General features: G+C 50.5%; 44 protein-coding genes and 2 tRNA genes (1 of these 46 running past the window's edge). 8 read left to right on the top strand and 38 right to left on the bottom strand.

What is annotated here, in order from left to right; genetic code table 11:
• Positions 1-126, top strand: the end of a protein-coding gene (locus tag NG665_RS00230; protein ID WP_252673330.1) for a DUF2304 domain-containing protein. It extends 225 nt beyond the left edge of the window; the window shows 126 of its 351 coding nt (coding positions 226-351); its start codon lies beyond the left edge, outside the window; it ends in the stop codon at positions 124-126.
• On the opposite strand, the gene NG665_RS00225 is transcribed toward NG665_RS00230, so the two are convergent.
• From NG665_RS00225 to NG665_RS00190, 8 genes are all read right to left on the bottom strand, one after another.
• On the bottom strand, positions 118-522 hold the full coding sequence (locus NG665_RS00225; RefSeq protein WP_252673329.1) for a DUF2304 domain-containing protein: 405 nt from the start codon (positions 520-522) through the stop codon (positions 118-120). The genes NG665_RS00230 and NG665_RS00225 overlap by 9 nt on opposite strands.
• Before the next feature lie 7 nt (positions 523-529).
• Positions 530-1,267 (bottom strand): glycosyltransferase family 2 protein, encoded by a 738-nt coding sequence (locus tag NG665_RS00220; protein ID WP_252673328.1) that lies wholly within the window; start codon positions 1,265-1,267, stop codon positions 530-532.
• Positions 1,268-1,377: 110 nt separating this feature from the next.
• The gene (locus NG665_RS00215; RefSeq protein ID WP_252673327.1) at positions 1,378-3,381 is read right to left on the bottom strand and encodes a DUF2142 domain-containing protein; all 2,004 of its coding nucleotides are present in this window, start codon (positions 3,379-3,381) and stop codon (positions 1,378-1,380) included.
• Positions 3,382-3,491: 110 nt separating this feature from the next.
• Positions 3,492-5,552, bottom strand: coding sequence for a glycoside hydrolase family 99-like domain-containing protein (locus NG665_RS00210; RefSeq protein ID WP_252673326.1), 2,061 nt, complete (start codon positions 5,550-5,552; stop codon positions 3,492-3,494).
• Position 5,553: 1 nt separating this feature from the next.
• The gene (locus NG665_RS00205; RefSeq protein ID WP_252673325.1) at positions 5,554-6,471 is read right to left on the bottom strand and encodes a rhamnan synthesis F family protein; all 918 of its coding nucleotides are present in this window, start codon (positions 6,469-6,471) and stop codon (positions 5,554-5,556) included.
• The gene (locus NG665_RS00200; RefSeq protein ID WP_252673324.1) at positions 6,423-6,644 is read right to left on the bottom strand and encodes a hypothetical protein; all 222 of its coding nucleotides are present in this window, start codon (positions 6,642-6,644) and stop codon (positions 6,423-6,425) included. Before NG665_RS00200 ends, NG665_RS00205 begins: the two co-directional genes overlap by 49 nt.
• 4 nt (positions 6,645-6,648) lie before the next feature.
• Positions 6,649-7,887 (bottom strand): ABC transporter ATP-binding protein, encoded by a 1,239-nt coding sequence (locus NG665_RS00195; RefSeq protein WP_252673323.1) that lies wholly within the window; start codon positions 7,885-7,887, stop codon positions 6,649-6,651.
• Positions 7,887-8,801 (bottom strand): ABC transporter permease, encoded by a 915-nt coding sequence (locus tag NG665_RS00190; RefSeq protein ID WP_252673322.1) that lies wholly within the window; start codon positions 8,799-8,801, stop codon positions 7,887-7,889. The genes NG665_RS00195 and NG665_RS00190 overlap by 1 nt, the downstream gene beginning before the upstream one ends.
• 245 nt (positions 8,802-9,046) lie before the next feature.
• On the opposite strand from NG665_RS00190, the gene rfbB reads away from it, so the two are divergent.
• Positions 9,047-10,039 carry a dTDP-glucose 4,6-dehydratase gene (gene rfbB / locus NG665_RS00185; RefSeq protein ID WP_252673321.1) on the top strand — a complete coding sequence of 331 codons (993 nt, stop codon included), beginning with the start codon at positions 9,047-9,049 and terminating at the stop codon, positions 10,037-10,039.
• A gap of 206 nt (positions 10,040-10,245) precedes the next feature.
• On the opposite strand, the gene NG665_RS00180 is transcribed toward rfbB, so the two are convergent.
• Entirely contained in the window at positions 10,246-10,983 is a 738-nt protein-coding gene (locus NG665_RS00180; RefSeq protein ID WP_252673320.1) for a glycerophosphodiester phosphodiesterase family protein, read from the bottom strand.
• A 76-nt stretch (positions 10,984-11,059) separates the two neighbouring features.
• Complete coding sequence (locus tag NG665_RS00175; RefSeq protein WP_252673319.1) at positions 11,060-11,941, bottom strand: glycosyltransferase family 2 protein; 882 nt, start codon at positions 11,939-11,941, stop codon at positions 11,060-11,062.
• A gap of 259 nt (positions 11,942-12,200) precedes the next feature.
• Between NG665_RS00175 and NG665_RS00170 the strand changes: the two genes are divergently transcribed.
• Positions 12,201-13,463 carry a DUF6287 domain-containing protein gene (locus tag NG665_RS00170; protein ID WP_252673318.1) on the top strand — a complete coding sequence of 421 codons (1,263 nt, stop codon included), beginning with the start codon at positions 12,201-12,203 and terminating at the stop codon, positions 13,461-13,463.
• Between the two features lie 133 nt (positions 13,464-13,596).
• Here NG665_RS00170 and NG665_RS00165 read toward each other — a convergent pair whose 3' ends face one another.
• The 7 genes from NG665_RS00165 to NG665_RS00135 all read right to left on the bottom strand — a co-directional run bounded on the left by NG665_RS00165 (position 13,597) and on the right by NG665_RS00135 (position 22,263).
• Positions 13,597-14,256 (bottom strand): copper homeostasis protein CutC, encoded by a 660-nt coding sequence (locus NG665_RS00165; protein ID WP_252673317.1) that lies wholly within the window; start codon positions 14,254-14,256, stop codon positions 13,597-13,599.
• 71 nt (positions 14,257-14,327) lie between these two features.
• A complete protein-coding gene (locus NG665_RS00160; RefSeq protein WP_252673316.1) occupies positions 14,328-15,605 on the bottom strand; it encodes an alpha-L-fucosidase in 1,278 nt (425 codons plus the stop codon).
• A complete protein-coding gene (locus tag NG665_RS00155; RefSeq protein WP_252673315.1) occupies positions 15,599-16,504 on the bottom strand; it encodes an ROK family protein in 906 nt (301 codons plus the stop codon). Before NG665_RS00155 ends, NG665_RS00160 begins: the two co-directional genes overlap by 7 nt.
• A gap of 5 nt (positions 16,505-16,509) precedes the next feature.
• The gene (locus tag NG665_RS00150; protein ID WP_252673314.1) at positions 16,510-18,507 is read right to left on the bottom strand and encodes an ABC transporter ATP-binding protein; all 1,998 of its coding nucleotides are present in this window, start codon (positions 18,505-18,507) and stop codon (positions 16,510-16,512) included.
• An 8-nt stretch (positions 18,508-18,515) separates the two neighbouring features.
• On the bottom strand, positions 18,516-19,379 hold the full coding sequence (locus NG665_RS00145) for an ABC transporter permease (RefSeq protein WP_252673313.1): 864 nt from the start codon (positions 19,377-19,379) through the stop codon (positions 18,516-18,518).
• Entirely contained in the window at positions 19,379-20,338 is a 960-nt protein-coding gene (locus NG665_RS00140) for an ABC transporter permease (RefSeq protein ID WP_252673312.1), read from the bottom strand. The genes NG665_RS00145 and NG665_RS00140 overlap by 1 nt, the downstream gene beginning before the upstream one ends.
• Positions 20,339-20,457: 119 nt before the next feature.
• Complete coding sequence (locus tag NG665_RS00135) at positions 20,458-22,263, bottom strand: peptide ABC transporter substrate-binding protein (protein WP_252673311.1); 1,806 nt, start codon at positions 22,261-22,263, stop codon at positions 20,458-20,460.
• Between the two features lie 143 nt (positions 22,264-22,406).
• Between NG665_RS00135 and NG665_RS00130 the strand changes: the two genes are divergently transcribed.
• Positions 22,407-23,642 carry an ROK family transcriptional regulator gene (locus tag NG665_RS00130; protein ID WP_252673310.1) on the top strand — a complete coding sequence of 412 codons (1,236 nt, stop codon included), beginning with the start codon at positions 22,407-22,409 and terminating at the stop codon, positions 23,640-23,642.
• Positions 23,643-23,676: 34 nt separating this feature from the next.
• On the top strand, positions 23,677-25,203 hold the full coding sequence (locus tag NG665_RS00125; RefSeq protein ID WP_252673309.1) for a M81 family metallopeptidase: 1,527 nt from the start codon (positions 23,677-23,679) through the stop codon (positions 25,201-25,203).
• A gap of 137 nt (positions 25,204-25,340) precedes the next feature.
• On the opposite strand, the gene NG665_RS00120 is transcribed toward NG665_RS00125, so the two are convergent.
• Positions 25,341-25,688: a hypothetical protein gene (locus NG665_RS00120; RefSeq protein WP_252673308.1), complete on the bottom strand. Its 348-nt coding sequence runs from the start codon at positions 25,686-25,688 to the stop codon at positions 25,341-25,343.
• 192 nt (positions 25,689-25,880) lie between these two features.
• Between NG665_RS00120 and NG665_RS00115 the strand changes: the two genes are divergently transcribed.
• Positions 25,881-27,140 carry an AGE family epimerase/isomerase gene (locus NG665_RS00115; RefSeq protein WP_252673307.1) on the top strand — a complete coding sequence of 420 codons (1,260 nt, stop codon included), beginning with the start codon at positions 25,881-25,883 and terminating at the stop codon, positions 27,138-27,140.
• A 77-nt stretch (positions 27,141-27,217) separates the two neighbouring features.
• Here NG665_RS00115 and NG665_RS00110 read toward each other — a convergent pair whose 3' ends face one another.
• From NG665_RS00110 to NG665_RS00080, 7 genes are all read right to left on the bottom strand, one after another.
• Positions 27,218-28,156: a carbohydrate kinase family protein gene (locus NG665_RS00110; RefSeq protein ID WP_252673306.1), complete on the bottom strand. Its 939-nt coding sequence runs from the start codon at positions 28,154-28,156 to the stop codon at positions 27,218-27,220.
• 73 nt (positions 28,157-28,229) lie between these two features.
• Entirely contained in the window at positions 28,230-29,228 is a 999-nt protein-coding gene (rarD, locus tag NG665_RS00105; protein WP_252673305.1) for an EamA family transporter RarD, read from the bottom strand.
• A 121-nt stretch (positions 29,229-29,349) separates the two neighbouring features.
• Complete coding sequence (locus NG665_RS00100; protein ID WP_252673304.1) at positions 29,350-31,197, bottom strand: BCCT family transporter; 1,848 nt, start codon at positions 31,195-31,197, stop codon at positions 29,350-29,352.
• A 170-nt stretch (positions 31,198-31,367) separates the two neighbouring features.
• Complete coding sequence (locus NG665_RS00095) at positions 31,368-32,018, bottom strand: LutC/YkgG family protein (protein WP_252673303.1); 651 nt, start codon at positions 32,016-32,018, stop codon at positions 31,368-31,370.
• Positions 32,015-33,553: a LutB/LldF family L-lactate oxidation iron-sulfur protein gene (locus NG665_RS00090; RefSeq protein ID WP_252673302.1), complete on the bottom strand. Its 1,539-nt coding sequence runs from the start codon at positions 33,551-33,553 to the stop codon at positions 32,015-32,017. Before NG665_RS00090 ends, NG665_RS00095 begins: the two co-directional genes overlap by 4 nt.
• The gene (locus tag NG665_RS00085) at positions 33,553-34,341 is read right to left on the bottom strand and encodes a (Fe-S)-binding protein (protein ID WP_252673301.1); all 789 of its coding nucleotides are present in this window, start codon (positions 34,339-34,341) and stop codon (positions 33,553-33,555) included. Before NG665_RS00085 ends, NG665_RS00090 begins: the two co-directional genes overlap by 1 nt.
• Before the next feature lie 42 nt (positions 34,342-34,383).
• On the bottom strand, positions 34,384-36,036 hold the full coding sequence (locus NG665_RS00080) for an L-lactate permease (protein WP_252674115.1): 1,653 nt from the start codon (positions 36,034-36,036) through the stop codon (positions 34,384-34,386).
• 353 nt (positions 36,037-36,389) lie between these two features.
• Between NG665_RS00080 and NG665_RS00075 the strand changes: the two genes are divergently transcribed.
• Entirely contained in the window at positions 36,390-37,199 is an 810-nt protein-coding gene (locus NG665_RS00075; RefSeq protein WP_252673300.1) for a CAMP factor family pore-forming toxin, read from the top strand.
• A gap of 55 nt (positions 37,200-37,254) precedes the next feature.
• Here the strand turns inward: NG665_RS00075 and NG665_RS00070 are convergent, their stop codons facing one another.
• A complete protein-coding gene (locus NG665_RS00070) occupies positions 37,255-40,167 on the bottom strand; it encodes a YhgE/Pip domain-containing protein (RefSeq protein ID WP_252673299.1) in 2,913 nt (970 codons plus the stop codon).
• A 118-nt stretch (positions 40,168-40,285) separates the two neighbouring features.
• Between NG665_RS00070 and NG665_RS00065 the strand changes: the two genes are divergently transcribed.
• Positions 40,286-40,969: a TetR/AcrR family transcriptional regulator gene (locus NG665_RS00065; RefSeq protein WP_252673298.1), complete on the top strand. Its 684-nt coding sequence runs from the start codon at positions 40,286-40,288 to the stop codon at positions 40,967-40,969.
• Between the two features lies 1 nt (position 40,970).
• Here the strand turns inward: NG665_RS00065 and NG665_RS00060 are convergent, their stop codons facing one another.
• The 12 genes from NG665_RS00060 to dnaA form a co-directional block, all read right to left on the bottom strand.
• Entirely contained in the window at positions 40,971-41,543 is a 573-nt protein-coding gene (locus NG665_RS00060; RefSeq protein WP_252673297.1) for a GNAT family N-acetyltransferase, read from the bottom strand.
• A 153-nt stretch (positions 41,544-41,696) separates the two neighbouring features.
• Positions 41,697-46,430: a glycoside hydrolase family 2 TIM barrel-domain containing protein gene (locus NG665_RS00055; RefSeq protein ID WP_252673296.1), complete on the bottom strand. Its 4,734-nt coding sequence runs from the start codon at positions 46,428-46,430 to the stop codon at positions 41,697-41,699.
• A gap of 507 nt (positions 46,431-46,937) precedes the next feature.
• Positions 46,938-47,010, bottom strand: a tRNA-Ala gene (locus NG665_RS00050).
• A gap of 24 nt (positions 47,011-47,034) precedes the next feature.
• Positions 47,035-47,154 carry a DLW-39 family protein gene (locus NG665_RS00045; RefSeq protein ID WP_252673295.1) on the bottom strand — a complete coding sequence of 40 codons (120 nt, stop codon included), beginning with the start codon at positions 47,152-47,154 and terminating at the stop codon, positions 47,035-47,037.
• A gap of 22 nt (positions 47,155-47,176) precedes the next feature.
• Positions 47,177-47,250, bottom strand: a tRNA-Ile gene (locus NG665_RS00040).
• A gap of 175 nt (positions 47,251-47,425) precedes the next feature.
• Entirely contained in the window at positions 47,426-47,860 is a 435-nt protein-coding gene (locus NG665_RS00035) for a DUF3566 domain-containing protein (protein WP_252673294.1), read from the bottom strand.
• Between the two features lie 37 nt (positions 47,861-47,897).
• On the bottom strand, positions 47,898-50,477 hold the full coding sequence (gene gyrA, locus NG665_RS00030; protein ID WP_252673293.1) for a DNA gyrase subunit A: 2,580 nt from the start codon (positions 50,475-50,477) through the stop codon (positions 47,898-47,900).
• Positions 50,478-50,496: 19 nt separating this feature from the next.
• Complete coding sequence (gyrB, locus tag NG665_RS00025; protein ID WP_252674114.1) at positions 50,497-52,527, bottom strand: DNA topoisomerase (ATP-hydrolyzing) subunit B; 2,031 nt, start codon at positions 52,525-52,527, stop codon at positions 50,497-50,499.
• Positions 52,528-52,754: 227 nt separating this feature from the next.
• Positions 52,755-53,429, bottom strand: a complete 675-nt coding sequence (locus NG665_RS00020) for a DciA family protein (RefSeq protein WP_252673292.1) — start codon at positions 53,427-53,429, stop codon at positions 52,755-52,757.
• On the bottom strand, positions 53,426-54,700 hold the full coding sequence (gene recF, locus NG665_RS00015) for a DNA replication/repair protein RecF (RefSeq protein ID WP_252673291.1): 1,275 nt from the start codon (positions 54,698-54,700) through the stop codon (positions 53,426-53,428). The genes NG665_RS00020 and recF overlap by 4 nt, the downstream gene beginning before the upstream one ends.
• A 4-nt stretch (positions 54,701-54,704) precedes the next feature.
• On the bottom strand, positions 54,705-55,823 hold the full coding sequence (gene dnaN, locus NG665_RS00010) for a DNA polymerase III subunit beta (protein WP_252673290.1): 1,119 nt from the start codon (positions 55,821-55,823) through the stop codon (positions 54,705-54,707).
• Positions 55,824-56,168: 345 nt separating this feature from the next.
• A complete protein-coding gene (gene dnaA, locus NG665_RS00005) occupies positions 56,169-57,671 on the bottom strand; it encodes a chromosomal replication initiator protein DnaA (protein ID WP_252673289.1) in 1,503 nt (500 codons plus the stop codon).

The following is a 57,671-nucleotide window of genomic DNA, read 5'->3' as shown; positions in this document are numbered from 1 at the left end:
GTTTTAGTCGTTATGGAAATCCATCAAGCTATCGCCGTTTCGAAACTAGAAGAAGAACGACGCCGACTCGCTGAAGAAATTGCGATACTCCACCACGAAGTAAGCACCCTTAAACAATCACTGTGAGCTGCGCGCATCGCCGTCGTCAGAGTCAAGCTCAGCGCGCGAAACTAAATTCTCTTCCACAAACGTTACCAGCAACGCATGTTTGCGTGCCAAAACCGTCAATTCGCGTTGCATTTTCCGGGCATTTGACGAAGCGTTCAACACATAGCCGATGGCGAAAACTAACGCCATATAAAGCACAAGATCGGCACCGCGGCCAACTCCCACCCAATGCGCTACCTTATCGGTTAAAGAAGGAAAGAGCACAGCTAGGGAGGCAACGAGTAGGCCACATAGCCACCCCACGCGACGGATCGCTAGGCCACGTGAGCTTTTACGCGGGACAATAATAATGATCGCCGCCACCACAAAGACCAGAATAAGAATAGCTTTGATAAGAAACTGACTTGACTCCATGAGGTCCTCACTTAAACAGCAAGTCTGACAAAATATTGACCGAATTCCACAAGGATTGGCCTTTCGAACGTGAATAATCCGTATAAACAATGTGTACCGGCTCTTCACTATATGCCAAATCATGCTTAGAAATTTCGCTGATAATTTCTGAGGCATGTGCCATTCGGTTTTGCACAATTCGGATCGTTTGAGCTGCGTGACGATTCAACGCACGCAACCCATTGTGAGCATCAGTTAAAGCTACTCCGGTAGTGGCCCGCTGAAACATTACCGCAAGTTTCAAGACAATTTTCTTAATCACACCCGGCTTCGTTCTGTTGTCGAGGAAACGTGAGCCGATAACGACGTCGAGATCCTCGCTTGCTAACCGAAGCACCATCTTGACCGCATCTATAGTCCGATGCTGACCATCAGAATCGAAGGTGACAAAATACTGCGCATCAGGATCAGACAACGCATATTCAATCCCCGTCTGCAGCGCCGCACCTTGACCGAGATTGATCGGATGGTCAACAACATGCGCTCCAGCCAGTCGAGCATAATGGGCAGATTGGTCACGCGATCCATCGTTGACGCACACGATATTGGGGAAGACTTCCAACGCTTGGGTTAGAACATCAAAAATTACTTGCTCTTCGTTGTACAGCGGCACAACTAACCAGCTTCGTTGAGCGATTGCTGGGGTCCATTGCGCTAGGAGCTTTTCTTCTTCGTTCGTGCGTGCAACGTTCGTCAGTTCAGCCATGTTTTTCAGTTACCGATCTTCGTCGACGTCGGTGAAACAATTATCGATGCATATACTTCCAACCACACTCGCCCATCACCATTCTTCATTAACATAGTGGCTCTAGAGATCTAAACGCCAACGTATGCTGCCAAGATCGCCACACAGACAACGTCTAGTATACCCATAATACTCAGCGCGCTTTTATCAACTAGCGTTACGGCCGATTTTTGCGGCACAGCCCCAGAAAACACCACTAAGAAGAAGGGGAAAAGCAGCGGCAACAGATAGCGTACTTGGACTCCCTTAATGACGTGGGCGCCTACCGGATTGAAGCTCACATATAGCGCGGTCACGATCAACACAACCGTCACTAACAGTGCGCCGCATAGTGTTAGTCGCTGACCAACAGAAAGAATCGACTCGCCTTTTTTCCAGGGAGAATACGCTAAAACAATGAGAAGAATAAGTGGGATCAGAACTATAGCGGGGATCACCTCATAAAGTGAACCCAGATATCCGAAACTCAGCGAATAATCGCCAGAAGCCAGCGGCGATAAATAACCGGCTAAGAACTTTAACAACGTCAAGGCATACTGGAATGGGTTGGTGAGAATATAAACCACTTGTTCGACACTGTTCACGCCGTTGCCTCCGCGCGGATCGCCAGCTTGGACAGCGGGAGAAAATAGTAGTGGCAAAACAAACGACAACACCATTAATGCAACTATGAGAACCGAGGCACGCCGATAACGACGCTGGATGAAAGTCGCAGAAAACTTTTCCTTTGGCATGAAGAACGCGATCGCGAGAATCGGGAAATAGATTGCTTTAGGCATGATGCCTACAACCAAGGCAGACATCATAAGGATGAAGGTTGGTATCGTTAGTTTCCTATCGGTCTGCGCTATTTCCCGCAAAACCAGTGCACAACCCAGTGAAATAAACGCAATACTCCACGGATCATACGAATAGTTGCTTGCTAAGAAAATTGAGGTAGGAATGAGCCCGATGCCAGCCAACAATGCCTTGTTAATCGGCGTGATCCGGATTGCGCCAGCCATCACTGCGGCGTAGAACGCTAAGTTTGCTAGTCGGCCGCAAATAAACTGCCAACTAAACGAAAGAGCAAATAAGCGTCCCAGCCAAATGCCGATCGCTGATGGGATAGCGCCAACTGACGGGATCGCAAATAAGGATTTGTTGGCTCCTATCTCGGCGATTTGATCAACGTTGTGGATCCGGTAAGAAGAAACATCGGTTTCGTATTGTTGATCGATGCTCGCAACTCGTTCTTCAATGTCGAAGATGTGCAGCCCTTCGTTGTCTAGCCAGGCGCGTTGAACATATTCAAATTCTGATGCGGTCGCCTTGCCCTGACCGAAGAATGACAAGCCATCTGATCGCGCATAGTGTATTTCGTCGTCCCAGGAAATACCTGGAACCGGAGGAATCGACAAGGTCAAGAGTGAACCTGCCAAAATTGCCACAACAAAAAATAGAGAGCTTAGGGTGAACTTGCGGCGAGCGTGGATGAACAAGACCAGCACAGCCGTGGAAATACATGACAAGAGAATGAATAGAGCGTTCTCGTGCGCGTCTGAGGTGCTCCATGGCAACGAATCTGTCAGCCATGCAAAGAAAATAACGCCAGCAGTGATGAGGAACCATAAACTGACATAAAGCCCTAATCGTCGCAAGATTGCCGATCTAGCGGGGTGGGAGCGCAGGAAAAATATCGCGGTGAGGAGTAGGAAGGAGAGATAGATTGAAAATACCAAACGCAGCGGATTCCATTCGCTGAAGTTTAGCGGGGAGGAAGCAGGAATACCGATGATTGTTGCCGCTTCAAGGGCAAAACCTGCGAAGAGTGAGATAGGTATGGCGATTGAGAGTGCTTTGGTAGCCGGCATCGTCTTGGTGACGATGCGGGTGTAGAACCAATAACATGCATCGATTGAAAGATTAATTGCTATTGCGAGTGAGACACCAAAAACAAGTGCTTCAATGCTGATCATCGCAAATCTGAGTGCGACAACTGCAAAAATAACGGCATTGATAACGCCCAGTATCCGTATCTCTCTGCGTGAAAGATTCATCGTTGCTGAACTGGGCAATATACTCGACTTTTCCATGTGCACCATTGAAATTTCCATAACCGATATTGAGATAACTGCTAACGGTGTGAATACAACGTCGAGTGGGATGAGAAATATCGGAAGATACCTCTCATCCCACTCTTAGTTTAAGACCACATCACGTTGCGAACTGCTTGTAAATAAGTTTTACCGTGGCGCGCGGTTGGTTCTAAGACTGCACCTTCAGCCCATTCATTCCACGCGTTGATGAACACGATCCGGTGCTCTGGATCTCGATCCATCACTGAATCGACGCTGGCTAAGAGCCAACGATGGAAAGTATAGGGGTTAGAGCCCCACCATATATCTGACTTCCATTGCCTGCGCGCTGTGTTATCGAAGGTGACCATGACGCCCGGATATTGTTCGCTATCTAAGGTCCAAATCTTTCGAATAGCTTGACGCACTATGCCACGATAACTGAGCAATCTTCCCTTGAATCTTCTATCTGGACGGTACTTGTGTAAGGCTGCACCTTCCCAGGTTAGGTTATGTGGTGGGAACATCAACGTCCCATCCAGGCCCAGTTGGCGCCAATTATCGCCCACTCCGTCAAACTGTTGAGAAACTTCAACGGCGAGAACCATAAGTTCTCCGACTCCAGCCTGGCGAGCTCGACGTCGCCAAGTGTGGACGACGTCGGCAAAGTTATCCATTTGTGCAGGGCGATAAACAGCAATAACCGCTTTACCGTCTACTCGGATATAGCGCTCGTCGAGTAAAAACTCCATGATGTCTTCGATGAAGAGCTCTGCTGGAACAGTTGAATAATCCTGGCCTACCAAGATGTCAGAATGGCGACCATCCCAGCTGCGCGTCCAATTCTCATTGGCCCACATGAAGCAGAACGGGGTATTAACTTCGGAATCTTTCAGCTTTTCGATAGGCAAATTCAATAGCCGCTGCCCGGAGAACCAATAGTAGTAATACATGAATCCGGCGATTGCGTGCGCCTGGGCTAAATCTTGTTGCTGTTGCCGAACTTCGTCGAGGCGCAGATCGTAGAAACCTAAATCTGCTGGGTGGCGCGGTTGATGATGTCCTAGAAAAACAGGTGCAGCAGCCGTGACATTAGTCCATTCAGTGAAACCTGTACCCCACCAGCGATCGTTTTCAGTGTTGGGATGGAACTGCGGTAGATAGAACGGGATTGCGGTAGCTCGAGCTGAGCGAGGTGCATTATGGGCAAATCGCATCCACCCCTGTTTTACCTCAGCATCTAAGGCCGATGTATCCGCAAGCTCTAGTCCAGCTTCGAGAGTCAAGATTCCCATCATGCGTTCAATCGCATGAGCGGCGGTGCCATCAATTTGCCCGGCTTCAACTTCAAAGTCTTCAGCACTCATGCACAGCGCACGCAGTCCTTGAACCACGAAACCGCGCGCCACATATATCGATCCGGCCGGGAACTGTAACTCATCTGGAGCTTCGAGATTCATCTCGAGGCGTTTTAGCAGTTCTGTGACGAGTTTCTTATCGCCACCCCAATGCTCGGCACCAACAATGTTACCTTCCACAGTCATCATTCCAGCGTGCGGATTAGCTGCAAAGAAATCTAAGATCTTCGCTACTTGATCACGCGATCCAAGAAGCCCAGAAAGTAGCTCTTTCTTCCATGACTCCCCGTCTCCGCCCAAAGATTCATGATTAGCTCGCCACTGACTCTTCTTCGTATGGACCTTAAAAATTAATTCATACGGATCAACAAAGCCAGCATTGACGACGTGGATCAACGGTAGAATATCTCGACCGTGATTATCAACTTCCAAAACAGCAATGTTGATCAGATTGTCAAGTTCGTTTTTAATTGATGCTTCGTCGATATTTTCGCCAGAAGCATTAGTAATAATGACGTCGAACTCAACCGGGATGTTTTTCAGATGTAGCACAATCTCATCGAGTAGTTCACGATAATAAACGTGGATCACCACACCGACTTTAGCTGGATTCTCAAACGGCAACAGGTGATTCGTTCGCCAAACATCAGGGAAACCCTGGTTTCGTCGTCCATCGAATCGTCCTACCCAGCGCGTAAAATCTGAAGGCAAAATATTTCGATTGCGTCGTGGAAGCTCACCCGTTTCAATAGCTTGCGCCAACATTTGGCGTCCGCGCATCTGATATTCCAGCAGACGACGTTTAGCTCCAGCTTTCGTAATTTTTCTCATGTTACATCCACCCGTTTATGTCAGTATCGAAAGTTTCTTTCACAACTTCAGCCACAGCCTCACCATTTGGGGCAGTTGATGGATCGGAGATAATTGTTTTCTTCACAAACGGCCAACCGGCCTCAAACAACTCTCGCCACCGGTAAAGTGTGGGATTTTCCTGCGCTAAAGATAGCTGCCCAGGATGAAAGAGTACGTCATAGGAATAGCCGAGTTGCGTCAAGACATCACGCAGCTCTAACTCGTTATGTAAAACAACATCTTCCTTAGATTTCTCGACTCGCACCCGGGAAAAGAAAAGGCTAAGAGCACTCTCAGCAAGAATGCCACCGCGAAACATCATGAAATAACTTTGCAAATGTGGCTTCACCTGAGAAGACATCGTGGCAGCAACAACATCTGCTCTACCCTCATAGCATGCCCGTTCTAGCATGGGCTGAATCGAGGTAAACGGTCCGGCTAGAGAATCATTAGTTAACAAAACAAAAGGTTTATTGCCAAGTTGCGGGAATCGGGCAAGTGCGACTGCCCAGGTTCCAAAATCATAGCCTCGATTCTCGCGACGTCCAATAACAATGCGAGAATCTAACTCGCCATCGAATTCTAGCGGCCGGGGATCGTCACACACATTAATATAAAAAACACCAAAACCGGCGCGCGCTAATTCCTGTAAATACGTGTAGGTTGATTTTGATTGTTTTATCGACGGCGAATAGCCTGCAACAATAGCAACTTTATCTGCTGCGAGGAGACCTTCAATATCACCAGTTTCGATACGCAGATCTGGATCTGACGCTAAAACCAGCGGACGTTTGGTTCGCCTTGGATCTATCCGATCCCACAAAGATAAAATTTTATGCATCGATTCAATCATCGGAGCATCATCCGTACCACGCGAATCGGACCAGTAATTCGCCACGAAAGCGTCTTACGCATCTGATGTATCTGATCCCAGGCAGTCGATAATTTCAGATTAAGATCGTGGATTTCTTGTTCGTGTTCGCGTACCTGGTCATAGGCTTCACGCAATTCTTGCTTTTGTCGTTTAACTGTGGCGCGTAAAAGGCGCAGTTCTTCCGTGTTATCAATCATTAGCTCAAACCTCTCGCTGGATATGTGACCAGTCTCCATGCATTTTAATCAAACCTGGCTCTTTAACAACACCTTCGGCACGTACCACGAGAGACGTCTCTCGATCCGAATAATCGTAAGTATGCCCAGAATCGACTAGCGCAGCAGTAATATAGTAGTTTCCGGGAAGAATCTCTAACGGATTTACCGTGTAATCGATGTAACTTTTCCCGATGTCAAAGTCATACTTTGTATCTTGTGTGGCAACCGAATTAGGGCCGGAGAGAAAAACTCCGCCTTCGGTGATGAAGCCGAGTCCGACTTCGACGTTGCGCACCGGCTTATTGCAATCGACGTGGATCCGGAACGTGTGTGGTTTTCCAACGTGTGCAAACGGAATCTTTTCGCCTTTGCCATCAAGAATATCGACGCCAGTTACACGTATTTCACCAGAGCCTTGCCGAGCAGCCCGGGAACCAGAGTTCCCAGTCTCAGTTCCGTCCTCGTCGCCAGCTCGGCGATCAAATTCTTTCTGATTAACAACTGACAGGTATCCGTCAATCACTTCATTAACATCACCTAAAAGCCGGGACTTGCCGTGGTCAAGCCACACCGCCTCGTCACATAGCTGGGATGCTAAGCTCAACGAATGGGTCACGAGAGCGATTGTGGTTCCCCGTCGTCGTAAATCAAACAAATAATCGAAACACTTACGCTGGAAATCTTCGTCGCCCACCGCGATAATCTCATCGACAATCAAAATTTCTGGATCTAGAGTTACAGCGATCGCAAACCCCAACCGAACAGTCATTCCCGATGAATAAACTTTAACTGGAACATCAATAAAATCGCCAATATCGGCAAATTCAATAATTTTGTCGATACGATAATTGATTTCCTTTTTCGTCAACCCCAAAATAGCGCCATTGAGATAAATATTCTCACGGCCAGTGAGCTCACCGTGGAACCCAGCACCTAACTCCAAAAGTGCTGACACGCGACCATCGACCATGACTTTTCCTGAGGTTGGCCGATACACACCCGCCAAAACCTTCAACATCGTCGACTTGCCCGAACCGTTATGGCCGATCAATCCGAACGTCGAGCCTCGTGGAACGTCAAAACTAACGCTATCGAGAGCTTTAAACGCACGTTTTCCAACAGCTGCTCCCCGAACGAAACGTTCTTTAATTGTCGATCTCGATTCGGCATGAATCGTAAAAATCTTTGACACTTCCTGTGCCGATATTGCTGCATTCACCATTAGATTTGCTCCGCTAAATCCCCGCCGCGTTTCTTCGTAACCCACACTGCCAATGCGTACGCTGCCAGCGTCCACAAAACAACCGACACCCATTGCATGATAGTCCCCGTCGTCAAATCATAAATGGTACTGCGGAATAAAGTTACGAATTTTGCAAGCGGACTAAATTCGATAATGTCACGCAAGGGAAGCCCGCGCCAAGTTTCTGGAAGCAAGGCAGGGGTGTAGATAATCGGAGTCATGTAAAACAGTAACTGCAAGGCAACATTGATCAAATGCGCTAAGTCCCGTGCGAAAATATTGAGAATAGAAAGCACAACCGCCAGTGCTTGGGTGAAAATAACAAACAGCATCAAGACGAAGGGGGATAACAGCCACGTCCAACCGATATTACCCACAATAACAAAGGCGCCCAGAAGAATGCCGACTTCGATTAGAGATTGAACACCTACCGCTAACCCGGAACCTAACACCGGCGCGTATGCCGGAAAGTAAATCTTTGAAAGCAGTCCACCAGATGATGTCAACGCATTCATTCCACCATTGATCGACGAAGAGAAAAACGACCAGAGAATCAAACCAGCGAATAACCACAGTGCGAAGATTCCATCGTTGCCGTTGCCGAGCTGGGGTGGTTGAATACGGAAAACAACGGAAAAAACAACCGAATAAATGAGCAACGTGGACATTGGGACGACGAGGGACCAAACCCAACCGAGTAAGGTTCCATTGAATTTCGCTTTAAGATCACGACCAGCGAAATTCGCTACCAAGTTCCACTGCCGGTTTAGAGGCATTTTTGGCCGGATTTCCTGCGAAGGAGCCTTCATTTCGTGCACGTCAACAACCCGCTCGTCAGTCGGGTCAATCTCGGATCGTGAATAGCTTTCACTACTCATATCATCTGCTTTCATGAAGCTCCTCATAAGTTTTTAGCTCTAGTCAAAGCTAGCAGTATACACTTGAGCATACAAGGATTCGGTTCTCCGAGCACGCTTCGTAACTATAGTCTATGCAACTCGGACATAAAATAATTGCGTAAAATCTTCTTCATTGGTCACACATCGCAGTAAAAAGACTGTAATAATGGGAATATCGAAGCTCGCAAATACACAATGTACTCAAGCTAAAGTGGTGCTTGAGCCCAGCAAGGAGAAAAATGAAAGTACTTGTCACCGGCGGAGCCGGCTTTATTGGAGCAAATTTTGTTCGCCAAACCGTTGAGACGATGCCTGATGCCGACGTCGTCGTTCTCGATAAGCTCACCTACGCCGGAAACCCAGCCTCAATTGCCGGGCTAGAACGCGTTACATTGATCGAAGGCGATATTGCAGATCGCGATACCGTTGATTCGTTGGTCAAAGATGCCGATGTGGTGGTCAATTTCGCCGCCGAGTCCCACAACGATAACTCCCTCAACGATCCATCGCCATTTATTCGCTCAAACATTGTAGGTACGTTCGAACTCCTTGAAGCAGTACGCCGCCACGGCACCCGCTTCCACCACATTTCTACCGACGAAGTCTACGGCGATCTGGAAATCGGTGAACCGCGCCGCTTCCAACCCGGTGACCCCTACGTACCATCCAGCCCCTACTCTTCATCTAAAGCAGCCTCCGATCACCTGGTTCGTGCCTGGGTACGCTCGTTTGGCATCGAAGCTACCATCTCAAACTGTTCAAATAATTACGGCCCATACCAGCACGTGGAAAAGTTCATCCCACGAACCGTCACTAATCTGATGGACGGTATCCGGCCGCGCATTTACGGCACCGGTGAACAGATCCGCGACTGGATCCACGTCCGCGACCATAACGCAGCCGTCTGGGCTATCATCAATAAAGGCCGGTTGGGTGAAACCTATCTTATTGGTGCTGATGGTGAGCTTAACAACCTCCAAGTTACCCAGATGATCTTGGAAGAGTTTGGCCGCCCAGCCGACGACTTCGATCATGTTAATGACCGGCCAGGCCACGATCAACGCTACGCCATCGATAACTCCAAGCTCGTTGAAGAAACCGGCTGGCAACCGGTATTCCAAAACTTTGCTGACGGCCTGCATGACACCATCGAATGGTATAAGGCACATGAAGCCTGGTGGCGCCCAGCAAAAGATGCGGTTGAAGCTAAGTACGCTAAGAACGGTCAGTAGCTAGAACCGGCTGAGCCCCGGGCTGGGGTTGGAGTCTGGCTCGGGGCTAGGCCTCGGCTCCCCCGGGCTGGGGTTGGAGTCTGGCTCAGGGCTAGGCCTCGGCTCCCGGCTCGATCTCAACTACTGACTGCACCGAAACCGGGGAATACGGGGTGATGTCACCTTATATGATGACATCACCCCGTATTCCCCGGTTTTGTAACGCCTTATATGAATTCGTCAGCAATATCAGTGAAAATGGCAGTTGCTCCCCAGTTGAAAAGCTCATTTGCTCGGGCTTTATCATTCACAGTCCAGACATTGACTCCATATCCGGCTTCGCGGAACGCCGCAATGTATTCTGGCTGCAACTGTGCTTGATCAGGATGAATATAGGTAGCTCCTACCAGCTCAAGGATCGAGCGCCAATCTGGCCACAAGTTATCCTTGGTAAACAAAGCGCCGATCGGAAGATCAGGCCGCTTTTCGTGGACATGATGAAGCAATAGATGATTAAAAGAGGAGATAATCACTTCGCGCTGCGGATCTAACCGATCTAACTCCGCCAACGTGTTATCGATAAGCTGCATCGACATTTCTTTGCCACGTTCATTGGATTTAAGCTCGATATTTGCGTTGAGTCCGGTCTCATTCATCAGATCTACGAGCTCATGCAAGGTCGGCAGTGGCTCGTGGGCGTATTGGGCCGAAAACCACGAACCTGCATCGATAGGTAAATCTGAAGCCTGCAGATCATAGAAATAGCCTGACCGGTTGGTGGTCCGATCTAGGCGCGTATCATGGATAATGATCGCAGTACCATCACCCATAACGTCTACATCAGTTTCGATCCATCGGCATCCACTTTGTGCCGCCAACCGAAAAGCCGAAAGCGTATTTTCTGGAGCTCGGCGGTTGAGTCCGCGATGCGCAATAACTTCACGTTCTAGCAATGTATGTTTCATGGGGTCACTTATCCTCTTTTGATGTGTGGTGAATTTCGACAATGCGAAGTGCCGTTATCGTTACTCTATCGCGGCGCTATTGCCTGCCGCGGGTTAGCCACCATCCTCGAATATCCAAACCTAATCCCAATAGGCCACGCACCGGAGCATAGGCAGCTCCAGAGTAGGCCGTAGCAAGATATTGCTTTGCAGAATTATGGTGAGCTCTAATCATTTTGACTGGGCGGGCCTTCCAGGATGCGCCTTGCTCATGGAAAACAGAGGCTGCAGGAACATAGACGCTTTGAATCCCAGCTTCTCCGGCACGCCGGCCTAAATCAACATCTTCGAAAAACATGAAGTACCGTGGATCAAATCCGCGAAGTTCACGCCATGCCGATGTTCGGATCAATAGGCACGCCCCCGAAAGCCAGCCGGTAACATGTTCTGTTTCAGTGTGCCCATGATATTCTTTCGTCCACGGGTTTTCTGGCCACAAGTGACTAAAAACAGCGTGTCCTATTCCGGTAGCTAGGCTGGGAAGAGCGCGCGCTGAGGGGTAGACGCTCCCGTCACGTTCTAATAATCTTGGGCCAAAAATTCCTGCCTTGGGCCAACGCTGGCCGGCGGCAACTAATTCAACGAGAGCTTCTGGCTGGAAAACAGTATCCGGGTTTGCCACGCATACCCACGGTTCGCTGATGTCACGCAATCCTAGGTTTGCGGCTCTGCCATAGCCTAAGTTTCGTCCGGGGCGGATAACTCGTGCAGAAAATTCCGTTGCATATTCTCCTACTAGAGCATCGACTCGCTCGGTGTCACTGCCGTTATCAACGATTGTTAGCGAGATTTTCACGAGGCGGTTATCTGCGCCGCGGATGCCAGCGTATCGTAGTGAAGCTACCATGGCATCGAGCTCTGGCCCTGGATTGTATGTAATTGTGACGACGTGGATGCCCACGGGTTCATTTTCAGGCATACATCTATTGTAGTTCAGTTTGCCTCCGGAACAGATGTAGCCAAACTAAATTGGCTCATTCACTTTTTAGGGTTGGGACTCGAGGCTTCCGAAGTGGAGTTCTGGCCCTTGCCGAATAGAGTTTCGGTCCTTGCCGAATAGAGTTCTGGCCCTTCCGAAGTAGAGTGCTGGCCCTTGCGGGGTAGAACTTTTGGCGAATTTAGGCATTTTCCAGCGCGCGATACCGTGACGTTATACACTAAAGCCATAAAGGAGGACGATGATGTCACAACAATCGGAGAATTTTAGTTCTGAAAATCACCTAACCGGAACTTCACGTAATAAAATCATCTGGTATGTTTTGGGAGCTTTCATCCTCTTAGTTACACTTGGCGTCCTCCTGGCGGCTCTTGGCGTCGGCTCGTTTTTAGTGAATCGCGATTCTTCGTCTACTAACGAGGATAAGGCGATTACTACACCGGCAGGTATCACCGATCAAAATTCAGACAAAAACTCAGATACCTCGAACTCTCGTTCAGAGCTTGCCATGAATATCGATCAGATCCTTGAAGGTAACTACGACTCCATCGAAGGTACGTGGCTGAACATGAGTGGAGATCGCCTCACCATTAAAGACGATCGCATCGAGTGGAGCACGAGTGCGGGAAACATCGAGATCAACAAGCTCGTTTTATCAACCCCGGCTTCGCGCGAAAAATTCGAGGCTTCGGTTTCCACATCTAAGAAATCCGGTCGCATCTACTGGGATGCAACCGGCAAAGACAACTTCGCTATTGGATATTCACTGAGTTTTTATCCTGCCGGAGAAAAGATTGAAGAAAACGCTAACCTCGCCATCGAAGCGATGGACAAGGGCAATCGGATCGTGGCGTTGCCCGGTAACGCACCGGGGAGATTCTGGGATATGGATTCTGATATTTCCCCTTACGTTTTCTTTCACACAAGTGAATCTGATCTGCTCAAAGCTGCCAAGGAATCACAGCCTGTAGCAGGAGCAAAGACTGTCAACCATAATCCAGATTGCGTCCCGCCATCACCTCACGCCCACGAATGTGCCGGCGGTAGTGCGCCGTCTAACGCAGAGCGGGTACCAGTTGTCTTTTCCGATTCAGGTTTGAGTATCGGCGGCCTAGCTACTCCGTCAAAAAATATATTCTGCGATTTCACGCATTTTGAGGGGCAAGAAAGCCAGCTAGAGTGCGTGGTACAGACCTGGTATGAGCCCGGACTTTTCTCTCCGCAACCAGTCATGCCACGTGACCCGAATCTTCCCGGACTTCCGTCAGTTCAATTCAAAGACGGGCAAATCCCGCAATATGATGGATATCGATCAGAAGCTCCTATGTCACTTAATGCACATAATGGCGTAGCCGGCCTAAACCCGCCACTTATTCTCGATTACGGCAAACAAGCTGTCTTTGATGATTGGGTATGTGCCTCAGCGAAAACTGGTCTATCGTGCTGGAACACAACAACTGGCCACGGGGCAACGATCGCTCGCGAATTCTTCGAAACGTTCTAACTAGCCGCACTGAACTAGCCCCACTGTGGGTGTTTCCGGGGCAGGATCTAAAAATCCGAGCGATATCTGCCCATCATCGGTGTTATCGAGTTGCCTCAACCCACATCCGAGCGCTATCCGCCCATCATGCCAGTTATCGAGTTGCCTCAACCCATACGCGTACGAGGTCAGGATCAACCGGATTATTAAAGCTACCACCACGTACCGGAGAACCAACATGGAACTTTCGGATACCAGCTGCTTTGAGCCGATCAATATGTTCAAGGCGTAGCCCGCCACCGATCATCATCAAATCAGCAATGCGCGGATTGGCAGCTTGAGTCAAGATGTTGTCCATCCCCACTTCCACCCCGGCAGCCGACCCAGCTGTCAAAACACTCGTCACCTGCTCCACCTGCAAGATTTTCTGCCATCCACGACCATAATCGGCAACATGATCGATCGCTCGATGAATCGTGAGTTCAACCTCAGGTACCTCGCGGACCACCTCGACTAAAGTTTCGGTATCGAAGTGCCCATCGCGCACCCATCCCACAACAAGCGCCTGCACTCCGGCAGCAACAAGCTCGCGTGCGCTGCGACGCAACTGTTCCTTATTCTGGGGAGTAAATCCATCGCGATCGCGCAACATAGCTCGAATCGGAATATCGCTCACGGCGCGGATCTGTTCGACCTGTTCGACTGTTGCCGACAAACCATCTTGATCCATAGTCCCTACAAGTTCGAGCCGATCTGCGCCACCTGCTACGGCCGCGAGCGCATCACGGGCATCAAGCGCAATAACTTCGAGCATTTCTCATATCTCCTTCGATATCACCACTAGGTTCTTCGACGTCGCCCCGCTGGCAAACGCCACGAAATCTGCTACTTGACTAGCTTAGCGACAACGATAGGCCAGTTTTCCGACGAATCGCCGAGCCAACTGACGTTATAGGTGCGCAACTCGTGCGGAACTACAACTTCGCGTCCGGCTTCTTGGAGCAGATAGATAACATTTTCTGACTCTGGCTGCGCGGCCGGACACGTAAAGTAACTCCCGTCAATAACTCCTGGCCCCCAGGGGCGTGTTGCATAGATAGCTTGGCCGTATTGGGCCAACCAGCGGCCCATATATTCTAGTGATCGGCGTTGGACCTCAGGTATTGTTCCGTCAGCTTCAGGGCCGATGTTGATAAGCAGGTTACCATTTTTTGCGACGACGTCGACGAGGTAGCGCACTAAGTCTGGGCCACTAAGAGATAAGGAGGCATCTTCGTCGGCGTTGTATCCAAAGGATTTTCCGATACCGCGTACGGCTTCCCACGGGCGATCCATTTTCGTCGCTACGTTTCGATATTCGCGGGTGAGCACACCTTGAGCTGGCACACCCCAACGATCGTTGATAACTGCGTGGGGGACTTCGGTGAGATAGTGGGTAAAGAGCTGAGCCAAACCATAGGGTTCGTCGCCTTTTCCACCGTCGGGCCAATCAATATCGTTCCATAAATAATCTGGGGAATATAGGTCGATCAGTTCGCGCACTTGGGCGTTGGCGTAACGGGAGAATTCGGCGTCGTTGCGCCGGAAGGTAAATAGTTCTTCGTCTGAGGTGATTGGCCCGAAATCGCTGACGTGCCAGTCGAGTGCGCCGGAAAAATACAGTCCTAGTCGCAGGTTGGCTTCGCGGGTTGCGCGGGCGAATTCCGAGATCAGGTCACGGTGTGGTCCGCGATGGACGGTTGAGAAATCGGTTGTGGCACTATCCCAAAGGCATAGACCATCGTGGTGTTTAGTGGTTGGTACGAGGTATCGTGCTCCGCTAGCAACCGCCAGCTTGACGATGTCGGTCACGGCGTCGTCGTTAATGTTCCACATATCGAGTAAGTCTTCGTATGTGCGTTGCCCGTAGCGTGCCCGATGAAGTAGCGCGGTGGGCGAACCGGGAATACGAACCGTATTGCCATACCATTCGGCATATCGGTGGAAGGCGTATTCTTCCGCTGCGCTAAACTGTTCGTCACTGGTTACCGCCCAGGCAGGAATTGAATAGATTCCCCAATGAATCATAATTCCAACCTTGGCATCCCGATACCATTGTGGGACTGGGGTTGGCGGATACGTTATGTCGGTGCGGTTTCCCACTCGTTCATCGAAGTTCAACATGCGAGGCCACCTTTGCGGGCAGCACCAATAAGAACTGCATCTGCGCCAAGTAATGAACGGTGGATCTCAAGGGTGCCACCGGAGATGAGCGGATGTTTCGTCACCATTTCAGTGATTCCTTCCATAAGGTAGTCCCAGTCGCGAGTCACCCCGCCGCCGATAACAACTGCGGTCAAATCAAGCATTGTTGCTGTTTGGATGATTGCGAGGCCAGCATATCGGCCAGCGTCACGCAAAATATCGACGGCGATCGCGTCACCTGCGCGCGCTGCTTGGGAAACGTGGCGCGCGTGTGCGGTAGGTTTTCCGGTAGCTGAGGCGTAGCGTGTTGCAATTGCGCGGCCCGAAGAGGTTGTTTCGATATGGCCGCGGCCCCCACACGTACATGGCAGATCACCAAATCCGGGCATGTGCCCTATTTCAGCTGCCGCGCCATGTTGGCCGTGAAGTATGTGACCATCGAGCATGATGGCACCACCTACGCCAGTGCCCAACATCAGCCCTAAACAGCTGTCTACTCCGGAAAGAACACCGGCATAGGTTTCACCGAGCAAAAACGCATTGACGTCGTTTTCAACACCCACTGGGATACCGAGGGCTTGTCGTATTTCGTGGCCTAACGCAAAGCCTGCCCAGCCGTTAAATGAATCGGAGGCGGCAAGAATTGTGCCTTCGGCGTCGATCACACCGGCAGCGCCGATCCCCACTGATTGCGCTGTTGGCCAAGTGTGGCGAACAATGCCAGTGATTTCTTCAACGACGCGAGTTCCTGACTCACGTGCTGGACTTGGGATATCGATGCGACCAACAATATCGCCATTGTCAAGCACGCGAGCCACACTCATCGTCGTGCCACCAATATCTACGCCGATTCGAACCGAATCCTCGTATATAGTCATGGCCGTTATCCCAACGGATAATGGCAGGCAACCTGCCGACCTTCACCAACCAAAACAGGTTCGGTGTTACACAACTCAGTGGCAAACGGGCAGCGGTTTTTAAACCGACACCCTTGCGGAGGATTGATTGCTGAGGCCGGCTCACCGGTCAGATGCACGATTTCTTTGCGTTTATGGCGCGGATCGGCAACCGGAATGGCTTCAATCAACGCTTGAGTGTAGGGATGTTGGGGATGTTCTACAACTTCAGCGGCCGGACCAATTTCAACAATCTTGCCCAAGTACATCACTGCGATCCGGTCCGAAATATATTTCACAACAGACAGATCGTGAGAGATGAAAATGTAAGTCAACGATTGCTCTTCTTGCAATCGACGCATAACATTTAACACTTGTGCCTGGACAGATACATCGAGGGCAGAAACTGGTTCATCGCACACAATAAGTTTCGGTTCTAGCACGAGGGAGCGTGCTAAGCCGATGCGTTGGAGTTGACCGCCAGAAAATTCGTGCGGATATTTCCACATTGCACCGTGTTCGATACCGATTTTGCCAACTAACGTATTGGCACGCTGATGTTGAAACTCGCGATTGCCGATTTTTTGAATTTTGAGCGGCTCGGTCAAAATTTCGTCGACGCGCATACGCGGATCCATCGCGGCAAACGAATCTTGGAACATCATTTGTACATCGCGTCGCATCTTCTTCAACTCTCGACGCGAGGCTTGGGCAATGTCTTTCCCGCCAATTAGCACGTGCCCATCTGAAGCAGGCTCTAGCCCAGTAATCACGCGTCCTAGAGTTGATTTCCCGCATCCTGACTCGCCCACGATACCGAGTGTTTCTCCTTCATAAACATCGAGAGAGACATGCGATACTGCATGAACTGATCCGATCCGACGGCGCACAACCTTCCCACCCATTGCCGGATATAGCTTCGATAAATCCTGTACCGAACAAATAACTGAGCGATTACTAAGATCGCGCTTTTCGCGAATAGAAATTGGCCGCTCCAGTTCAGGGCCAGCAGGATTCCAACACGCATGGGAGTGGACGTGACCGGCTTTATCGGTCAACGTCACCAGTTGCGGAGTATCAGTGTAGCAAGCATCAATCGTGCGCGGGCAACGCGCAGCAAACGGACACCCCACAATTTCACCGCGCAACGACGGCGGCATGCCAGGAATCGTATACAGTTCTTGGCGAGTATCTTTCGTATTTTCTGGCAACGCAGCCATGAGGGAACGAGTGTATTGATGTTGTGGGTTGATGAAAATTTCATCAGTTGTTCCCACTTCTACCACGCGCCCGGCATACATCACTGCTACTCGGTCAGCACGCCCTGCTACCACGCCTAAATCGTGAGTCACCAAAATAACTGAAGTATCGAATTCTTTCTTCAAATCGTCGAGAAGATCAAGAATCTGACGTTGAATCGTTACGTCCAACGCCGTCGTCGGCTCATCAGCTATCAATAGTGACGGTTGGCAGATCAACGACATCGCAATCATCACGCGCTGGCGCATACCTCCGGAAAGCTGATGTGGATAGTCGTTGACAATCGCTTCTGGGCGTGGCATGCCAACTTTGCGCAACACCTCAATTGCTGCTTGGCGGCCTTCGGCTTTGGAAACCCCTCGATGAACACGCAGCGGCTCAGCAACCTGATCCCCGATCTTCATTGTTGGATTCAGTGAGGTAAGTGGATCTTGGAAAATCATTCCAATCTCCATGCCACGTATCCGGCGAGCTTCTTTATCTGATAAGTCGAGCAGGTTGCGCCCTTGGAATGTCAGCTTACCGCCGGACACACTACCCATGTGTGGGAGTAATCCCATCACTGATAGTGCAGTCATGGTTTTACCACAACCAGATTCACCAACAATGCCAAGGGTTTCACCAGGCATAACTTCGAGATTGACCCCGCGCAGCGGTTCTACTTGACCTTTGCGTAGCTTAATGGTCACACGAAGATCTTCAATCGAGAGCAATGGGCTTGTCATGATCTCTCCTATCGGCTTCGCAAACGGACTTCAAACGCGTCACGCAAACCATCACCAACGAAGTTAAACGCAACAACCAGCAAAATAATCATGATTCCCGGTGGATATAACAGCCACCAGTGGCCGTTATACACTTCGTTCATGCCAGTAGAGAGCATGCCACCCCAGTTAGCTGCCGGCGGTGGAACACCTAGTCCAAGGAAGGATAGATAGGCAACATACAAGATGGCGTCAGCTACTTGGAAGGTGGCGTTAACGATCACGGTTCCGATAGCGTTGCGCACAATGTGGGTACGAACGGCTCGTAGCGGGGAGCCACCCATGCCACGCATCGCGGTAATGTATTCTCGCGAGCGCAGCGCTAAAGATTCACCACGAATAAGACGTGCCGGATTTAACCAGGCGAACGCACCAATAGTCAGCACTAACAGTGGAACATTTGGTGTGATGACTGAGGCGATGAGGATGAAGAGGAATAGTGCTGGCACTGCCATCATCGCATCGACGATACGCATCATCGCCGAATCGACCCAACCACCTATGAATCCAGCGGTTGCACCCCAAATTGTGCCGATCGTTGTGGCCAAAATACCGGCAGCCAAACCGATAATGATAGATGTTTTGCCACCTTCCATCAATCTGCCTAATTGGTCAAAGCCAACACCGTCAGTACCCAATGGGTGCTCAGCAGATAACGGCAGATAGGCATCGGATAGGGAAGAGTATTGTTGCTCAGTGACCCAAATATAGGGGCCGACGAATGAAAATAGTGTGAAGGAAATTAAGATGAGTAAACCGAGAACAGCCAACCGGTTTGACACAAAGACTTCAACACTTTGGCGGAATAAGCCTTTAGGATTCTTGGCTTTCATCAGGCTTCACCCCCTCCGTATCGAACACGCGGATCGGCTATGGCATACATGATGTCTGCTAGTAGAGCGCCGATAACTGTGGCAATAGAAATAATTGTGGTCACGGCAAGCAAAATTGGATAGTCACGGCCTTGGGCTGCTTGCCAATACATCAACCCCATTCCGGGATAGTTAAACAGCGATTCGACCACAAGACCGCCGGAGAATAGTCCCGGAAGCGACATCCCCAGCAAGGTGATGACTGGGAAGAGCGAGTTTCGCATCGCATGTTTGATCACAACACGCGATTCGGATAGGCCTTTGGCGCGTGCGGTACGAATGTAGTTTTCTTCAAGATTATCAACCATCGAGGAGCGCACATACCGGGTGTAGGCTGCTAGTGAGACGATTGCTAAGGTAACTGCAGGCAAAATTAGGCCTTGCCATTGCGATAGCATTTCTGAAACAGTAAAGCCTTGTGGTGCTTCTGGGGGAAGAACTGCCCATACTTGGGAAAAGAGAATGATTAAGAGTAGCCCCATGAAGAATAATGGCGTGGAGTACATCAGCAACGCGATGGCGGTAATAAGGTAGTCTGGCCAGCGGTTACGCTTCCATGCTTGGAGCATACCTAACGGAATAGCGATCACGACGGCGAGCACTAACCCGAGGAAGCTCAACAGCATTGTTTTGGGAAGTCGTTGCGCAATAGCATCGGAAACATCCATGTTTAAGGCAAAAGATGTGCCCAGTTCGCCGTGAATGAGCTGGTTAATGTAGGTGAAATACTGTTCGTAGAGTGGCCGATCATATCCCATTTGATGCGAATAGGCATCGAGCTGTTCTTGGGTAGCTTGGAGTCCAAGAGCAGAACGGGCTGCTCCACCAGGTAACATATGCAAGATTGTGAACGTAATGATCGTTACGAGTACGACGACGACGAGCGATTGCAATAGTCGTCGCGAAATGTAGCGAACCATAACCTCTCCTTCACAGCATCAGTCAGTTTGTAACACTTCCTCAGGTACGTATTGACACACGGAACGTGAACCCACGCTTAGGTGTGCAACACGTACCTGAGAAAGTTACATAGTGGTGTTTACTTGGTGTGTGCCCAATCTTGTGGGTACAAGTTCAACATTGGGTCTTGCGGGCCAACGCCAACAAGATCCTTCTTCCATGCTGAGATTTGTGCTACCGGGTTTGGCATCCACAAAACTGGAAGATCTTCAGCTAGGAAGTCATTGTAGGCTTCGAGTGCGGAGGTGTCTTTAGCACGCAATGTTGCTTCAATGAGCTTGTCCGCCTCTGGGTTGGAGTATGAGCCGAGGTTGACTGGCGCATCGGTTTGGAACAAGCGATCACCGGAGGCGTATACCGGGTAGTACCACGAGGATTGAGATCCGAAGAAGGATAGATCCCAGTCACATGGTTGATCTGGTACACACTTTTGCGAAACTGCAACTGAATCTGGAACTTCTTGAATGTCGAGCTTGATGCCAACTTCAGAGAAGCGGGAGTTGATTTCAGTCATCATACGGGTGGTGGCTGGGAAGCCTGACTGGGAGATCATCTTGAACCGCAGTTCTGCACCCTTGTCTACACCTTCGCCACACTGGTCAGCGCCAGAACCTGGGTTTTCACACACGCTAACATCGCCAGCGTTGATCTTCCAACCGTGGGATTCGAGTAGTTTCTTAGCTCCAGCTGGATCGAACTTGTAGGCACATCCTTCAGTAGAACCAGCAGCGCCAGGCTTTTGTGGAACTGGACCACACGTTGGCGTTGCAGTATCTGCCCACACGGTCTTGGAGATCGATTCTTGATCGATCAACATTTGCATTGCTTGGCGGATGTACTTTTGCTTAAAGATCGGCCCTGACTTGGGGTTGGCGAAGTTGAATGGCATGTAGGTAATTGACCAACCGGCCCACGGCTCTACCGTATAGCCTTGGGATTCAATGGTGGAACGTTGGTTGATCGATCCTGCTGGAATGTAGCCGTAGTCGATACCGCCAGAGCGAAGCACGTTGAACTGAGCGTCGTCGGAGGTAAATGGACGTAAGGTTACTGAATCGAGCTTTGGTTTATCTGTGCCAGTGTAGTTCTTATTTGCTACAAGTTTTACTTCGCCGTTTGGTACGAAGGATTCGAGCTGGAATGGGCCATTGACAACTTTCCATAGCGGGTTGGTTGCATAGGATTGCAGGTCCTTCGAGGCGTCGGTGAGCATAGCGAAAATGGCCTTTGCTCCCTCAACGTCGCGATCGAAATCGCCAATTTCGCCGTCAGGGGAGGTCTTACCCCATACGTGTTGTGGTAGTGGACGAACCGAACCTAGTTGGTTATCAACAAACCAACCTGGGTTGAATGCTTCGGTGGTTGTGAACGAAACGGTGTGGTCGTCAATGATCTTGAATTCAGCAACGTTATCTGGGAAGTTGCCCTTGCGGTATCCAGACCATTCTTCCTTGTTCGCGTTGAGGATGTTCCACCAGAATTCAACGTCACGAGTGGTGACTTCTTCACCGTCAGACCACTTCGATGGCTTCATCTTCAATTCGTAAGTCAAACCATCTTCGGATACTTTTGGTTCTTCTGCTAACGAACGATCATCGAGATTGAATTGGTTATCGGCATCGAGTTTGTACTCGTAGAAGCCCTTGTAGAGCATACTAATGAAAATACCGTTTTCACCTTGAGTTTTGCCGGGTGCGGAAATTGGGAAGATCCATGTCGGGGTACGCAGAGCCACCGTGACATCTCCACCTTCTTGGACTTCTCCGGTTGGCTGAGCGTTGCCGTTATCTGGCTTGTTATCAGCAGGCTGGCCAGAACACGACGCCATCATGAGCATCGCGCTGGCAAAAGCAGCGATTTTAGCTACTTTCGATAATGGTCGCATGATTGTCTCTCCTCGTTGAGAAATATGTAGGCGGGCTCTCCAACCGCCTGTGATCTACACAATACCACCTGTCTATCGACTTCGTAGACTTTTTACAAAAACTTCCCAAACTTTGTCAACTTAGGCTAGGCTTGGAGTGCACAATGAGGTGTCTGCTTCACTATTCACAGCAAGAAAACGGGGCGAATGTCTTGGAAAGTATCACGCTAACGGCAGCAACAACTAGCCATTCAACGTCGTCAACTGATGGAACTAATGCTACCGATACAACGATTTTGAATGAACTGCTCCACGGCCCACTATCTCGAACGGACCTCATCAACAAAACACACTTCCCACGATCAACAGTTCACGCGAGCGTGCGGCGCCTCCTCGAACAACACGACATCGAAGAATACAGTCTCGCCTCATCAACAGGCGGACGCCGCGCAGCACTCTTGCGCATCTCGCCACTCCACGATGTCGCCGACGTCGTCGAACTCGGATCACACCACGCTCGGCTGGGAATCGCCAAACTCACCGGAGAAGTTATCGCCACCGCCGATATCCCACTATCTATTGACGATGGCCCCGAAGCGATCGTGACACTATTACACACCACGTGGAAAAAGCTCCACCACGATAATCCCACCCTGCCTATGGCATCTATTGTGGGCGTGGCAGTGCCTGGCCCAGTAGATACGCAAGGCGTCATCGTCGGTGCAGCCCGTATGCCCGGCTGGAATCGTACACATCTTACCGAACTGATCGAAAAAGTAACTGGACTGCCCGCCGTCGTCGAAAATGATGCTCGCGCCGGCGCCGTCGGAGAATGGATGAAACGCGCAGAAACCACCGAATCTTCGATCTATATCAAGGTCGGTTCTGGCATAGGCGCTAGTTGGATCGCTGACGGCATCGTCTTTCGCGGGCACCAAGGATTCGGCGGAGAACTCACCCATACCCGAGTCCAATCCCCCAACCCAACCATCTGCAGTTGCGGAAACACCGGCTGCCTAGAAACCGTAGCCTCCGGCGCAGCAATGCTACGCCACCTAGCTAGCATTGACTCTCCCATCACCACAGTTAATGAACTCATCGAGGCCACACAAAACGGTGATATGACCGCCGCATCATTGGTACGCAACGCCGGCGGATATATCGGCGAAGCCCTCTCTGGCCTCGTGAACTTCCTTAATCCGCAACATATTATTATCGGCGGATCACTATCCCAAGCACGCACCTTAATTGCCGGAATTCGCTCCGAGCTCTATCAACGATGCCTACCGATGTCTACCGCAAACCTCACCGTAGATACCGCAATTTCTGGCCAAGATGCACCGCTGATCGGAATGGCCATTCTTGCCCGCCAAGCCAAAACACATCTACCTCATCCATAATCCGGCTCAGTCAAACGTGTTCATATCAAAGGAGATGACACCTATGCGAATCGCTATCTGCGGTATTCACATCGAATCCTCAACATTTACCCCATACCTCTCAGTCGAATCTGACTTTACCGTGCGCCGCGGGGAAGAACTTCTCAAACGCTATCCGTTCATTACCGAATCCGATATTCCGTTAATGGATCGCGTCCCACAACATCTAGCTGGAAAGGAATGGCAGGTCAGCGGGCATCGTCACTGGACTGAAGGCGTGGAATGGGTACCCATCTTGCATGCTTCAGCTCTACCTGGTGGCCCGATCGATGCTGATGTTTTCACTCAGTGGCGCCGAGAGATTTGCGAACGGCTACCCGAAGCTGGACCACTGGATGCGATTTTCTTCGATATTCACGGCGCGATGAGCGTTCCGGGATTAGACGACGCCGAAGGCTACCTGATAAAAGGGATCCGCTTAGCAATGGGGGACGACATTTTAGTTGGCGCCTGTATGGATTTGCATGGCAACGTCTCCCACGACCTGTTTGCCATGACCGATATTCTTACCTGCTATCGCATGGCACCACACGAAGATGCATGGGTTACTCGCGAGCGCGCTGCGCGCACATTGGTTGAGCGGGTGCGTTCCGGGAAAGGAAAACCTAAGAAGTCTTTAGTGCATGTGCCGATTTTGTTGCCAGGCGAAAAGACCTCGACGCGCATGCAGCCAGCAGCCCGCTTATATGATGAGGTTGCTAAGTTTGGTGACCACACCCCGGGAGTGATTGATGCAAGTTTTTGGATCGGTTTCGCGTGGGCCGATCAGCCGCGGTGTTGTGCAGCTTTTGCTGCCTATGGGGAGGATCAAGAGGTTCTCGACGCCGCCATGTTGCGTATTGCCCGCCAGGCTTGGGATGCTCGCCACGAGTTTGAGTTTGTGGCTCCTGTTGATTCCTTTGAGTCTGCGTTAGATAAAGCGATCGCTTCAGATCAGCGTCCATTCTTTATTTCTGATTCAGGTGATAATCCTGGTGCGGGCGGCGCAGATGATGTCACGGTTGCACTTGCTGAGGTGGTGAGCCGATCTGAAGTGCGTGACGGGAAAGTCAGCGTCATTCTGGCCTCTATTTTCGATCCTGAAACCGTCCAGGTCGCCGCTAGCGCCGGTATTGGTTCCCAGGTCAACGTTTCAGTTGGAGGGAAAATTGATACCCGCGCGCCTGGGCCCGTAGCGCTTAGCGCAGTGGTAGAAAATCTGGTTGATGATCCTGACGGGCTACTAACTGCCGTTTTGCGAGTTGGCGGTTTGCGATTGATTGTTTCGACGCGGCGCAATCAATACACGACGCGAGAGCAGTTCACGCGGTTGGGCTTGGAGCCAGAGACTACCGATATTGTTATTGTGAAGATCGGCTATTTGGAGCCGTATTTGCACGATATTCATGCTGATTGGATTTTGGCGTTGACTCCAGGTGGCGTAGATCAAGATTTGATCCGGTTGGGCCATTCACATATTCAGCGCCCGATGTTCCCGTTTGACGATCCGCACGACGTCGAACTGGTTGCGATTCGTTCATAACACGTGTGAGCGTAGTGGGTTCACCGCACTTGGTAGGTCACTTGATTGACCTACCAAGTGTGCGAGAGCCAAATAGCTGTGGGCTTGTTCGGATATCCGAACAAGCCCACAGCTAGATTATTGCCGTAGCGTCAGAATTACTGACCTAGTTCAATAGGGAATTCCTTTTGGCAATCAATCGCATGCTTGGCAACAATGCTGGTGATCTCTGGTGGCAAATCTTCTGCACCAGCGGCCCCGTTCTTGCTAACAATCTCATCTAGTTCGCGGATCTGCTCATCTGACATTTCGTCCCATGCGCGCCCAACAGAGCATTCAACGAACTCTTCAACATTCTTCTGTGAACGAATCTCATCTGGATAAACGCTCAAGGCACCTTCGATGACCTCGTCGCGCAGAGCTTCCTTATCAATGCTTGGCGAACATCCAACTAAGCCAGCCACTGATACAAGCGCAATGCTCAGGCCTGCAAAAAACTTCTTCATGCGAATCCTTATTATAGAAAGTGAATTTTTCGGTCACTGCCATCCTAACACATCAAAAATGCCTATTCTTAGCCGTCTCCATAACCTTATTCACTTTACATTTCGAAATTGTTACCTCACTTCGACTACCCGATGTAATCTAGGTTCATAACAACCACTTACGTTAGCCCTACTCCATAACCAGGACACACCATGATGAACGAAGCACAACGCGCCTGGCGAAACCAAGAATTCTCCGCCCTCATCGACTTCGCACGCCAGTCACGATGCGAGCACGGTTTTTCTACGATGGACGCCACCGGGAACGCCGACCAAAGCGCTGCCCTGCAACTATGGATCAACTGCCGCATGACGCACGTTTTTTGCTTAGCCGCTTTGGGCGGTGACGCATCAGCACGCGAGTATGCCCAACACGGCATCGATTGTTTACGCAAGTTTTTCTACGACGCCGAGTTCGGTGGATTCTTCACCACCTTGGACTACGGCGGCACTAGCGTCCAAGACGATCGTAAAGCTGGCTATGCTCATGCTTTTGTTCTGCTCGCAGCTAGTTCCGGGATTCAAGCCGGCATCGCGGGGGCAGAGGACGTGTATCAACTGGCTCGCCAGGTGCACGAAACCCATTTTTGGGAACCCGAACATGGTTTGGTCTGCGAATCGTGGGATCGCACGTTTCGCCATAGCGAAGAGTATCGCGGTGCGAACGCTAATATGCATACCCTCGAAGCTGCGCTGGCTGCATGGGATGCCACGGCAGACCCGCGGTGGTTAGAAAAATCCGCCGCTATTGTTTCCTTTATCCTTGCACAGGCGGCACAGATCGGCTGGCGGATCCCGGAGCACTTTGATTCAGCATGGAATCTATTACCGGATTTCAATGTTGATCACCCGGCTGATCCGTTCCGTCCTTACGGGGTAACTCCAGGGCATGGCATTGAATGGGCGCGCCTTGCGTTGCAATTTTGGGCTGGACTTGATCGTCTCGTCGGAGATATTCCGCAAGATCTGCGCGTTTTTGCTGATCAGCTTCCAGAGGTAGCATATTCGCTATTGATCACTGCTTTAGCCGATGGGTGGAACGTTGATGGGAAACCCGGCATTGTTTACACCACTAATTTCGACGGCGAGCCAGTTGTTCACCAGCGAATGCATTGGACCATCTGTGAAGGCTTGAGTGCTACTGCAGCTTTTGCCACCTACGCTGAGCAAGTAGGTGATTTTGAGAAATTGGCGCAGATGGAACACTGGTTTACAACATTTTGCGAATATGCACAAAAATATCTTATCGAAGATCCAGGACGCTGGATTCACGAACTTGATCGAGATAATAGACCCTCTGCAATCACCTGGCCTGGAAAACCCGATATTTACCATGCAGTTCAGGCGATGCTCATGCCCGATCTGCCACTCACACCGTGTTTCGCCGGCGCTTTAGCGCTGGGTGTTCAATAAAATAACTGCCTAGCTAGCGCTGGGCACGCAGCATAAACTTCATCGAGAATGCTAGCCGGTTTCAAACTTTGGCGCAGTTAGAGCTCGTGAAGCCGAGGAGGGTTTGCTCCCGCACGGCTAACCGTTATATCGGCAACCCGCACAGCAAATGTCATGATCTCGATGAGCTCTTCTTTCGAAAGTTGAGACAACGCAGAACGGTTGGCTGCACCCATTAATTCACGCACCGACAACTGGTAAATCACAGCGCCCATAAACGAGTCACCCGCACCAACAGTATCAACCACATCAACTGTGGAATCTGCAGGCACATGGACCACATCACCGCGAGCATTCATCGCAATAACGCCATCTTTTCCAGACGTAATCATCACTAAGAGCGGTCCGTTATCTTCGGTGCGCCCCTCATCAATCCATGCGCGGGCGATCTCAATCATATCTTCGCCACTTAGTTCCGCACGCTCGAATACCAATGCTAAATCTTCATTAGAACATTTCACGATGTCAGCTCGGGCAATCATTTGCCCCATCTGCGTACGTACTGCTGGCATGTCTGCTATCAGTGCAGGACGAATATTGGGATCGAAACTCACCGTCACATCATCGCGATGCTCATCAATGATTCGAGTGATATCGCTAGCACCTGGTTCAATATATGAGGCAATAGAACCCGTATGAACGTGGCGGATATCAGCCATTTGTGGTTGATTGCCAGCCAGATCCCAGGCTATATCGAAGGTGTAAGTACTTCCTCCGGTTTCATCGACAGTTGCGATACTGCTCGCCGTCCGTTCAGAAGGAACGACGACGGTATCAACATTATCCTCAGCAAGCCATTGAGCAATAGCGTGACCATAATCGTCATTACCGAGCATAGTTACAAGACGAGTAGGTTGCCCAAGGCGTTTGATTCCCAAGGCAACATTAGCTGGGCTGCCGCCGGGATGTTGCGCCACACTGCCATCATATCGGCGAATAATATCCATCACTGCTTCGCCAATAACCAAAACACTCATCTCTAGGCCCCTTCGTCTAGATCTCTATGGCTATAGAAACTCAATCTAACACATACGCGCCCGCGGGGTGGATCTACCGCGGTTTTTCAACCAGCTGGCCCTTACGGTTACGTCGGAAACGCGCCCAGGTATCAACTTCACTGCGACGACGACGTGGGCGCCGGCGTCGCCACGGACGAACCGCTGGAACAGACCAACGAATTTTCTTCGACAACGCGATCACGCCGTCAACACCCAGCAAGAAGACTGCCAGCCAGATACCGAGATACGTCCACCACTGCAGCGGATCAATACGTTCGCCCAAAATAATGGCAACGATAATAACAAGCACCGGCTCGACGTACGAGAGTAAGCCAAACATGCCATACGATAGCCATTTAACGGCTAAAACATAAGTAATAACCCCGAAAACAGACAGTGCACCTAGAGCTAACAAAACCACGACGAGCGATAGTGACGAAAATGCGCTCTCAAGCGAATGCTGACTTAACGCAACCCACAACGCCGGCGGTAACGCTAACGTCATTTCCAATGCAAGTGCGCCTACGCCGTCGGTCTCATAATAGCGACGCACCACGAAATATGCCGGATACCCAATGGCGATAAAGGTTGCCACCCAGCCAATTCCACCGGCACGCCACATCTCCCATGCCACGGCAGTTGCGGCAATAACCGTGGAGATAAGCATGAGTCGAGTCATGCGCTCGTGATATAAGAATCGACCCAATACCACCATGACGAGTGGCATAAGGAAATAGCCCATCCCAACATCGAGGGTTTTCCCTGCCTGCGGAGCCCAACCGAACAACCACATTTGGCCGGCGAGCATCGGGGCACAAAAAGCATACGCAATCAGTTTCTTCGGATGTTGGCGTATTTGGCGAATCTCATTGGTAAACCACCAAAACCGTTTCGTCATCACAAGAACGAGAAGTACCCCTGGAACGGTCATCAACATCCGCCATGCCCATAATTCTATTCCGCTAAGGGGAGCTACCAGCGATGAAAGATATGAAAACATCGCGAACGCAACTGAGGACAACAAGGAGATGATAACGCCACGATTAGACATAGGACCACGCAATACTAACAACGAGGTGGAAAAGTGATGGGCAGAATCTGTTATAAGATCCTGCCCATCACTTTAGTCGCTATACCTCGTGACTATCTCAACGAGTGACTGTGAAGTTGCACTATTTACGATCAGCTTTCGCCGTGGCTTTTCCGCCTGTTTTAGCTGCCGCCTTAGCCGCACCTTTAGCGGTTGGATGGGTCATGCGCGAAACTCGTTTCTTAGCTCGTAGGATTTCCTCACGTTCACGCAAGTGCCGGCGTTCTACAGCCAATTGACGGTTGAACTTTTCTTGTTCGCGCTGATCTAGGTAGATCACGTCGTTTCGTAGATCTTTGACGATGGCAAACATCAAGCCAAGCACGATGAAAATGAATGGCGTTGCGGCCACAATGGTCACTGCTTGGATCGAATTCAGCGCTTGATCGCCACCAGAAACGAGCAGAGTCAAACCGATTAATGCCGTGACTAGTCCCCACAAACCCGTCAGCCACGGGGTTGCTGTGGTACGCCCGCCTTGGGATAGTGAACCCATAACGGTAGAGGCTGAATCTGCGGAGGTAATGAAGAAGGTTGCCAGCAAAACAACGGCAATCATACCCATCACGAAACCGCCTGGCATCGAATGGAGTAAGTTAAAGAGCTGGGTTTGAGAAGATCCATCTTCATAAATAGATTGTCCGGTTTGTTCCAAACTAATCGCGGTGCCACCAAAGATAGCGAACCATACGGTAGAAAGACCTGCTGGTACCAGCAACACTCCAGTACAGAATTCACGAATCGTGCGGCCGCGCGAAATACGAGCAATAAACATGCCTACGAATGGGGACCATGAAACCCACCATGCCCAATAGAAGATGGTCCATGATGAGATCCAGTCTCCCGCAGTACCATCAGCAGCCGATGCAGTACGGCCTGCCATCTCAAAGAACTGCGACGCATAAGAGCCCATCGATCCGGGAAGAAGATTGAGCTGGACGATTGTTGGCCCGAAAACAAAGACGAACACTGCCAAGGACGCAGCTAGGATCATATTGACGTTAGATAAGATTCGGATGCCTTTACCTACACCAGACATTGCCGAAAGCAAGAACGCCAACGTCAACACAGAAACAATCGAAATGATCAAGCCTGTTCCAGGATTTTCTACGAACCCAGCGGCCTCAATACCGGCCCGAATTTGCAATGCACCAAGTCCAAGTGAACAAGCTGTTCCGAATACAGTTGCAAAAATCGAGAGGGAATCAATCATTTTTCCTACAAGACCCTGGGCGTGCTTTTCTCCGATCAACGAAGTAAAGGTGGCCGAAATGAGTTGCGGACGCCCGATGCGATAAGTTGAATACGCAATCGCTAGGCCAACAATGGCATACATTGCCCAGGGGTGAAGCGTCCAATGGAACATCGCAGTTGCCATCGCGGTTCCGACTTCGTGAGTATTATGCCCTGGAACGCCGTCTCGATAGAAAGCTAATGGTTCGGAGGCTCCATAGAACATCAAACCAATGCCCATTCCAGCAGCAAACATCATCGAAACCCATGAAGTATTGGAAAACTCGGGTTGTTCATCGGCAGCACCGAGTCGGATCGCGCCAAATTTACTTGCCGCTACGACGATAACGAAAATAACAAAGACTGTTGTAAACAAGACGAATGCCCAGCCTAAATTATTTAAGACCCAGCCAAAGGCCACACTAGATGCTTGGGAGAAGTTCTCCGGTGCTCCTAGGCCCCACGCAACAACAGCCAAAATCAGGATCATCGCTGGAATAACAACCGACCAGGAAATCGAGGTGTCATCTGTTTCTGATGCTAATTCAATAGGCTCTTCTTGGATATCTGCGGCGTTAATATGTTCTTCAACCGAAAGAATGGCGGCTAGTTCCGATGTTGCACTTGACGTTGGATCTAACGGCTTAGATTCAGTTGGCTCGTAGTTATTACTTCCATTGTTCATATCAGTGTCCATGGGCTCATTCTTCCGGATAGTAAAATAATATCCAAGATTTTAATGAAAATATGTCATTTTTTAACGAAAGGTCACACAAATAAAAGCTCTATGTTTGATATGCCAGACATAGAGTAGTGCGGAGTAAAACTCTAAGTTTTACTCCGCACTACCAGGTAAATATCATCGGCTTAGTCGTTGACGATAATGACTCGCAAGTTGCGTGGGCCGTGAACACCATCTACACGCACCAGCTCAATATCAGAGGTTGCTGAAGGTCCAGCAATCCAGGTGATTGGCCGAGTTGGGTGTTCATTTAGCACTGTGACTGCTTGAGAAACTGTTGGATAAACATCCTTGGCATACAGCACGATGACGTGCGTATCGGGAACCAGGGTGATGGCGCGGCGGCCTTGATCTGGTTCACCGTCAAGGATAATTGTTCCAGACATCGAGATCGCAACGCGCGATGCGGTCACAACTGCATCGACCTTGTCTAGATCATAGTTACCCAGGGCCTGTTCGCGAGAATCTTCTTGCACATGGCGGCCCTTACGTCGCGCCGCTTCCTTCCAATCTTGGGCTAGACCACTTGGAACAACAACTTCGGTGACATCGTCAAGGAAGTTATCGATTGCATCTGCGATACCAGCTTCGTTTGTTTTGACGACGACGGCGGTGTAATCTTCGAGCTTTTCGACTAGATCTTCGATTACTTCTGGTGCGCCCGGTGGGAATTGCCCTTCGCGGATATAGTCACGTGGTGGCTCACCGGCTGGTTCCCTTTGGGACAAAGCAAGCGCATCTTCAATGCGTTGCAATATTACTTCACGTGCGCTCACTTCTTGTTCTCCTTCTTTTCTTCAGCAGCTAACCATTCCCGGAAAGTTTGAGCTGGTGGAGCTGGGATATCTCGAACCATCGTCCATCGATTTGCTAATGGAATAGGAACATTGTGAATCTTGCGATTCTTGCCTGCAACAACACGGCCCGCCTTCATGCCTTTAGTTGCGGTAGCCCAACGCTTACCGTCACCCATAATCTTCGATGAGGCCTTCATCGCCACATCCCAAACATCTGGGATGCCCCCACGGTTGGCTTCGGTGATCCGATGGCGTAAATCAACTAAGACTTCTGGGATATTGATCTTGACCGGGCATACCTCGTAGCATGCGCCACACAATGACGACGCATAAGGCAATGTAGCGGCAGGATCGTTATGATCCATTGAGCCTAGAAGTTGCGGGGTGAGAATGGCACCGATTGGGCCAGGATAAACTGAGTTGTAGGCGTGTCCGCCAACGTGTTCATACACTGGGCAGGCATTCATACATGCTGCGCACCGGATACAGTGCAATGCTTGGCGGCCAACCTCATCAGCCAACACTTTCGTACGGCCGTTATCTAACAAGATGAGGTGGAATTCTTGTGGACCATCACCTGGGGTCACACCAGTCCACATCGAGGTGTATGGGTTCATCCGCTCACCGGTCGCCGAGCGTGGCAAGAGCTGGGAAAACACTTCGGCATCTTGGAAGGTTGGTACGAGCTTTTCGATACCCACAAGCGAAATCAAGGTTTCGGGAAGAGTTAAACACATTCGGCCGTTGCCTTCAGATTCGTAAACCGAAAGAGTTCCGGTTTCGGCAATCATCATGTTAGAACCCGAAATGGCAACCTTCGTCTTTAAGAACAGTTCACGCAAATGTGCACGTGCAGCCATAGCAAGTACACGCGGCTCAGTTGTTTCGATCGGTTCTTCAAGATCGTCCATCTCCCGGTTGAAAATTTCACGAATCTCAGCGCGGTTACGGTGAATTGCTGGAACAACAATATGCGATGGCATATCTTTGCCCAGCTGGACGATCATTTCTGCCAAGTCAGTTTCGTGAGCAGTAATACCGTGCTTTTCAAGCTCTTCGTTAAGGTTGATCTCCTGGGTGGCCATGGACTTAACTTTGACCACTTCAGTAGTGTTCTTCTCCCGCAAAATGCTGAGAATAATCTCGTTTGCTTCCTTCTTATCCCGAGCCCAGTGGACGATACCGCCTCGCTTGGTGACGTTTTCTTCCAATTGGACCAGCAACTGCGGAAGATTACTCATGGTCTGGTGCTTAATTGCTGAGGCCGCCTCACGTAACGCTTTCCAATCAGGCATTTCAGCAACGCGCATAGCTCGCTTGTTGCGGATCGTCGTCGTCGCGTGGCGTAGATTCTTACGTAGCTGATTATCGCGAAGCGTTACTGCTGCACCGGTAGGGAAGGTTGCTCCCCATTCCAACGTCTGCTCCGGTAGCGGTTGGCCATGAACCCATTGTTCTTGACCATGCTTGCCCAACTTTGCCAAACTGCCTGGCATTCCTAGAAACGTAGCCATTACACACCAGCTTTCGTGGTTGATTCTGGAGCCATCCATGGCTCATTCTTTGTGCCCGCCAAAACTTCAGCGAGGTGCATCGCGCGAATACCAGCGCGGTTTCGAGATAGTCCACCAGCGATATTCATCAAGCATGAATAGTCACCGGCAACCAATACATCAGCCTTAGTTGCGATAATGTTATTCATTTTGTCAGTGAGCATCGACGCCGATGTTTCGTGATTCTTCAATGCGAAGGTGCCACCGAAGCCACAGCACGATTCGGCGCTTGGTAGATCAACAAGTTCCATGCCTTCTACCTTGCGTAACAACTGCAACGGCTTGTCCCCAACTTTGGCAACACGTAGTGAGTGGCAGGTGGGATGGTAGGTGACTCGGTGTGCGAAGTATGCCCCGACGTCGTCGATACCCATCACGTCGATGAGGAACTCGGAGAGTTCATAGGTTTTCTTAGCAATTGCGCTTGCCTTGGTTGCCAGTGCGTCATCGCCTAGTTTGGTGGCAACCATTTCTTGTTGTTCGCGAATCGAACCAGTACATGATCCGGATGGTACAACGATAGCGTCCCATTCGCCGTCGAGAACTGGCTCAAAGGTTTTCACGTGATTCTTAATCAGTGGCATTGCTTCTGGATAGTATCCAGTGTTGACATGCATCTGACCACAGCATGCTTGGCTTTGTGGGAAATCTACTTCAACGCCAAGTCGCTGGAGTAAATGCATGGTTGCCTGCGGTGCCTGCGGGAACATGGCATCTGCAATACAGGTTGCAAATAGTGCTACTTTCATTTCTTTTCTTTCTTATCGGTGCATCATTGGACGTTGAATACTTCATTGAACAATTGGTATGACGCCTTGGGTTGCAAGGAACGTCAATAGGCACAAGACCAGTAGCAGGCCACCAGAGAATGGGGCTGCCTTGCGTAGAATTTCTGCTTCGGATCCAGGCTTGGCGATCGCGGTGGCTGCAATCGCGAGGTTTTGCGGGGAGACGATCTTGCCGATTCCACCACCAATACTGTTGGCGGCAAGAAGGATATGTGGATCGAGGTTTGCTCCAGCAGCAGCAGTGGACTGTAGGGAGGCAAATAGTGCATTGGCTGAGGTTGCAGAACCGGTTACTGCTGTTCCGATCCATCCCAGAATTGGAGAGAGGAATGCGAAGGCGGCTCCGGTTCCAGCCAGTGCGGCGCCGATTGCTGCGGTTTGCCCGGAGAAGTTCATGACGTATGCCAGGGCCATAACTAGGGCGATCGTGGCCAGTGACCAGCGCAGTGTGTAGATCGTGTGGAATAAAACTGCGATGCCACGCGTAAATGAGAACTTAAAACGAGGCGTTGATGCTACCGCGTAGGCGGCAGAGACGATCAGTGCAGTCAAAACGATCATGGTTCCAGGGCTTGCCAGGGTTTGGATGCTCAGAATTGCTGCTGATGATGGTTCGCCGGTGCTTGTTAGTAGGGAACCGTATAGACCCGGCCATTGCACGGCGATCGTTGTTTTGGCAAGAGTTTGGGGAACGTTGATTCCCAAAGTCCACAGCTTGGCGATGGAGAAGATGATGACGACGAGCCAATAGGGCATCAGTGCGAGTGTGATTCGTTTAGCGCTTGGCACTTCTTCGTCACTGACTTCGGAGCGCCATTCTTGTGGGGTGGTTGGGTTGAGAACGACTAGTCCACCGGCGACGACGGCGAAACCCAAAAGCGAGGCGAAGACTGCGGTTAGTTCGTAGGAGACGAAGTGGGCGGCGACGAAGTGACCTAGAGCGGTGACTAGTCCTTGTAGCAGTCCGATATACCACAGTTGGCGTACGCCGCGGATTCCGTCAAGAATAAACAGGAGGAGGAATGGAACTAAAACGATGATCCATGGGGTGATTGAGGATGCGGTATTTGCTACTGCGCCTCCGGTGACGCCACCGATTTTCCCGGCAGTGGTGATCGGGATTGCCATTGCGCCAAAGCCGACGTTAATCGCATTGCCCACCATGGTTACGAGGGCTGCCTTGATTGGGCTAATGCCTAGGGAAACAAGCATCGCCGCTACGATAGCTACGGGCGCTCCGAAACCGGCGAGGCCTTCAAGTAAGCCACAAAAGGAAAAACCGAGTAGGAGTGCTTGGATTCGCATATCGCCTTTACCAACAGCGGAGAAAACTGCACGAACATCATGATCGCGGCCGGAATCGACGGTGAGGTTGTAGAGCCATACTGCAGAGATGACGATGTAGAGAATGGGCATAATGCCAAATGCGATGCCGAAGAGAACTGAGTTCATCGCCATCATCGTTGGCATCTGGAAACCCAGTATCGCTATAACCAAGGCGATTAGGAGGGATCCGAGGGCACACCAGTGTGTTTTCATCTTAAACACACCTAGCATGATGAAGAATGCGACAAGTGGCAAAATGCCTACTATCGCAGATAGGACGGTTGAGTTAGCTATCGCTTGAGTTGAGGGCACGAATGTGCCAATATGCATCGCCGTTGAATACACAAGTTCTCCTGGGACAATCGTAAAATTTACATCTATATTGTGTTGCACCAATACACGAGACACAAACGTTTATTTAGTAAATACCGTCTATTTTCGACATTACAGACAGTGGGTAGAATTTTTTTCGCTATATTCCGCCATTTTTTTAACGTAAGACTTTCCTTGGTTAAATAAAAAACAGGACTTTCATACCTTTCCACACGTCATCAATCTCATTATTCGGCGTGGAATTTGAAACACTCTGTACAAATCCTGAATAATTCTATAATATTTAACTACTTCGAAATATTCGTATTTCGGAGAAATGTCAATTTCCATTTTTGTTCTTGGGAGAGGCAATGAAGAAAACAATTATCGCGTTAGCACTATCAACAACCCTTATCGTGCCTAGCCTTGCAACGCCAACGGCTCAGGCTGCTACTGCTCCTTCTCCAATCTCAAGTAGTGTTTTTGTTATGACTGAGTCGGACTCCAGTCAAACAGAAGAAATTAAAGAAGAGGCGAAGGCCAAAGCTGAGGACGTCAAAGAAAGTATTGAGCAGGTTGCTCAAGGTATCGATGCCGTCCGCCCAGAAATCAAGTGGACCAAAGAGTTCAACCAGCTATTCAAGACGCTTCGAGAACTGCAAGGAGAATTACTCGCTATAGCCACGGGTAATCTCACCGCATTCGATGCTCAAACAATCTTGTCTCGCGCTGAACTGGCAACCAATATTGGTTTAACTATTGATACCGCAACAACAAAGCTGACCAACAAGGTTCAAGCGGCCCACGTTGAAATCGGTTTTGCTGTTACCCGCGCGGTTATTCGTTTGACAAACCTGACGGCAAGCGAAGCACAGCTCCAAGAGTCGATCAAAGATCTTCAAGAGGTTGTGGCTCGTGTTTCGAACTACCCAGATATTGCCGACGATGACATCGCAACAATCTACGTCAAGCGCGATCTAACCAAGAAAATCTGGAAGACTCGCTGGGATCGTGACACAAACATCTTAGGAAAGAAGACTTTTGCTACCTACCATGAGCTCAACAAGCACATCACTAAGGCAGTAGGTGTAGAGCTACGCGCAAAGTCGACCGTCAAGGAAGTTCGTGACGCAATCGCTGACCTCGATGCAGCATACCAAGCTGCGTTAGCTGGCGAGTAAACACTCTAAGCTAACAGTAGGCTCCCTAGTATGTACTAGGGAGCCTACTGTTATCTCAACCAGCGGTTGGCGCCAGTGCCTCATCATGGACGATCGACATATTCTTCTGGGTACGAACCTTTGAAGCAAAGAAGCTCACTGCTACCGAAACTAGCGTCCAGATAACCAACACCATCACGGTCTTGGCGATGATACCGTCAACACCGCCACCAGCAATCAGTGATCGGAACGCTAACTGAGTATCGCTCATTGGCAAGAACCAATGAATCCATTGGAAGAAGCGCGGCGCAGTTTCAATCGGGAATGTCGCACCCATTGAGGTGATCTGCAAACTGAGTAAAACAATTGACAAGAACCGGCCGCGGAAGGCGAATGCCGCAACACAGGCTTGGTTGATTGCCATGAAACAAATACTGGTCAGCACTGCCAACGCACTCAAACCAACAATATTTGCCGCATGCAACTCACCCATCGCATTAACCACAACCATCATGATCACTGCTTGCACAATCGCCAAGATAGTAGCTGTTACCGCCGGCTTAGTCACCGCCTGGATCCAGCGGCCGCGAGCGCGTTCCTCCCGATCGAGCGCCGGCAAAACCAAGAAGAGCGCAATAGTACCAATCCACAATGCCAAGGACATAAACATCGGCGTAAAACCAGCACCATTATTGGCAACTGCGTGTTGGCGAACTGGAACAACTTCGGCAACCTTAGCTGCAGTATCGGAAACATTATTCTGCTCTGCATTCGTCAGTTGCGGAATCTTAGCTTCACCTTCAACCAAACCTGCACGTAGCTTATCTGCACCTTGATGAAGTTGCTGGGTACCTTGAGTCAATTCACCCATTTTACTATTGGCAGTATTTAGTCCGTTGTTGAGCTCCTGGGCACCAGAATTCAACACTCCTACACCTTCGCGAGCGCTAGAAAGCCCACCAGCCAAGGTCTGCGAACCATTCGAGGCCCGATCCACACCATCTTTCAACTCACCCAAACCGGCTGCAAGCTCGTTCGATGAACTAGCCGCCGTCGTCGATCCAGTTAAAAGTTGGGAAAGACCAGAATGAAGTGTGGTAGCGCCCTGAGATACCTGGCCTGCTCCCTCATCTAGGCGCACAACACCGCTGGAAAGTTCTGGGACTTTGCCGTTTAGCTGGCTGATTCCGTCAGCTAACTGCTGCGTGCCGCTGCGTAATTGTGCTGACTTTTCACTAAGTTGTGCTAAACCGGCGTTAATATCGGTTATTCCACCCATAAGTGTGCCATCTTGACTCGACGTCGAAGCACCAACCTTAGCTTGCAGCTCGCCTACACTCGAACTCAAATTTCCGAGGTTGGCTGTGAGCGCCTTGGATCCTTCGACGAGCGCGCCTGAGCCATCAGCTACCTGGTCTACGCCAGCTTTAAGTGCCTGTGCGCCTTGGGCGAGCTGGTTCATGATGACGGTGAGCGGTTCTAACGCCTTGGCTTTTGTTCCCAACGTAAACGTTACATCCTCGATGTTTTGCGCACTGCTGCGCAGTTGTGGTGAGGATGTTGATAGTTGTGCTAACCCTTGGCATACTTGGGAATCTGCCGGCTGGCATTGGGCTGCGAGTTGGTCAACACTGCGGGTGTATTGATCTAGCGAAGCCGAGAGCTGCTTGGTGCCAGTTACTAACTGCGGCACTTTACTCAGATCGACGTCGGCCAACGTGGTTGCTAAAAGATCAGTTATACCTGCAATCTGGGTTGCACCGTCTTGGAGTGATGGTGCTTGTGGCGTACCGGCACTCACCCCCGCATTGAGTTTTTCAAGCCCGGCACTAAGTGCTTCGGATCCAGCTGTTAGGCTACTTTGTGCTGAGGCTGGGTTGCCTGGGTCGAAATCACCGGGTTGCCCTACACCGGCACGCATTTTTTCCAGCGCATCTGGCAGCGCGGTTGCCGATTGGCGTAGCTGCGCACTGCCCGCACTAACTTTATCGACGCCTTCGGTATAGGCTTGCACTCCAGGTAGTAGCGCTTGTGTGCCGTTGGCAAGTTGTGTGATTGCGCCACCTAGTTGCCCGGTTTTGTCAGAGAGTTGGCTCAGTCCTGCTGCAAGCTGATTAGCTCCTTGTTCGAGTTCGCCCGAGCCGTTTTCCGCGCGTGTCATTGCGCTATTAAGATCGGTTAGACCAACAGCTAGTTTTCGTGATCCGTCTGCGGCCCGGGAGGCTCCGCCATCGAGTTCGACGAGTCCGTTTCGTAACGTTACCGAACCATTGAGCAGATCATTAACGCCGACGACGAGGCGTCCACTTCCTTGGGAAAGTTGCGTGCTACCATCGGAGAGTTTGCCGATACCGTCGGAGAGCTTAGTAACCCCGTCGTCAAGTTTAGTTGTGGCATTCGAAAGTTGAGTAGATCCATCTGCAGCGTCAGCTAAACCGGTGCGGACTTTTTCAATCGAGACGAGGAGTCTGTCGGTGATTTTATTTGCGCCGCGTTCGTTGATCCGATTCGTCATCGTCTCTGCGACGGTTTTAGCCATGGTTCCGGATAGATAGTTGACGCCGTCGTCGGTAACGAGTCGCAGTTCTTGAGTTGCCGAGGAGCCGATGTCGGTACCGATTTTGGCGACGTTACGCGAAAAATCACTCGGAATGTAGAGGATAGCGCGAATCGATTCATCGTTGAGGCCTTGTTGTGCTTCGTGGCTTGTCATTTCTTTCCACGTGAAACCTACGTCTTGGCCTTCTTCAGGGTTGACGAGTGCATCGGTGAGTTCTTCGCCTAAGGAAAATGTTTCTTCCTTGCCTGTTACCAACGTGCCGGTGTATTCCTGATCTTCGTTGACGATCGCGGCAGTCATGTCGCTGAGCCGGTTCGTTGGGTTTTGGTAGGTCATTGTTAGTAGCCCTGCATATAGCAGTGGAATTAACGCAACTGCGATGATAACAATTGCGGTCCCTAATCGTGGACCTTTTAGCCGAGTCATCATAATGTTTACTCCTCATTGTCTAACCGAAACTCACGATACACCTGTGTATCTTCAATATTCAATACACACCTGTATCGAGTGATGGGGTAGACTAAAGTCAATACATAAAGGAGTAGTTATGGCACGCCGAGGTCATTCAATTCGTCGTGAGACGATCGCAAAACTTGCAGTGACACCACTGTCAGCACGCCGGAAGCGCACCCGCGAAAAACTTTTGCAGGCTGGCTCGATTCTCTTTATTAAAAAAGGAATCCTGGGAACATCTGTGGGAGATATTTGCGAAGAGGCAGGATTTTCTCGCGGCGCATTTTATTCTAACTTTGCCGATATGGACCACTTCATTCACCATCTTGCCGCCGATCAATGGAGTCGAATTCTGACAACCACGATGGAGGCATTCACCCAAGCCGATGTACCATCCAGTGACGGATCTTCCGACGATAAAACGCTAACAAACACTAAATTATTAGCCTCGAAAATTCTCTCTGCACTGCCCATCTCACGAGACTTCTACCTATTGCTTGCCGAATTTTCCACCTATCTCGTACGCACGCCAGGAAAAGACAATCCGCTACATGAAGGCGCAGAAGAATTCAAAACACAACTTGCTGACGTCATCGAAACTAAACTAGCCGATATCGGCCGGCGCAGCCTCATTTCCGCAAGCGACACCGTCAATATGATCCTCGCCCTAGCTGACAGATCCATGAATCTGGCCCTAACTCTCCACGACGAAGACCTAAGCGCCTATTTGGTACGCACACTCCCAACAGTGCTCGTACGCCTGACCGTAGCAATCTGACCTACAACCGCAACCCTGGTAACGGCCCGCCATCTCGGCGACGCATCATTTCAAGCCAACCGTCATACTCTCCGTCGTCGTTTCGCCGAATCAGATCCCAGCGAACATTAACTTCGTAGCCGTAACTGGCATAAAACTTCCCCAAACCGCGACCGGCCCGGAATTGAAGATGCAAGAAATCAACCTGCTCACCCAACTGGTCAAGAACCTCACCCGAATGGATATAGTCCATAAACTTCCGGCCCAACCCTTGCCCTTGATAATTGGGATCAACCTGAAAACGCTTGATAGTAGCGATATGGTTCGGATTGCCTTCGGGTATGCCAATAATCCACCACGCGAAACCCAGTAACTTATCGGTTTGCTTTTCCCGCATCACATAGAGCCAACCACGATTAGCGGCCATCGATTCTTCATGCCCGGCAAGGAGCTCTTCATATCGACTACGTGGCGCCCCTGGCTGAGCACCCACAGATGCTCCCAACTCACTATTGTGTTGCCACAATGCGAGGATGTCTTCTCGAAGTTGATCGTCGGTCAGGGCAGTTAAAGTTTCAAAATATATATCCAGCACGAGATTATCTTAAACCACTTCGAAAACTAATCCTGTAACGGAACGACGATACTGTGATACGGTGTGCAAACGGCGGGACCAAGTATGCAGTGCCACGTATGGACTGCGATACTCGATCCCGCCGTTATTCGCTCGGAATTTAGCGCTTAGCGACTAGTCACGACGAACCAATACGGCCATCGCGCCACCAGCAAGCAAAGCTGCCATGAGGATTCCTAGACCTAGAACTGAAATACCGGTCTTTGCCAATATCTTGCCAGAGGTTGTGGTTGAGGAAGAGGTAGAATCTGACGATCCATTCCCGGTAGTCTTACCGTTTCCAGTAGTCTTACCATCCTCGCTACCCTTTCCGTTTCCGGTTGCGTCATCGCCGGTGTTGCCCGGGTTATCAGTGTTACCGGAGGTATCAGTGTTACCGGGGGTATCAGTGTTACCGGGGGTATCAGTATTGCCGGGGGTTTCAGGATTATCAACAACCATCAACTTCACAACAGATACTGGCTGAGTGCCAGCCACGTTAGACACAGCAACAACGTAATGCGTGCCAAGTTCAACATCCTTGCCAACACTAATCGGATAGACCTTAACAATCCCCGCACTATCGGCAACCATGTCGGCTAACCGAACCGGCAGTGAGTACATGTATGCACGCGCTGCAGTATCGGCAGTCAAACCAGTGAACGAGACGTTGACGCTCTGACCACGAGCAACACTGTATTGACCAGCCACACTCACACTGCCATCGGCAATTGCCTGAGCAACTGCGGCCGAATCAGCGTAAACCGGGCCATCAGCGATTGACGGAGTATCCGGAGTACCAGGAGTATCTGGAGTATCCGGGGTATCCGGGGTGTCTGGAGTATCTGGAGTATCCGGCACGTCTGGAGTAGTATCATCTGTTCCCCCAGTGTAGGTAATCTCAAACGTATTCATCGTAAGGTGATCTTCAGATTCAACGATGATACGCGATACCTTCTTATGCATCGGCAAAATTGTCACCGCAGCATTATCTTGTGCAGTAGCCGTGAGCGTATCTGGACCAGGCGCAGGAGAAACAAACATTCCAGCAGCCAACGCCTCACTCGAGAGCTCCGCACCATTTAGTGTTACGGAATCCAAATTCGCCGTCGTATTTGTCGTGTAAGACTGGGTAACTCCATTGAGTAAAATCTCAGAAATACCCGTAACTGGCTTGACGTTCGGCCGCGCCGTGCGACCGCCTTCCTTATTGTGGACCACGACTTTGAGGTACGTCGTCGTTACCGGCTCTAAGGTAAAGGTGTAAGGCTTAACGTTTCCTTGAGCTTGACCAATCGACTCCGTAACTGCGATCGGCTGCCAGTCTTGTTCTTCAGTATCACGCATAAAGAACTCAGTGGTGTTCGCAGCCGGGAAGTTCGCTGACCATTGATCTTCGAAGAACCACACCTGGAACTGGCTAAACTGTTGTGGCGTATCGTAACCGAAGGTCAACGCCGTCGAAGTTTCGTCAGTATCTTGGGAATTTTGGTAGTTAGTCCACACGTTCGGGTTTGGTCCGCCACCACCAAAGCCTGGCACAGCAGTCTTGCCGTCACGTACAGCTTCCAATGTGTCAGACTGTTTAGCCGGATCAGTAATTGACTGGGTCAACGATTGTGCTGCCGGAGCTAGATTGTCACCAACTGCCACCGTTGCTTCTTGCATACGCACCGAAGCCGTAACTGGATATTCTTGCCCGAAAATAGTGGTTGTTCCTGTAACAGTAACGATTCCGGGCGCCGACCAATCCTTAGCCGAAAGGTCTTCCCATGTTACTGGGAAGGACGTGGCGAGCACACTACCATCTGGCATAACGGCTTGGCGCTGGCTAGGCAATTGAGGCTGAGTATTCAACGGTTCGGTAGTCGAATAGTTGAGCACCCCGCCAACAGTGTCAATCACGACGACGTTGATCGCGATGGTATCCCCAGCATCAGTTGTACCCGATACGACGAAGTTTCCAGCCGTTGCGTACTGATCTTGGCTGATCGCATCCCAGGTTACGGCAGCTTGGCTGGTGCTGCCATCCTTACCATGCGCCTCAACGCTTTGTGGTAACACCGGAGCATTTCCAGTCTTGACGTAAAGCGTACGCGGATAGACGTAGTGATCAATTGAGGATGACTCGGTAGCATCATCGGCGCTACCAGTGGTAGTCACGGTTACCGTTTGTGGTTCCATACCTGCAGCAGTTGCAGTGACAGTGAAGGAGCCGCCTTCCGTGGTCGATTGGGCGATCGCTAATGCTTTTCCAGAAAACGCACGACGTTGGTGGGAATAGTATGGCGTGTGATCAGCGTGTTCGCCGTTGTCGGTTCCCATCAAAGTGCCAGCTCCGGTGATCGTAAAGCTGATCTCGTTGTTGGCATCCGGTACTGGATTGCCGTCCCGATCAACAACGGTGACTTCAATGTATGCCAGATCATCGCCGTCGGCAGCAATAGTTGTACGATCAACCGAAACGTTCAACGCAGCCGCGGGACCCGCGGTTGTTACCCGGTTACGTCCAACAGTGTTAGCAATAACAGTGCCCGCACTATCTTTACCAACCGCTTCGAGAGTTCCATCAGCATAGGGAACTTCCCAGGTCATGTAGAGATTTTCGTGAGCGGTAGGCTTTGCATCGTTACCTTCAACAATGTTGTAGGTGTAGCCAGCGGTAGTTGTTTTCGTGGTGAACGTCTTTTCACCTAGCGAGGTGCGCACACCGTCGCTACCGGTGAAGAACAATTCGACGCTGTGCGCATCAGAATACACATCGACCTTGACGTTGCCGCCATTTTTTGCGACCACGTTAGAGTTCCATGCCGGCAAAATGTGGAGGGTGTGAACGTCGTCGTTCCACTGGCTTTGATACAAATAGTAGGAATCTTTGGGGAAACCGGCGGTGTCAATGATGCCGAAGTAGGAGCTCTTCGGTGATGGCCACGGGCCAACTGCACCCGGAGATCCACCCCACCAGAACGTCGGCTCACCGATGTAGTCGAATCCAGTCCAAACGAATTCACCAGCCACGAAATCACGAGTGATAACGTCATACCAGGCTTCCGAAGCGTAGGCTCCCCAGCCAACCTTAGACTTATCGTAGGAAGTAAGGAGCTTATCTCGGGTTTGACCGCTATCACTGACGCGGTTGTAGACGCCACGGCTATTGACTGAGGATGCTGTTTCCGAACCATAAATCAACCATTGCGGATGCTGGTTATGCAGCGAATCATACTTATCTCCAGCCACATAGTTTAAGCCAACCGTGCCGCCGGCTTGCGCGATCCCATCCATAAGAGTAGCTGCTTCGGGAGCATACGGGCGTTTGAGGTTATTATCGCCACGGGTCACTGGTCGAGTGGTATCAAGGGCTTGTGCCCAACGAATCAGGTTAGCTTGTTGTGCCGTGTAGTTCGACATCGAGGTATATGCGCCAGTGCCTTCCCCAATTTCGTTACCCAACGACCACATGATCACAGATGGGGCATTAATGTCTCGACGAAGGGTGGTTTCCAAATCGAACTGCGCCCACGTTGAACCTGGGGCAACGTTTTCTAGTGCCGTGTTTTCTGGCACTGCCTTTTCAAAGAACCGGGAATAATCATTGTAATTTCCGTTCTTCGGATACTGGAACCCGTCGAAAATTTCTTCGACAATCAGCATACCTTTTTCATCAGCTAAATCGATCAAATCACGCGATGCTGGATTGTGGGTGACACGAATTGCGTTGGTACCCATCTCTTTCAAAATATCGATCTGGCGTGCGATCGCAGCGCGATATGCTCGGGCACCGAGAGCACCTTGATCGTGATGCATAGATACACCCTTGAGCTTCATCTTCTCACCATTGAGCATGAACCCGGTGTTAGCATCAAAGTCAATAATACGGAAGCCAGTCTTGGTAGTTACCGTGTCAATAACTCGACCTTCGTCATCCGAAACTGTGGTAGTAACCATGTAGCGTTGCGGATTTTCAAGGCTCCACAACGTAATTCCGGTGGCGTTAAACGTGGCGGTATCTTCGGCAGTAGCCTGCGCTGCAAGGGTGAGATTTTGGCCTTGGCTTGTACCTAAAACAGTTTGGCCATCGAGAGTCGTTAGCCGATGTGCCACCCGGACTGTTTTTTGTGTATCGGACTCATTAGCAAGGCGAGTTTTGATGGAAATATCGGTAGCACCATCACTCATAGATGCCAGATTCGGTGCCATAACGGTAACGCCGTCATGATTGACGTGGACTTTATCGGTAACAACTAAATCCACATTGCGATAGATTCCCGATCCTGAATACCACCGGCTTGAGGGCAACTCATGATTGACCTTCACCGCGATAACATTATTGGATCCGATTTTCACATACTTCGTGATATCTACCGAAAATGGGGTGTATCCATATGGATGGTTGGCAATTTCAGTGCCATTGACATAGATCGTGGCATCCATATAAATGCCGTCGAAATTAAGATTGATCTGCTTATTGGTAAACGTCTCATCTAATTGCAGATTCTTGCGGTACCAGCCGATTCCACCAAGCAAATATCCACTCTCAGCTTCACCTTGCGGGGTGAATGTTTGTTCGATGGAATAGTCATGGGGAAGATTCAGATTCCGCCACGTGGCATCAGAATAGTTTGGTGACTGTGCACCGCTTTCGTCGCCGAGTTTAAATTTCCATCCGTGGTTGATGTTATGGACTCGCTGTGAAGCGCTCAGTGATTTCGTGTACACCACTTCTGGCGCAGAAGCCATTTGGGTATCGGTGTTGAGATCACTATAATCTTGGGCCGCAGTGGCCGTGGGCATCGTGAGCATACTGAAGAACAAAGCTAGTGTGCTGATAGATGCACTACGCCGCCAGAAAGTGGCTCGCGAAGTAGTCATTCATTTCCTCATTTCGTCATTGAAATATGAAAAAGGCGAAAGCCTAAGTCACACAGTACCTTATTTATCTGGTTTTATGGAGTCAGTTTGGCACTCTATTTCGACTAATTTTTTAAGCCACTGCCTGCGTGGCAGATTTCCAGCTCGCATGAATCCCGGCTCGGATAAGACCAGAAGTTGTTCCAAAACCGGGGTATATGGGGTGATCACCCCGTATATGAGGACATCGCCCCATATACCCCGGTTTTGCGACAGACAAATCTCATCACCAACCGTAGAAACCCGACATTTCCTAATGAAACCGAATTTGATTGGTCTGTAAAGACTGTTAGGGCAGATTGAATGGGATAGCCGGCCATGAAAAACAATAGCGATGGCGTATCTGCCCGATATCAGCACTTTAGCGGACGGGCAAGAATTTTCACGGTCATTTCCGTTCTAAAAAGAAACCCATGACATACAAAAACCCACTCACGCGAACTGCTATCAACGTGAGTGGGTAAATTGTGGAGCTAAGGGGACTCGAACCCCTGACCCTCTGCTTGCAAAGCAGATGCGCTACCAGCTGCGCCATAGCCCCTTTTCGAACTGTTATGTTCGAAAGCTATTCTACAGGATCCGCCACGGAATTCCAGGTGGCCTGTAGTTGCATCGTTTGCGATGCTTTGAGGAATAATGCATATCCCCCAACTATTGCGAGAGAGACGAGAACGAATTTCTTCACTGCTCCTCCTTCTCACATAGCGTGGGCCTAGATGGACTCGAACCATCGACCTCTACATTATCAGTGTAGCGCTCTAACCGACTGAGCTATAGGCCCTTATGCATTTCTTGGTGCCGAATTAGATTAACTCAATTTTGAGCTCAGAATCAAACCACAACGGCTCCAAGCAATACATGTCACATTTTCACTATTTTTCTAGGCACTAACCACGCGCGAAGAATATGCAGTTATCCTTGGCGTGGCGCGCATCTACCCTTACTCCTAGCCGCACTCACTCGTCAGTGACAGTGACGTGGAATCCACCAACGAGCATGGCAACAACGTTGTAAATCAATGCCATGAGAGCTCCGAAAGCGGTCATCAACACAATTTCAATCACGCCAACAACTACGGAGAAGGAGACCACGCGCCCAAATTCCATAAATTGCCCGAGCTGCAGCAACGCCTCAGAATTCAGTGTTTTAAGCAACCCATCAATCTGGGACCACACATGCATCGAATCAAGCACCAGCCACAACACCACTGTGGCAATAACGATCATGATGCCAATTGCTACCGACACGAGGAAGGACAATTTCAATGCAGACCAAGGATCTACCCGAGAAATCGTCATCTTCACCCGGCGAATACCAACGTCATGGTTCTCGTGCAAAACCATATTCTGCGTGGTGGTTGGTTGCGCGATATCTTCGTGTACGGCTGTCATCTCGTTCTCCAATGAGCTAGTGGTATCACAGTTAGGATTATTCTACGTCTGTAGGCGTTTGTGCGTCATCTTTCGCGTCGGATTCTCCTTCGACGACGCCGGTAGCATCACTTTGCGCCTCAACTACAGCAGCGTCTTCGTCGGCTTCTTTTTCCATGTTCAACGCGATGGAAATGATCTTGTCACCCTTATCTGGGGTAGCGAACTTGACGCCTTGAGTATTGCGGCCAGTAAGCGAGACTTCCTCAACTGCGGAACGCACAACCTTACCTGATTCCATAATGACCATAACTTCATCACCAGGATGGGTTATCAGCGCACCAACAAGATCGCCACGCGATTCAACCACGTTAGCCACCTTGATACCTAAACCGGCACGGCCTTGAACACGGTATTGTTCAATATCGGTACGTTTGGCATATCCGCCTTCGGTAACAACGAATACTTCGGCGCCCTCGTCGACAATATCCATCGCCAGCAGGCGATCGTCGCCACGGAACTTCATACCCGTCACACCGGAAGTTGCCCGGCCCATCGGGCGTAAGGATTCGTCAGTTGCGGTAAATCGCAGCGATTGTCCGCCACGCGAAACAAGGAGAACGTCGTCGCCCTCATTCAACAAGCGTGCAGAAACTAACCGATCCATTGTGCCATCTTCATGTTCGCGTAGCTTAACGGCAATTAAGCCGCCGGTACGTGCTGAATCGTAGTCACTGAGCCGGGTCTTCTTCACTAAACCATCTTCGGTGGCGAGCACGAGATAGTCAGACTGGTCGTAGCTGCGGATCGAGACCATCGACGCAATGGATTCTCCGGGCTGGAAGGCTAACAGGTTCGCAATATGCTGACCTTTAGCATCGCGGGCACCTTCTGGAAGTTCATAACCTTTGATCCGGTAAACCCGGCCCATATTGGTAAAGAATAACTGCCAGTCGTGGGTTGAGGTCACTTCGAAGTGTTCAACAATATCGTCTTCACGAAGCGAAGTTCCCTTGATTCCCTTCCCGCCACGGTGTTGTGCGCGGTATTCGCTAACCTTGGTTCGTTTAACGAAACCGGAGCGCGTAATCGTTACGACGACGTCGTCTTCCGGAATCAAATCTTCGTCCGACATTTCGCCGTCGAACGGCAAAATGGTGGTGCGGCGCTCGTCGCCAAACTTTGCAACAACTTCACTAAGTTCGTCTGAAACAATAGAACGCTGACGTTCCGGCTTAGCTAAAATGTCACGGTAGTCGTCGCGCATAGCCATTTTCTCGTCGCGCTCGTCGAGAATCTTTTGACGTTCGAGCGCAGCTAGGCGACGCAACTGCATGGCGAGAATATGATCTGCTTGAATCTCGTTAATATCAAGTAGTTCCATTAACCCAACGCGGGCTTCGTCAACGGTTGGCGAACGACGAATCAACGCGATCACCTCATCGAGCGCGTCAAGGGCTTTGACCAAACCCTCCAAGATCATTAACCGCTCTAGGACTTTGCGTAGCCGGTATTCGGTACGACGGCGAATAACTTCGATCTGGTGATTAACCCAATGCCGAACGAATCCGTCGAGGGATAACGTGCGCGGCACACCGTCAACAAGTGCCAACATATTTGCTGGGAAGTTGTTTTGCATTTGGGTGTGCTTATAAAGATTGTTGAGCACAACTTTGGCAACTGCGTCTTTTTTAAGCACAATGACGATGCGCTGGCCCGCGCGGCCCGACGTTTCGTCGCGGATGTCAGCAATACCAGGCAGGCGGCCGTCTTTGATGCCTTCAACCATCTTGTCAAGCAAGCGATCGGGATTGACTTGGTAGGGCAGATCGGTAATAACTAAACACTGGCGGCCGTTGATTTCATCAACTTCAACAACAGCTCGTTGGGTGATGGAACCGTTGCCCGTGCGGTACATGGACTCAATTCCTTTAGTACCTAGAATCGTTGCACCGGTAGGGAAATCTGGGCCTTTAATGCGTTCGATGAGCGCGTCGAGAAGTTCTTCACGGCTCGCTTGCGGGTTTTGAAGGAACCACTGGACTCCTTCGGCAACTTCACGCAAGTTATGTGGCGGAATACGGGTGGCCATACCAACCGCGATGCCTTCCGAACCGTTGACGAGCAGGTTAGGAAAGCGCGAGGTAAGAACGGTTGGTTCTTGGACTGAGCCGTCAAAGTTAGGCACGAAATCAACGGTATCTTCGTTAATATCGCGTACCATTTCGACGGCGAGTTGCGCCATGCGTGCCTCAGTATAACGCGGTGCTGCTGCTCCGAGATCGCCAGCTGTTCCGAAGTTACCTTGACCGGCAACTAATGGATAACGCAGGTTCCACGGCTGGACCATGCGCACCATCGTGTCATAGATAGCGGCGTCTCCGTGTGGGTGGAAATTACCCATCACGTCACCAACAATTTTTACTGACTTAGAGAAGGAGGAATCTGGCCGATATCCGCCATCCCACATGGCGTAAATGACGCGGCGGTGAACTGGTTTCATTCCGTCGCGCACATCTGGTAGCGCGCGGCCAACAATAACCGACATCGCATAGTCAAGATAGGAGGTTTCCATCTCCCGTTGGAGATCGACGTCCTTAATAAGGCCGTGGTTGTATTGTGCTTTTTCTTCGCTCATGAGTTACCTATAGCCATTCTTAAATATCGAGGAATCGGACGTCGTGTGCATTGCGCTGAATGAAGGAGCGACGCGAGGCGACATCTTCTCCCATGAGGATGGAAAATGATTCATCAGTTGCAGCTGCTTCGCCAATGCTCACGCGCTTTAACGTGCGCGTTTCGGGATTCATTGTGGTGTCCCACAATTCTGAATCATTCATTTCACCTAGACCCTTGTATCGCTGGATACCTTGGCCTTCTGCCTTGGGTAGCCGTTTGCCAGCTGCTAGGCCTTCTTCAAGTTTGATGTCACGTTCTTTGTCAGAAAATACATACTCGTGTTCGGCGTTCGTCCACTTGATGCGATACAGCGGGGGCATAGCTAAGTAGATGTAGCCGTGTTCGATCAGTGGCCGCATGTAACGATAAACCATGGTCAGTAGCAAGGTTGCGATGTGCTGGCCGTCTACGTCCGCATCCGCCATAAAGACGATCTTGTGGTAGCGCAATTTTTCGATATCGAACTCTTCGCCAACTCCAGTACCAAAGGCGGTAATCAAACTCTGAATTGAATCAGAAGACAGTGCCCGATCTAGGCGTGCTTTTTCTACGTTAAGGATCTTTCCGCGGATCGGCATGATCGCCTGATGGTTAGGATCGCGGCCATTAACTGCTGAACCGCCTGCGGAATCACCCTCGACGATAAAGATTTCGCATTCTTCGGGGTTTCGGGAGGTGCAATCTTTGAGTTTTCCGGGCATTGCAGCGGATTCGAGCACTGACTTGCGGCGAGTTGCTTCGCGCGCTTTGCGTGCCGCAAGCCGCGCAGTTTGTGCCTGCATTGCCTTGCGAATGATTTCTTTGCCATCGCCTGGGTGCATATCGAGCCAGTCGGTGAGCTGGGCATAGGTGGTTTGCTGGACGAAGGTGCGTGCTTCGGTGTTTCCGAGCTTGGTTTTGGTTTGGCCTTCGAATTGTGGTTCGCCGAGTTTGACGGAAATAACAGCCGTAAGACCTTCGCGAATATCATCGCCGGTGAGGTTGGCGTCTTTTTCTTTCAACAAGCCTTTATCGCGGGCGTACTTGTTGATAATTGAGGTCAGCGCGGTTCGGAAGCCTTCTTCGTGTGTTCCACCTTCGGTGGTGTTAATCGTATTTGCGAAGGTGTGCAGCGATTCCGAATATCCGTTGGTCCATTGCATGGCTACCTCGACGGAGATAACTCGCTCTGTATCTTCGGCTTCAAAATAGATCGGTTCAGCGTGGACCGGTTCTGCTTTCTTGGTTTTAATCAGATGAGTGACGTAGTCGTGCAGGCCGTTGTCGTAGCGGTAGGTAACTTGGGTGTGGTGAGTTTCGACGTCGTTGTCATCACCGGTAACTTCATCGCCTTCTACGACGGCGGTTTCGCGCTCATCGATCAGCGTGATTTTCAGGCTCTTATTCAAGAACGCCATCTGGTGGAAGCGTTGACGCAAGGTATCGAAATCGAATTCGACGGTTTCGAAAATATCGGCGTTTGGCCAAAACGTCTGGGTGGTGCCGGTGCGATCGGTTTCTTCACCTTTTTCCAGTGGCGCCACTGGTACTCCGTTTTCGTAGGAGATTCGCCATACGTGACCGTCACGGTGAACTTCGGTATCCATCCGTGAGGACAATGCATTGACTACAGATATGCCAACACCATGCAAACCGCCCGATACCGCATACGAACCGTTGCCGAATTTGCCGCCGGCGTGCAGCACGGTCATAACAACCTGAACTGCAGGCACACCTTCGGTTGGGTGAATATCGACTGGGATGCCACGGCCATCGTCTTCAACTTTGACACCGCCATTATCGAGCAGCGTCACCGTGATTTCGGAGGCATATCCAGCAAGTGCCTCATCGACTGAGTTATCAACAACTTCGTAGACAAGATGGTGAAGTCCGCGTTCTCCAGTTGAACCAATGTACATACCTGGACGTTTACGAACAGCTTCAAGACCTTCAAGAACCGTAATGTTCGCGGCATTGTATTCACTACCTTGCGCGACTGTTCCGGCACGTTGTGCGGTCTCGTTGGTCATATTTTCATCTGACACGCCTAGACTTCCCCTCGTTTAGCTTCATGCACTATTATTGAGAATACTTAAATGTGTTATACCTCATATAACATGCTTAAAATCGGCTCTGCTTGATTTTTCCCCTACAAGAGTAGGGACCTACCTCAAAGCATCCTTCACCATTATACCGTGTTTTTACGTTCAATAGGGCGTGTAACGTCACATCACAATATTTCCTGCCCGCCCGCTACCTAGCTGTAGGTATCGCGCGGGCCTCGCCCTGGAACCGAAAGACGGCCATGTTTCCACGATGGAACATAAGGACCTTTGAGAACAATCTCCTTAACTACTCCCTCGCCTAGCTCTTGGGCCAGCCTGTGGTCGAGATGATGTAGCAAGGAGCGCATCTGGGTTTCCCAGGCAACGCTACGTGCTTGCAACGTCAAAACACCATCGGGACTAAAATCAACGACTCGGCAATGGGCAGCAACCGATTCGCCAACAATTTCTGGCCAGCGCGCCGAAACTGAGGCAACATCGAGTTGGTTCTTCCAGCCTCGTTCTTCGATCGTCTTTTTTATTAGCTCAAAAACGGGCTTCGGATCGCGTGCGGATGGCCGAGCGCCAGAACCAACGTCTTGGCCTGGACTAGGTACCAGCGGAGCTTGCCCGATAGGTTGGGGAGTCGTGGCAGCTAAGGTGGCACGTGAGATGGAACGACGTCGAACAAAACCTTGATCGGCAGCCATCTTTCGTGCTCGGGCAAGGATCTGCAGTGGGAGAACATCGCCGTATTGGCGCGCTGCTACCTGGCGTGCCTGAGCGATTCGATTGACCTCACTATGTTCTTGCTGCGCGTTGGCCCGCTCCACTCCGTTTGTTGATGCGTGCAGGTCACGAGCTCGTTGCGGCGTATTTTGGCTCATATACTACCTCCACTGCGGGCTGGGATTACGGAAGCGTCGCCGGCATCATCGGCTGGAGTTACCTGCCCTTCGTGGACAAAAAACTTCTGGCCATCTAATTCCACCGGCAAGTCATCACCAACCGCAGCAGTGACGAATACTTGTGTTCCTTGGCGAACGATATCTGCTAGACGTTGGCGCCGGCGCGCATCTAGTTCTGCAAAAACGTCATCGAGAATGAGGATAGGTTCGCCGTCGTCGGCCCAGTTTCCCGAAACATCGTCGCGTAGTACGCGCCAGGAAGCTAACCGCAGCGCCAACGCGTACGACCACGATTCACCGTGGGAAGCAAATCCTTTAGCTGGAAGAGTTCCAAGCGATATTGCGAGATCGTCGCGGTGTGGGCCAACTAAATTAACGCCACGTTCGATTTCTTGTTCTCGCCATTGGCGCAGTGCTGCGCGCATGCGTTCTTCGGTGGCCGGAATTTCTTGTAGCGCTGCCTCATGTGCGGTGATTTCTTGGAGTAGCTTGCCTGAATCATCTGAGTGCAGTTGAGCTGGGGTTGGCAATTCCCACCCGGTTCGTTGATCGACGCTGGCAGCATAGTCGATCCGTGCCAGACCTTTTCCACCGGAAACTTCCCGATAATACTGTTCGACGTAGGGTCGTAGCGCAGCGATAATTCGCGCTCGTTCAGCTATGATCTGGGCGCCTAAACGCGCCAGTTGCGCATCAAAAATATCGATTGTGGCATCATCAGTAGCTGCGCCACGACGCCGAGTTTTCCACATTGTTTTCAACAGGGCGGCGCGTTGCTTTCCTACCTTTGCGTAGTCGGTTTTTATTTGCGCCATCCGTGGGCGCAACTGGATCATGACCTCGTCGAGAAAATGGCGCCGCACTGCCGGGTCACCTTTTATCAAGTCGAGATCTTCGGGAGCAAAGACGACCGTGCGCACAATTCCAAGTAGATCTGCGGGTTTGGCGTTGCCACGGTTGATCCGAGCTCGGTTTGCTTTACCGGCGAGGATTTCTATTTCCACGGTTGTGGGCGATTGGCCGTGCATGACTTTTGCACGCACAACTGCCGCACTGGCTCCTTGGCGAACAAGACTTGCATCGGCGTTGACTCGATGTGAGGAAAAAGTTGCGAGGTAGCCGATTGCTTCGACGAGATTCGTTTTTCCTTGACCGTTTTCGCCAATAAACGTGGTGATCCCTGGTTGGCAGGAAACAATAACTTCGCGATAAGAACGAAAATCGTTCAGCGCGAGGTCAGAGATATACACGGCGTCAGTTGTTACCGAACGTACGAACCGGCATCAGCAACAAGCGGAAATCTTCGATGGACTCGCCGTCTTTTTCCGCCGTCATCACTGCTGGCTTCGTTGGATGGGTAACTGAGAGGCGAACTTTTTCGCCAGTCATAACCGAAAAACCTTCCTGAAGGAAGATCGGGTTAAACGCCATCTTGAGATCTTCGCCTACTACTTCAGCAGCAAGAGCTTCCGAGGCTTGTGCCTGATCGCCTTGCCCTGCCTCGATAGTAACTTCACCTTCAGTAAAGGAGAGGCGAACCGCAGCATTTTTCTCCACCACCAGGCGCGAACGCTTGATAGCATCGAGCATATCAGCACGATCCATCACCATGTATCCTGCGCTTTCTGCCGGGAAAAGCGAAAGAACTTGCGGATATTCGCCGTCAATAAGCTGAACAGTGTTGTGCCTACCACCGGCAGCAAATCCAATCAACGAATCAGACAGTGAGATATCGATCGGGCCAGCAGATCCGAGTGCCTTGGCGATATCAAGCAGGCGCGAAGCGCGAACCAAAATACGCTGCGAAATCGTAGCATCTGCCGGTTTCCACGACAGTTCGCGAACAGCGAGGCGGTAGCGATCAGTTGCCATAAGTGCAACCGAATCGCCGTGAATCTCGATACACACTGATACTAGGAGCGGCAACGTATCGTCGTTAGACGCCGCGATGGTTACTTGGCTGATCGCCTCTAGCCACTGTGCACCATCGACTGTTCCTACCACCGGTGGCATCTGGTCGTTGTCGGTGAAATCTTCGCTCGCCATTGTTTTCATTGAGAAGTGCGACGATCCGCATTCGATGTCGAGTTTGGTGCCATCGAGAGTGAGTTCGATGGGTTTACGCGGGAGGGCACGGCAAATATCGGCGAGCAGGCGACCGTTGATTAAAACATCACCAGCGTTGAGCACATCTGCTTCAATATCAACGTGGGATGAAATATCGGAGTCACGTGAACTCAACGAAACGATGCCGTTTTGAGATGCCTGTATCTTCAGTCCAGCAAGCACTGGGATCGCTGGGCGATTCGGAATGGTACGCGCAACCCATGTAACGGCTTCTGTAAAAACATCATGCTCAACGATTAATTTCACCGCAACCTACTTTCGTTAAAAATACTACTTAATACTGTACGCGATACTAGGCATTCCTCGGAATCGAAACAAGATATTGGGTGAAAAACGTTATTTACTCGCAGTCGGTGGTGACCAGGTATTTTTCAGTAGTTATATATGTAGTAGTAGTAGTAGGGTCTGTGGAAACTGTGGATAAGCCGATTCTTTGTTGCCCTAGCTGTGTTTTAACCAGTGGATTATATGTGGTTATAACTGTGTGTAAGTAGCCCTAATCAACAGATGACACAAAACGAAGTACTATTTATCCACAGATTCACAGCTTTTATCCACAACTATCCACATAATAACGCACAGGACAACATGTTATTCATTCGATAGCTGTGCATGGTCTCGGGCAGCGTTCTTTATAATCGTTGTCAGCTCCGAAACCTGGTTGAAGATAGTTTGTTTTTCCGCCATCAACGCCTCGACCTTGCGCACAGCATTCATCACCGTGGTGTGATCCCGGCGATTAAACTCTTCAGCTATCTTCGGCAACGACAAATCGGTCAGTTCCCGGCACAGATACATAGCTACGTGCCGCGGCTGAGTCAAAGTTCGAGTGCGCGTGGGAGACTTCAGATCAGCTAGCGGCACATTGAAATAATTAGAAACCTGGGCGACGATCATCCCAGCAGTTACTTGAATCGAGGACGGATCTGAAATCATATCCTTGAGCTGGGATTCAGCTAGTTCCAAGGAGATTTCTTGCTTGGTCAGATCAGCAAACGCTCGAATACGGCGTAGTGCTCCTTCCATTTCGCGCACATTTCGCGTAATTCGAGACGCAATAAATTCTATGACGTCGCGCGGAACTTCTAACCCTTCGGCGGTGGCTTTGCGATTCAAAATCGCAATTCGTGTTTCTAGATTTGGCAAGTCTATTGCCGCGGTAATTCCCGATTTGAAGCGCGAAATCATCCGATCTTCAAAATCGACTAGCAAGTTCGGCGCTACGTCTGAGGTAATGACGATTTGTTTATTGGAGTTAATTAGCGCGTTGAACGTATGGAAGAACTCTTCGAGTGTACGTGAGCGATCACGGCCAGAAAGGAATTGGATATCGTCGATAAGGAGGACGTCGACTGTGCGAAACTGGTCCTTAAAGTTGTGCATCTGGCCGTTTGCCAGGGCGTTGATAAAGGCGTTGGTAAATTCTTCAGCCGTAACATAGCGAACTTTTTTGTTCGGGAACATTTGCTGCACTGAATTTCCGATGGCATGGAGAAGATGGGTTTTCCCCATTCCAGAATCTGAATATAAAAATAGCGGATTGTAGGTTGATCCGGGGAGTTCAGAGACGGCGAGCGCGGTTGCATGCGCGAAGCGGTTTGATTCTCCGGTAACGAATGTTTCGAAAATGTAGTGCGGGTTGAGTTTCGTAGAGTCGCGCATAGCTGTATTTGCGGGGATGGTTCGCGCTTTAAGCGGCGGTTCGACTACGTCTGGCACTTCGGATTTTTCTTTGAATGTGGGGTTTTCGGGTACTGAGGGAACAGAGCGGAGCGTCACTTCAGGGGTATGAGGTTGTGCCGACGGCGGTGGTGTTACCCGTTCTTCGGACAGTGCCTGATCGACTGAAATTTCAAGCCGCATAGTGCGCCCGATAATTGCGGAGAGCTGTTGCGTTAGAGTCTGAGCAACATTGGTGTTAATTAAGTTCCGAGTGAACTCGGTTGCTACCCCGATTAAGAATCGGTCTTCGACGATTGCCAGTGGTTTTGCTAAGCGAACAAACGCAGTTTGTGAATCAGATAGGCGGCCTTCACCGCGGGCTAATTCAATTGCTGCCGTCCATGCGTCTTGCGCAAATGATCCGTCCGGCAT

The organism is Arcanobacterium pinnipediorum (assembly GCF_023973165.1).
Lineage (GTDB): Bacteria > Actinomycetota > Actinomycetes > Actinomycetales > Actinomycetaceae > Arcanobacterium > Arcanobacterium pinnipediorum.
This window is presented reverse-complemented; position numbering and strand designations above follow the sequence as displayed.

Excerpts from the sequence above, each read along its gene's own strand:
- NG665_RS00225 (WP_252673329.1), bottom strand. The coding sequence starts at position 522 with ATGGAGTCAAGTCAGTTTCTTATCAAAGCTATTCTTATTCTGGTCTTT.
- NG665_RS00220 (WP_252673328.1), bottom strand. The coding sequence starts at position 1,267 with ATGGCTGAACTGACGAACGTTGCACGCACGAACGAAGAAGAAAAGCTC.
- NG665_RS00215 (WP_252673327.1), bottom strand. The coding sequence starts at position 3,381 with ATGGAAAAGTCGAGTATATTGCCCAGTTCAGCAACGATGAATCTTTCA.
- NG665_RS00210 (WP_252673326.1), bottom strand. The coding sequence starts at position 5,552 with ATGAGAAAAATTACGAAAGCTGGAGCTAAACGTCGTCTGCTGGAATAT.
- NG665_RS00200 (WP_252673324.1), bottom strand. The coding sequence starts at position 6,644 with ATGATTGATAACACGGAAGAACTGCGCCTTTTACGCGCCACAGTTAAA.
- NG665_RS00195 (WP_252673323.1), bottom strand. The coding sequence starts at position 7,887 with ATGGTGAATGCAGCAATATCGGCACAGGAAGTGTCAAAGATTTTTACG.
- NG665_RS00190 (WP_252673322.1), bottom strand. The coding sequence starts at position 8,801 with ATGAAAGCAGATGATATGAGTAGTGAAAGCTATTCACGATCCGAGATT.
- rfbB (WP_252673321.1), top strand. The coding sequence starts at position 9,047 with ATGAAAGTACTTGTCACCGGCGGAGCCGGCTTTATTGGAGCAAATTTT.
- NG665_RS00180 (WP_252673320.1), bottom strand. The coding sequence starts at position 10,983 with ATGAAACATACATTGCTAGAACGTGAAGTTATTGCGCATCGCGGACTC.
- NG665_RS00175 (WP_252673319.1), bottom strand. The coding sequence starts at position 11,941 with ATGCCTGAAAATGAACCCGTGGGCATCCACGTCGTCACAATTACATAC.
- NG665_RS00170 (WP_252673318.1), top strand. The coding sequence starts at position 12,201 with ATGATGTCACAACAATCGGAGAATTTTAGTTCTGAAAATCACCTAACC.
- NG665_RS00165 (WP_252673317.1), bottom strand. The coding sequence starts at position 14,256 with ATGCTCGAAGTTATTGCGCTTGATGCCCGTGATGCGCTCGCGGCCGTA.
- NG665_RS00160 (WP_252673316.1), bottom strand. The coding sequence starts at position 15,605 with ATGTTGAACTTCGATGAACGAGTGGGAAACCGCACCGACATAACGTAT.
- NG665_RS00155 (WP_252673315.1), bottom strand. The coding sequence starts at position 16,504 with ATGACTATATACGAGGATTCGGTTCGAATCGGCGTAGATATTGGTGGC.
- NG665_RS00150 (WP_252673314.1), bottom strand. The coding sequence starts at position 18,507 with ATGACAAGCCCATTGCTCTCGATTGAAGATCTTCGTGTGACCATTAAG.
- NG665_RS00145 (WP_252673313.1), bottom strand. The coding sequence starts at position 19,379 with ATGAAAGCCAAGAATCCTAAAGGCTTATTCCGCCAAAGTGTTGAAGTC.
- NG665_RS00140 (WP_252673312.1), bottom strand. The coding sequence starts at position 20,338 with ATGGTTCGCTACATTTCGCGACGACTATTGCAATCGCTCGTCGTCGTC.
- NG665_RS00135 (WP_252673311.1), bottom strand. The coding sequence starts at position 22,263 with ATGCGACCATTATCGAAAGTAGCTAAAATCGCTGCTTTTGCCAGCGCG.
- NG665_RS00130 (WP_252673310.1), top strand. The coding sequence starts at position 22,407 with ATGAGGTGTCTGCTTCACTATTCACAGCAAGAAAACGGGGCGAATGTC.
- NG665_RS00125 (WP_252673309.1), top strand. The coding sequence starts at position 23,677 with ATGACACCTATGCGAATCGCTATCTGCGGTATTCACATCGAATCCTCA.
- NG665_RS00120 (WP_252673308.1), bottom strand. The coding sequence starts at position 25,688 with ATGAAGAAGTTTTTTGCAGGCCTGAGCATTGCGCTTGTATCAGTGGCT.
- NG665_RS00115 (WP_252673307.1), top strand. The coding sequence starts at position 25,881 with ATGATGAACGAAGCACAACGCGCCTGGCGAAACCAAGAATTCTCCGCC.
- NG665_RS00110 (WP_252673306.1), bottom strand. The coding sequence starts at position 28,156 with ATGAGTGTTTTGGTTATTGGCGAAGCAGTGATGGATATTATTCGCCGA.
- rarD (WP_252673305.1), bottom strand. The coding sequence starts at position 29,228 with ATGTCTAATCGTGGCGTTATCATCTCCTTGTTGTCCTCAGTTGCGTTC.
- NG665_RS00100 (WP_252673304.1), bottom strand. The coding sequence starts at position 31,197 with ATGGACACTGATATGAACAATGGAAGTAATAACTACGAGCCAACTGAA.
- NG665_RS00090 (WP_252673302.1), bottom strand. The coding sequence starts at position 33,553 with ATGGCTACGTTTCTAGGAATGCCAGGCAGTTTGGCAAAGTTGGGCAAG.
- NG665_RS00085 (WP_252673301.1), bottom strand. The coding sequence starts at position 34,341 with ATGAAAGTAGCACTATTTGCAACCTGTATTGCAGATGCCATGTTCCCG.
- NG665_RS00080 (WP_252674115.1), bottom strand. The coding sequence starts at position 36,036 with ATGCATATTGGCACATTCGTGCCCTCAACTCAAGCGATAGCTAACTCA.
- NG665_RS00075 (WP_252673300.1), top strand. The coding sequence starts at position 36,390 with ATGAAGAAAACAATTATCGCGTTAGCACTATCAACAACCCTTATCGTG.
- NG665_RS00070 (WP_252673299.1), bottom strand. The coding sequence starts at position 40,167 with ATGATGACTCGGCTAAAAGGTCCACGATTAGGGACCGCAATTGTTATC.
- NG665_RS00065 (WP_252673298.1), top strand. The coding sequence starts at position 40,286 with ATGGCACGCCGAGGTCATTCAATTCGTCGTGAGACGATCGCAAAACTT.
- NG665_RS00055 (WP_252673296.1), bottom strand. The coding sequence starts at position 46,430 with ATGACTACTTCGCGAGCCACTTTCTGGCGGCGTAGTGCATCTATCAGC.
- NG665_RS00035 (WP_252673294.1), bottom strand. The coding sequence starts at position 47,860 with ATGACAGCCGTACACGAAGATATCGCGCAACCAACCACCACGCAGAAT.
- gyrA (WP_252673293.1), bottom strand. The coding sequence starts at position 50,477 with ATGAGCGAAGAAAAAGCACAATACAACCACGGCCTTATTAAGGACGTC.
- gyrB (WP_252674114.1), bottom strand. The coding sequence starts at position 52,527 with ATGACCAACGAGACCGCACAACGTGCCGGAACAGTCGCGCAAGGTAGT.
- NG665_RS00020 (WP_252673292.1), bottom strand. The coding sequence starts at position 53,429 with ATGAGCCAAAATACGCCGCAACGAGCTCGTGACCTGCACGCATCAACA.
- dnaA (WP_252673289.1), bottom strand. The coding sequence starts at position 57,671 with ATGCCGGACGGATCATTTGCGCAAGACGCATGGACGGCAGCAATTGAA.